Consider the following 54,799-nt stretch of genomic DNA (forward strand, 5'->3'; position numbering starts at 1 on the left):
GGCGGCGAGTTGCGGGTGCGCATCGAGAACCCCGCGGGCATGGGCCAGGCGCTCGCCGCGGTGCGCGAGCTGGCCTCGCCGGTGGTCACGCTCACCGGCATGGGCGCCAACGACATCGAGGTGGCGGGGCAGGACGACGTGATCACGGTTCAGCTCTCCGAGGCCGAACGGGTGGCGACGGACGACCGCACGATCCAGCAATCGCTCGAGATCATCCGCCGCCGGGTCGACGAGGTGGGCACGCGCGAGCCGACGATCCAGCGCCAGGGCGAGCGGCGGATCCTGATCCAGGTGCCCGGGCTCGGCTCGGCCGACGAACTCAAGGCGCTGATCGGCACCACCGCGCAACTGACCTTCCAGCCGGTGGTGACCCGCACCACCGACCCCTCCACCCGGCCCGCGCCGCGCCAGGAGCTGCTGCCTTCGCTGGACGAGGAGGGGGTGTTCTACGTGCTGGAACAAACCCCCGTGGTGACCGGCGAGGAACTGACCAACGCCCAACCCAGCTTTGACCAGAACGGCCGCCCGGCGGTGAGCTTCCAGTTCAACGTGACCGGTGCGCGCAAGTTCGGCGCCTATACCGCCGCCAATGTCGGCGCGCCCTTCGCCATCGTGCTCGACGGCGAGGTGATCTCGGCGCCGCGCATCAACGAGCCGATCCCGGGCGGTTCGGGAATCATCACCGGCAATTTCACGGTGGAAGACTCGACCAACCTCGCCGTGCTCCTGCGCGCCGGCGCGCTGCCGGCGGAGATGACCTTCCTCGAGGAACGCACGATCGGGCCGGAGCTTGGCGCGGATTCGATCGAGGCGGGGCGGATCGCCTCGCTGGTGGCCTTCGCCGGGGTGCTGATCTTCATGGCGCTGGCCTACGGGCGGTTCGGGCTGATGGCCAACCTCGCCTTGATCCTGAACGTCGGGCTCGTCTTCGGCCTGCTCTCGGCCATCGGCGCCACGCTCACGCTGCCCGGCATCGCCGGGATCGTGCTCACCATCGGCATGGCGGTGGACGCCAACGTGCTGGTGTTCGAACGCATACGCGAGGAAGTCCGGGCTGGCAGAGGGCCGGCGCGGGCGATCGAGCTGGGCTACGAGAAGGCGCTCTCGGCGATCATCGACGCCAATATCACCACCTTCATCACCGCGGTGATCCTGTTTCTGATGGGGTCGGGGCCGGTGAAGGGCTTTGCGGTCACCCTCGCGCTCGGCATCATCACCAGCGTGTTCACGGCGATCTACATCACGCGGCTCATGATCGTGTTCTGGTTCGAGCGCCGCCGCCCCAAGACGATCGAGGTCTGACATGCGCCTGAAACTTGTAGCCGACGAGACGAACTGGGATTTCTTCGGCCGATTGCCGATCACGCTCGGGTTCTCCGGGCTGATGTTCGTCGGCGCGATCCTCGCCTTCCTGTTCATGGGGCTCAACTTCGGGATCGACTTCCGCGGCGGCACCACGATCCGCACCGAGGCGCGGGTGGCTGTCGACGTGGGCGCCTACCGTGATGCGATCGCCCCGCTCGGGCTCGGTGATGTCTCGATCTCGGAGGTGTTCGATCCGGGGTTCGACGAGGATCAGCACGTCGCCATGGTGCGGATCCAGGCCCAGGGCGACGAGGAATCGGTGCGCCCCGAGACGATCCAGGCGGTGCAGGCGGCGTTGCGGAGCGTCGCGCCCCAGATCCGCTTCATCTCGGTCGAGAGCGTCGGGCCGAAGGTGTCGGGCGAGCTGATCATGACGGCGATCTACTCGGTGCTCGCCGCGATCGCTGCTGTGCTGGTCTATATCTGGCTCAGGTTCGAGTGGCAGTTCGCCCTCGGCGCGGTGGCGGCGCTGGTGCATGACGTGATCATCACCATCGGCCTCTTCGCGGTGCTCCAGATCCAGTTCGACCTTGCGATCATCGCCGCCCTGCTCACCATCGTCGGCTATTCGCTGAACGATACCGTGGTGGTTTTCGACCGGGTGCGCGAGAACCTGCGCCGGTACAAGGTGATGGATCTCAAGGAGGTGCTCAACGTCTCGATCAACGAAACCATGAGCCGCACCCTGATGACCTCAGGCACAACGCTGCTCGCGCTCATCGCGCTGATCGTGCTGGGTGGCGACGTGATCCGCGGTTTCGTCTTCGCGATGACCTTCGGCGTCGTCATCGGCACCTATTCCTCGGTCTTCGTCGCGTCTGCCATCCTGCTCAAGCTCGGGGTCAAGCGCGACTGGTCGAAGCCCGATGGCGAGGCGGGCACGCAATTCGCCGATGTCGACGCCTGAGGCGCTGGCCGGGGCGCTCATCAGCCCCGGCCTCGCCTGGCTCGCGCTCACCTTCATCCTCGCCGGCCTCGTGCGCGGCTTCACCGGCTTCGGCACCGCGCTGATCTTCATGCCGGTGGGGGCGATCTTCCTGCCGGTGCCCGTCGCGATCGTGATCGTCACCGTTGCGGGGATGCTGACCTGGCCGCTGATCGTGCCGCAGGCGTTCCGCCTGGCCGACCGGCGCGAGGTGGCGGTGCTGGCGGGGGCGGCGATTATCACCGCACCGCTCGGTGTGTGGCTCCTGAGCTGGGTCGAGCGCGACCTGCTGCGCTGGCTGGTGGCGGCGGCGGCGGCGCTGACCCTGCTCGCGCTGGTGACCGGATGGCGCTACCGCCAGCGGGTGCGCGGCGCGGGGCTGGGGGCGATCGGGGCGGTCGCGGGCGTGCTCGGCGGCACCACCGGGCTGACCGGCCCGCCGGTGATCCTGTTCTATCTCGCCGGCCAGCTGGAAGTGGCCCGGGTGCGCGCCAACACGATCCTGTTTCTCGCCGTGCTCGATATCGGCATCGTCGCCAACCTGGTGTTCCGGGGGCTGGTCGATGGCACCGCGGTCTGGCTGGCGGCGCTGCTCGCCTTTCCCTACGCGGCCGGCATGGTGGTGGGGCAGAGGCTGTTCCGCCCCGAACGCGAACGCGCCTTCCGGGGGCTGGCCTACCTGGTGATCGCCGGGGCGATCCTGACCGGGCTGCCGGTTTTCGGCTAGGCCGGCCGCCGCGCGAGCAGGGTGTTGCGGCTCTCGTGCAGCATCATCCACCCGGAAGGGTCGGCGGCGATGACCGCGCGCAGTCCGCCCATGTTGGCCGGCTCGTCGGCAATGAGGCAGCAGCCTCCGGGGGCCACAGTGGCGAGCAGCCGTGCCAGGACCGCCGCGCGGTCGGGTGCGGGCAACATGTGCAGGGTTCGGTCGCAGAGCAGGAGGCCGAAGTGGCCCTCGGGCGTGAAACCGGAGATGTCGGCGACGATGCCGGTGACGGGGAGTGCGTCCTTTTTTGCTGCGGCCAGCATGTCGGCAATGCCCGTCGGCGCGATGTCCACGCCGACTACGTCGTAACCGTCGCGCGCGAGTGGCAGGGCGTCGCGCCCCTGTCCGCAGCCGATGTCGAGCACGCGCGCGCCTTGTGTCACGTGCTTGGCGATCAGCCTGGCGACGCCAGCGGTTTGCGCGCCGAGCCCGTCGGGATTGTCGCGGTAGTAGGTTTCATAGTCGGTCGTCATGCAAGCGGCATAAGGCACCCGGTGCGGTCGAGTCCAAGTGAAACATTACGTGATCGTTCGGATCGGCCGCGCCGCCCGCGCGACCGAGTGACGCTTTTCTTCCCGCGCAAATCCCGCTACCAAAGCGGCCATGCAACTGACCGAAATCACATATGACAACGCCCGCCCGATCGACGGCTACGGCCCCGGCTTCTTCCGCGTCGACGGTGCGGTGATCGAGGGGCCGGTTCTGGTCACCGCCAGCGCGGCGCGGTCCTGGGGCGGGGTGGATGACACCGCGGCCCTCACCGCGCTGGCCGGCGAGGTCGACGTGATCCTGCTCGGCACCGGTGCGGTGATGACCGGCGCGCCGGCTGCGCTGATGGCGGAGGTGGAAGCGGCCGGAATGGGCATCGAGCCGATGGCGAGCCCCTCGGCCTGCCGGGCCTATAACGTGCTCCTCGCCGAGGGGCGGCGCGTGGCGCTGGCCGCGCTGGCGGTGTGAGCGGGATGCTGGAACTCGCGGTTGACGATCTGACGGTGTCGCGCGGCGGCGTGCCGGTGCTGGAGCGGCTCTCGTTCCGGCTCGGCGGCGGCGAGGTGCTGGTGCTGCGCGGGCCGAACGGCTCGGGCAAGACCACGCTCCTGCGCACGCTGGCGGGGCTGCAGCCGCCGATGGCGGGCCGGATCAGCCTGCCGCCCGAGGCGATCGCCTACGGCGCCCATGCCGACGGGCTCAAGGCCACGCTCACCGTGGCCGAGAATCTCGCGTTCTGGGCCCGGATCCATGGCACCCGCGAGATCGAGCCCGCGCTCGACGATTTCAACCTGCAATCGCTGCGCAACCGCGCCGCGCAGAACCTTTCGGCGGGCCAGAAACGCCGCCTCGGCCTCGCACGGCTGCTGGTGACGGGGCGGCCGATCTGGCTGCTCGACGAGCCCACCGTCTCGCTTGACCAGGCCTCGGTGACGCTGTTCGCCGATGCCGTGCGCGCCCATGTCGCGGCCGGCGGGGCGGCGCTGATCGCCACCCATATCGACCTGCGGCTCGAGGCCGGGATCTTCGATGTCGGCCCGTTCAAGGCCGATCCCGATGCGCCCGCGCGCACCCCCAGCCCGTTCGACGAGGCCTTCGCATGATCGCGCTCCTGGCCCGCGATCTCCGGCTCGCCTTCCGCGCCGGCGGCGGCTTCGGGCTCGGCCTTGCCTTCTTCCTCATCGTCTCGGTGCTCGTGCCCTTCGGCGTCGGCCCCGAGGCGGAGGTGCTCGCCCGGATCGCGCCCGGCATCCTCTGGGTCGGAGCCCTGCTCGCCTGCCTGCTCTCGCTCGACCGCATCTTCCAGCTCGATTTCGAGGATGGCAGCCTTGATCTGCTCGCCACGGCGCCGATCCCGATGGAGGGCACGGTGGCGGTGAAGGCGCTGGCGCACTGGATCACCACCGGGCTGCCGCTTGTGCTCGCAGCCCCCGTCTTCGGCGCGCTGATGAGCCTCGACGAGCGCGGCTACTGGTGGATCTTCGTCACCCTGCTGATCGGCACGCCGGCGCTGAGCATGATCGGCGCGTTCGGCGCCGCGCTCACGGTGGGGCTGAAGCGGGGCGGGCTGCTCTTGAGCCTGCTGGTGCTGCCGCTCTACATCCCCACGCTGATCTTCGGCGCCGAGGCCGCGACCCGGGGGATTGGCGGGTTCGACAATGCCACCCCGCTGCTCATGCTCGCCGGGATCACCGCCGCCTCGGTCGCGCTGCTGCCCTTCGCCGCCTCGGCGGCGCTCCGCATCAACCTGCGTTGACAAGGATCAACCCGCGTGAACGTGAACCCCGCTATCTTGCGCCGACGCCCAACCGCACATAGGAACTGATCATGCCCGAGATGCACCGCACAAAACAGGCCCGGGACCGCTACAACGTCCTGTGGGAATGGGCCAACCCGGTCAAGTTCATGTGGTTTTCCGGCCTCGCCCTGCCTTGGCTGGTGGGCGCGACGGTGGTCACCATGGCGGTGGGGCTGGTCTGGGGCTTTTTCTTCACCCCCGAGGCGGTCAACTTCGGCTCTTCGGTGAAGATCATATACGTGCACGTGCCGTCGGCAATGATGGCGATCTCGGCCTGGTTCATGATGCTGGTGGCCTCGCTGATCTGGCTGATCCGGCGTCACCACGTCTCGGCGCTGGCGGCCAAGGCGGCCGCACCGGTGGGCACGGTGATGACGATCATCGCGCTGATCACCGGGGCGATCTGGGGCGAGCCGATGTGGGGCACCTACTGGGCGTGGGACCCGCGGCTGACCTCGTTCCTGATCCTGTTTCTGTTCTACCTCGGCTACATGGCGCTCTGGGGCGCGATCGAAGACCCCGACACCGCGGCCGATCTCACCTCGGTGCTGGCGGTGGTGGGCTCGGTCTTCGCCTTCCTGTCGCGCTACGCGGTGAACTTCTGGAACCAGGGCCTGCACCAGGGCGCGACGCTCAGCCTCGACAAGGACGAGAACATCGCCAACGTCTACTGGATCCCGCTCCTGTTCGCGATGGCGGGGTTCGGGCTTCTGTTCGTGGCGCTGGTCTTTGTCCGCACCCGCACCGAGATCCGCAAACGCCGCACCCACGCGCTCGAACTTCGTGAAAGGATGGCCGATGCCTGAACTGGGAAAATACGCCGACGCGGTGCTTTGGTCCTGGGCGGCGACGCTTGGGCTGATCGCACTCCTCGTCGTGATGACATGGATGCAATCGCGCAAGGCCAAGGCCGATCTCGACGCGATCGAGGCCCGGCGCGCTGCCAAGGGAAACTGACATGAAACTCAAGCCGATGATGATCCTCCCGCCGCTCGTGTTCATCGGGCTCGCGGTGCTGTTCTTCTGGGGCATGCAGCGCGAAGACCCGGGCGCGCTGCGCTCGACGCGCGAAGGCGGGCCGGTGCCGGCGCTCACCCTCGCCGCCTTCGGCGACTCGCCGGCCTTCACGGTCGAGGATCTCGCGGACGGCGAGGTCAAACTGGTGAACTTCTGGGCCAGTTGGTGCGCCCCCTGCCGCGCCGAGCACCCCCACCTCGTGACGCTGGCCGAGGAGGGGCTCGACATCTACGGCATCAACTACAAGGACGAACCCGCCAAGGCGCAAAAATTCCTCGACGACCTCGGCGATCCCTATGCCCGCATCGCGGCCGATCCATCGGGGCGCACCGGCCTCGACTGGGGCCTCTACGGCGTGCCGGAAACCTTCGTGATCGACGGTAAGGGCATCGTGGTGAAACGCTTCGCCGGCCCGATCAGCGCCTCGATCCTCGAAAACATCATCCGCCCCGCGATCGAAACCGCCCGCGCGCGCTCGGACTGAGCGCCCGCGCCGCGCCGCCGGGGCCCCGGGGCAAACCGCCGAGGGCTTCTTGGGTCGTCAAATACCTCGGGGTCCGGGGCAGAGCCCCGGTCCGGCGGCTCAGCTTTCGACGACGACGAGGGCGTGGCGCTTCTTGCCCGCCGAGAGCTTCAGCGCGCCGCTTTCGAGACGGTCCAGTGGAATTAGCTCGTTTGGATTTGTGACCTCAACATCGTCAATCTTCGCACCTCCCGAGCATATTAACCGTTTCGCCTCTTTCCCCGATCCGGCCAATTTGGCTTTTACGAATAGATGGAAGGCAAGAAAATACATCCCGCTCTTTTCCCCCATCAATTCACCTGGCATCGCGCCTTCCCTTGTGACGGTCACCGTGGGCAAATCGTCGCCCACGCCGCCCTTCTCGAACACCTCGCGCGCCGTCGCTTCCGCGGCTTGCGCCGCCTCTCGGCCATGCAGCAGCGCGGTGACCTCGTTCGCCAGCACCACCTTGGCGTCGTTGATCGCCGCGCCCTCTGCCGCGCCCAGCCGCTCGCACTCCTCCAGCGGCAGCTCGGTGTAGAGCTTGAGGAACCGGCCGACGTCGGCGTCGGTGGTGTTGCGCCAGAACTGCCAGAACTCGTAAGGTGAGAGCATCTCGGCGTTGAGCCAGACCGCGCCGGAGGCCGATTTGCCCATCTTCGCCCCGTCCGAGGTGGTGAGCAGCGGCGAGGTCAGGCCGAACACCTCCTCGTCGAGGATGCGGCGGGTGAGGTCGATGCCGTTGACGATGTTGCCCCACTGGTCGGAGCCGCCCATCTGCAGCCGGCAGCCGTAGCGGCGGTTCAGCTCCATGAAGTCGTAGGCCTGAAGGATCATGTAGTTGAATTCGAGGAACGACAGCGATTGCTCGCGGTCGAGCCGCGATTTGACGGACTCAAAGGCCAGCATCCGGTTGACCGAGAAATGCCGGCCGATGTCGCGCAGGAAGTCGAGGTAGTTCAGCCCGTCGAGCCATTCGGAATTGTCGACCATGATCGCGTCGGTCGCCTCGGTGCCGAAGGCGACGTAATGGCTGAACACCTGCTTGATCCCGGCGATATTGGCCGCGATCTGGTCGGGGGTGAGCAGCGGGCGCTCGTCGGCGCGGAAGCTCGGATCGCCCACCTTGGTGGTGCCGCCGCCCATCAGCACGATCGGCTTGTGGCCGGTCTTCTGCAGCCAGCGCAGCATCATGATCTGGATCAGGCTGCCGACATGGAGCGATTTCGCCGTCGCGTCGAAGCCGATATAGGCCGGAACCACCCCCTCGCTCAGCGCCTCGTCAAGCCCCTGGTAATCGGTGCAATCGGCGAGGAAGCCGCGTTCCATCATCACGCGCATGAAGTCGGATTTCGGGTGGTAGGTCATGGCTTTTGCGTCCATTCTTCTGATCAAGGCCCTCTATATCGGGGGTGGGGGCGGAGGAAAAGCCATGAAGCTCAAGCGGCCGCTGCGCGCGTTGGGCGCGATGTCGGGCACCTCGCTCGACGGGGTCGACGCCGCGGTGGTGGAGACCGATGGCGAGACGATCACCCGTTTCGGCGAGACCGCCTACCGGCCGTATTCCGACGCCGAACGCGCGCTGATCCGCGCCGCCCTCGGGCGCTGGCCGGGCGAGCCGGGGGTGGCCGAGGCGGCGGAGGCGGTGGAGACGGCCCACGCGGTGGTGCTTTCGGGGTTCGAGGGGGTCGATCTCGTCGGCTTCCACGGCCAGACGCTGGCGCATGAGCCGCGCGGGCGCGGCACGCACCAGGCCGGCGACGGGCGGGTGCTGGCGGAGGTGCTGGGCCTGCCGGTGGCCTGGGATTTCCGCTCGGCCGACGTCGGGCTTGGCGGCGAGGGCGCGCCGCTGGCACCGTTCTTCCACTTCGCCTGCGCGCGCTGGATCGGGGCGGATGCGCCGCTCGCCTTCCTCAACTTCGGCGGCGTCGGCAACCTCACCTGGGTGGACCCGTCCAAGCCCGCGCCGGAGGCCGAGGGCGCGCTGCTCGCCTTCGATACCGGCCCGGCCAATGCGCCGATCGACGATCTCGTGGCCGCGCGCCTTGGCCTTGCGCGTGACGAGGGCGGCGCGCTCGCGGCGTCCGGGCGGGCGGACGCGGGCATCGTCGCCGCCTTCCTCGATCACACCTGGTTCCACCGCCTGCCGCCCAAGTCGCTCGACCGCGCGGATTTCGCGGCGCTGCTGGACGCCGTCGCGCCGCTCGCCGATGCCGATGCCGCCGCCACGCTCACCGCCTGCGCGGTGGCCGCGGTGGCGCGCGGGATGGCGCATTGCCCGGCGCCACCCGGCGCGGTGCTGGTCACCGGCGGCGGGCGGCACAACGCGGCGCTGATGGCGGGGCTTGAGGATGCGCTGGCCTGCCCGGTGCAGCCGGTCGAGGCGGTGGGGCTCGATGGTGACATGCTGGAGGCGCAGGCCTTCGCCTATCTCGCAGTGCGCGTGGCGCGGGGCCTGCCGACCTCCTGCCGCACCACGACCGGGGTGCCGGCGACGGTGGGCGGCGGGGTGATCTCGACCCCCGATTGACCCCTTCATCCTGGCAAAAATACCTCGGGGGGTGAGCCCGGAACGGGCGAGGGGGGCAGCGCCCCCCTCCGGGTCGGCGCGCGTCAGCGCGGCGAGCCCGCGTCCAGCGCCCGGGCGAGGGCGCAGAAGTGCGCAACGTCGATTTCCTCGGCGCGCGACGTGGGCTTGATATCGACGCTTTCCAGCAGGCTTTCGATCTGCGGGTGCAGCTTGCGCAGCGAGGCGCGCAGCATCTTGCGGCGCTGCTGGAAGGCGGTGGCGGTGAGGCGCTGGAGCGTGGCGGCGTTGGCCGCGAAGCGCGGCGCCGGCAGGGCGGTGAGATGCACCACCGCCGAGCGCACCTTGGGCGGCGGGGTGAAGGCCTCCGGCGGCAGGTCCATCACGATGCGCGCGTCGCAGCGCCACTGGGCGAGGATCGCGAGGCGGCCATAGGCCTTGCTGCCGGGCTGCGCCACGATCCGCTCGGCCACCTCGCGCTGGAACATCAGCGTGAGGCTCTGCCAGAACGGCGGCCAGTCGGGCGGGGTAAGCCAGCGCACCAAGAGCTCGGTGCCGATGTTGTAGGGCAGGTTGGCCACCACCTTGATCGGTGGGGTGAGATGGGCCAGAGGGTCGATCGCCAGCGCGTCGGCGTTGAGCACGTCGAGCCGGCCGGGCCAGGCGGCGGCGATCTCGGCGAGCGGGGCCATGGCGCGGGGATCTTTCTCCACCGCGAGCACGTGGCGCGCGCCTTCGGCGAGTAGCCCGCGGGTCAGCCCGCCGGGACCGGGACCGACCTCGAGCACGTCGCACCCCGCCAGGTCGCCGGCCTGGCGCGCGATCTTGGCGGTGAGGTTGAGATCGAGGAGGAAGTTCTGACCGAGCGATTTTTTCGCCGAGAGCCCATGCGTGGCGATCACCTCGCGCAGCGGCGGCAAGCCGTCGATCGTGCTCATGCGGGGGCCATGTCGCGCGCCATGCGCAGCGCCGCGATCAGCGAGGCCGGATCGGCCCGTCCGGTGCCGGCGATGTCGAAGGCGGTGCCGTGGTCGGGCGAGGTGCGCACGAAGCCGAGGCCCAGGGTGACGTTCACGCCATGGGCGAAATCGAGTGTCTTGATCGGGATCAGCGCCTGGTCGTGATACTGGCAGATCGCCACGTCGTAGCGGGCGCGGGCTTCCGGGTGAAACATCGTGTCGGCGGGCAGGGGGCCTGCGACCTCCAGCCCCTCGCCGCGCAGCCGCGCGATCAGCGGCGCGATCATCTCGATCTCCTCGCGCCCCATCGCGCCGCCTTCGCCGGCGTGCGGGTTCAACCCGGCGACGGCGAGGCGCGGGCGAGCGATGCCGGCGGCGCGCAGGGCAGCCTCGGTGATGCGGATTGTGTCTTCCAGCAGCTCGGGCGTGAGCGCCTGCGGCACCTGCGAAAGCGGGATGTGGATGGTGACCGGCACCACCCGCAGCGCATCGCAGGCCAGCATCATCACCGCGCGCTTCACGCCGGCGAGATCGGCGAGAAACTCGGTATGGCCGGGAAAGGCGAAGCCGGCGCCGTCCTGCAGCGCCTTCTTGTGGATCGGGTTGGTGCAGACCGCGCTTGCCGCGCCCGCCCGCACCAGCGCGACCGCCTCGCGGATCGCGGCGACGACGTGGGGCGCATGCGCCGCGACTGCATCGCCGGGGGTGCGCGCGGGGCCGAAATCGCGGGCGAGAACCGGCAGGCCGCGCACCATTGCCGCCGGCGCTTCGCCGGGCGATGAAATCTCGGCGATCGGGGTGCCTTGCGGCAGGTGCCGAGGATCGCCGATCAGGAAGAAATCAAGTTCGCCGCGCAGGGCCTCCCAGGCCTTCGCCGCGATCTCCGGGCCGACCCCGGCGGGTTCGCCGGAGGTCAGCGCGATGGGCCGCGGCGGCATCAGTTGCCGAGCGTCTCGATGAAGGCGTTTGCGCGCTTTTCATCGAGGAAGGCTTGCGCCATCGTCGAAACCCGCTGGTTGCGCAACTGGTCCTCGATCATCTCTTCGGTGAAAGAGCGCGGCAGTTCGTTGCCGCGTGCGCACAGCATCACGATGGCCATCGCCCCAGACGAGGTGGTGACGCGCGACGAGATCTCGCCGGGATCGAGCCGATCAAGTTCGGCACGATAGCTGGCGGGCACCTGCGACTCGGGCAGTTCCTCGCGCACCAGTTGCTCGGGCGGCAGACCGCGCGCGATCGGGTAGAGATCGTCGCAGGAGGTCACCCGGGCGCGAATGCGCGCGACCTCTTCGATATTCGCGGCGCTCTGGCCGCCGGGAAGCAGCAGCGCGGCGTAGTCCAGCACCGTGCGGGGGGTGCCGCCGCTCACTTCCTCGCGGTCGCGCATGAAGTAGATGCGCAGGTCTTCGCCGGATTCGACGATCCGGCTGGTCTGGCCGGGCTGCAATCCGCGCACCGCCGCACCGGCTGCCGGTGGCAGGGCGGTGATATCGACCCATTTCATCTTGCCGCCGTTGTTGCGCGAGCCACCGGTCGAGAACCGCGTGGCGGCCCTGGTGAATTCGTCTTCGTCGAGCCCGGTGAGGCGCTGCGCGCGCGCCATCGAGGCCCGGCGACTGGCCGGATCGCCCGCGGGCAGCACGATTTCCGACAACAGGACCCGCAGCCCCGGCTCGGGTTCGGCCTTGGCCGCCGCGGCGGCCACCTCGGCCTTCGAGATCGAGACGCGCGGCAGGAGTTCGGCCCGCACGAAATCGCGCCAGATGATCCCGGCGGTGACGAACTGGCGGAAGGTCGAGGCGTCGATCCCGGCCTGCCCAAGCAGGGCGAGGAATTGCTCGGCATCGAGCCCGCCGCGCTGGGCGAATTCTTCCATCCCGGCCTTGATCGCCTCCTCGTCGGCCACGAGCCCCGCCAGCCGCGCCTCGCGCAGCTGGATCTTCTCGTTGATCAGCTGGTCAATCGCCAGCGCGCGGACATCGCCGGGCGCGCGCAGCAGGGAAAGGAACTTCTGCCGTTCGGAGAGTTCGAAGGCGGTGATGACCATGCCGTCAACCCGCACGATCGGCCGCAACTGGCTCTGCGCCTGTGCCGGGGCAAGGCCGAGCGTGAGCCCGATCACCGCGACAAGGACAAGCGCAATGAGCCTCCGGCCCGCGCCGTCAAAGTGAAAGATGCTGCCGCCCCGCTGTGCCGTCGTGCTCGTCATCATACCGCGCTCTTCGTCCGTCTGCCTGTGGTTCAGCCCCGGGCGATGCCCGGTTGGGACATACATTAGTCGAGGATCGGCATCGGCGCGAGGGGGAATCTCGCCTCCGCCGCCCGCAGGGAGGAAATTCCGTCGCCGAAATATGGGGTCGGGCCGCCTCCCGGCCACCTTATCTCGGCTGCCGGCCCCGGTTTCGGCACTGGAAACCGGTTCGCGCCGGGGCTAGGTTCGGGTCTGACGCGCTCGCGCGCGATGCAGGCACAGGAGACAGCCATGACCGATATTCTCGCCCCCAGCTTCATTCCGCTCGAGATCGACAGCCTGGCCGCGGCCGACGGGCGCATCGTGGTGTTCTCCGAAGGCGGCGAGCGGATGGACAAGGGCGCGCGCCGGATCAACCGGCTGACCCGGGGCGCGCTCGCGCGGCTGACCCAGAGCGCGGATTTCGCCAAGGCCAAGGTGGGCGACGCGATGGAGATGGCCTGGCCCACCGGCATGGCGGCGGAAGCGGTGCAGGTGGTGAAGATCGACCGCAAGATGGGCCTTGCCGACGCGCGCAAGGTGGGCGGCGCGATCGGCAAGGCGGCGCGCGGCAAGGACGTTCTGGTGCTCGCCGGCGCATTGCGCCACACCCCCGAAATCGCGCTTGGCGCGATGCTGCGCGCCTATGATTTCACCGATCACAAGACGCCGGGCGACGAACCTTCCCGCACCGGCAGCCTGACCTTCGCGGTCACCAACGCCGAGGTGCTGAAGGCGCAGGAGGCCGATCTCACCGCGGTGGCGGAGGGCGTGTTCTTCGCCCGTGATCTCGTGAACGAGCCCGCCAACGTGCTCACCACCAGCGAATTCGCCGCCCGGCTGGAGGCGCTGGAGGCGCTCGGGCTGCAGGTCGAGGTGCTCGACGAACCGGCATTGGAAAAGCTCGGGATGCGGGCGTTGCTCGGCGTGGGGCAGGGCTCGGAAAGCCCCTCCAAGGTGGTGGTGATGCAGTGGATGGGCGGAAAGAAGGGGGACGCGCCCCTCGCTCTCGTCGGCAAGGGCGTAGTGTTCGACACCGGCGGGATCTCGATCAAGCCCGCCGCGGGCATGGAAGACATGACGATGGACATGGGCGGTGCCGGCACCGTGGCGGGGGTGATGAAAACCCTCGCGCTTCGGCGCGCGCCGGCCAACGTGGTCGGGCTGGTGGGCCTCGTCGAGAACATGCCCGACGGCCGCGCCCAGCGCCCGGGCGACGTGGTGCGCACGATGAAGGGCGACACCGTCGAGGTGATCAACACCGACGCCGAGGGGCGGCTCGTGCTGGCCGATGTGCTCTGGTATGCCCAGGACCGTTTCAAGCCCGCCGGGATCGTCGATCTCGCCACCCTCACCGGCGCCATCGTGATCGGGCTCGGCCACCAGAACGCCGGGGTGTTTGCTAATGACGACGCCTTCTGCAAGGCTTTCCTCAAGGCCGCCGAACACGAGGACGAGGGCGCCTGGCGGATGCCGCTTGGGGCGGGCTACGCCGAGCAGCTCAAGAGCCGGGTGGCGGACGTGAAGAACGTCGGCGGCCGGCCCGGTGGGTCGGTCACCGCGGCGGAGTTCCTCAAGCGATTCGTGAAGGACGACATGCCCTGGATTCACCTCGACATCGCCGGGGTCGCGCTGCGCGCGGAGGACACGCCGCTCGCGCCCAAGGGGGCGACCGGCTGGTTCGTGCGCAGCCTCGACCGGCTGGTGCGCGACGGCTACCAAGACTGATGGCGTCGGCGTGGTTCTACCATATGACCCGCTCGCCGCTGGAGGCGACGCTGCCGGTTCTGCTCGGCAAGGCGTTGCAGGCCGGCTGGCGGGTGGCGGTGCGCGGGTCCGACGCGGCCCGGCTCGGCTGGCTCGACGAGCGGCTCTGGCTCGGGGCCGAGGACGGGTTTCTGCCGCACGGGCTGGCCGGGGGGCCGCATGACGCGCAGCAGCCGGTGCTGCTCACCACCGGGCGCGACGCCGCCAACAGGCCCGATTGCCTTGTCTCGGTCGATGGCGCCGAGGTGGCGCCGGACGAGGTCGGCGCGCTGCAGCGGGTGATGATCCTGTTCGACGGCAACGATCCGGCGGCGGTGGAGCACGCGCGCGGCCAGTGGCGCGACCTCACCGGCGCCGGCTGTGCGGCGCAATACTGGAGCCAGGAGAGCGGGCGCTGGGAGATGAAGGCCGAGAGCGCCTGAGGCCGCGCGGCCTCAGCGGGTGAGAATCAGCGTGTCGTCGGCGATCTCGATGCGGGAGAACCGGCGCAGGTAGGTCATGCCGAGGAGCGATTGCGGCATCTCGCCTTCGTTGATCGAAACCCTCAGCCCGGTGTCGCGGATATCGCCGACGCTGATTTCCTCGATGCGCGCCGAGGCGGTGCGCACCATGCCGTTCGCCGTCATCGCCCGCCCGGTGTAGTCGAGGCTGTCGAGGTCGATCCCGGCGCGCCGGGCATCGTCCTTGCTCAGCACCACGTCGGTCGCCCCGGTATCGACGACGAATTCCACCGGCGCGCCGTTCAGCCGCGCGGTCAGGTAGAAATGCCCGTCGAACATGCGCGGCACCTCGATTCGCCCGCCCTCGAGCACCGCCTGGCGCGGCGCGAGATCGCGCTGGATATCGCCCCAGAGGCCGTAACCGGCCACCACGCCGAGAAAGATCAGCCCCCAGATCGTGGCCTGCTGGGCGAGTTTCGACAGGTTGCCCCGGTTATGGGCAACGAAATACCCCCCCACCGCGAGGAGGAGGAGCACGAGATAGGTGATGCGGCCGAGATCGTAGCTGTCCATGGGGGGGATATAGGGGCCTCCGGGCCGGGCGCAAATGCGGCGTGCCGCCTCTCAGCCGAGAAAGCCGAAATCCGCCAGCCCGTCGAGCACGAACTGCACCGCCAGCGCGGCGAGCAGCATGCCGAGGAGGCGGGTGAGCACGTTGATCCCGGTTTCGCGCAGCGCGCGTTCGAGCAGGCCCGCGGCGAGGAACAGGGTGAAAACCACCACCAGCACCGCGAGCATCACCAGGTGCACCGCCAAAAGCTCCATCGGCGTGCTGGTTTGCCCGGCGAGCAGGATCATCGCCGCCATCGCGCCCGGCCCGCCGATCAGAGGCGTGGCGAGGGGGAAGACGGAGGGGTCTTCCGCCGGGTCCAGCCCCGGCTCGGACTGGTCGCGGCGGCGCTGGGCGCGGCGCTCGAACAGCATGTCGAGCGCGGTGAGAAACAGCAGCATCCCCCCGGCGATGCGGAAGGCCGGCATGGAGATGCCGAGGAACTGCAGCACCTGCTCGCCGAACAACCCGAAAACCGTGAGCAGCAGCGCCGCGATCGCCACCGCGCGCAGCGCGATCGCCCGGCGCTGCCCCGCCCGCGCGCCCTTGGTGAGCGCGACGAAGAGCGGCGCGAGGCCGATCGGGTCGATCACCACGAAGAGGGTGACGAAAGCGGGAATGAGCAGATCAGGCGTCATGGTTCCCGCGTTGATAGAGCGGCAGGGGGTGGCTGTCCATGGGGCAGGGCCGGCACCGGGATCACGGCGCGCGGCGTTTTCCGTACGGAAAACGGGCCGGAAAACGTAGGTTTTCCGTGCCGGAATTTTTCAAAATTCCGCGCCGGCCATGGATGCTGGCCGCGGACATGCCGATCGGTCTCGTTCCCGCCCGCGATCGTTGCGGCCGGTCGTGTCGGAAGGGGCATCGCGCTGGGCCGACAGGGGTTCGGGGCGATTCTCGTAGCGGAACCGGCCGCCCCCTCGCGTGGGGTTTCGGGTTGAATGCCCGCGCGCAGGGCATAGCTCATGGCGGGAGAGGAAAGGCCATTGCCGCACCCAACATGACCAGTGGTGAGAACAAACCGGATCGAGAGGGGCGTGCGACCGGATCTGGCCGCGACGCGCCGTCCGATGATGCGCCCGCGCCCGAGCCGACGCCGCGGCCCCAGGAGGAGAGCGGTCAGGCGGCGGCGGAGGTCACCGACACCTCGCGCGAGGCCGCCGAGCGCGGCGAGCAGCCCTATGCCGTCTGGTCCTCGGAACGCGCCTTCGTTCTGTCGACCGCCGCCGCCGGCGTCGGGCTCGGCAACCTGTGGCGGTTCCCCACGCTGGTGGGGGAAAACGGCGGCGGTGTGTTCCTGTTCGCCTACGCCGTGGCCGTCATCGTCGTCGCGATCCCCTTCGCCACGCTGGAACTCGCGGTCGGCCGCCAGGCGCAGGGCTCGGTCATCGCCAGTTTCAAACGGATGGGGCCGGGCCTGTTTCTCTTCGGCTGGCTGACCGTGCTCCTGACCCTCGCGATCGACAGCTACTACTTCGTGGTGTCCGGGTGGACCCTTGGCTTCGCCACCGGCGCGACCTTCGGGCCGCCCCCCGAGTTCGAAAGTTTCACCAGCGGCTATGCCTCGCTCTGGTATCTCTTCGCGATCGGGGCGATCGTTGCCGCCATCCTTGCCTTCGGCCTTTCCGGGATCGAGCGGGTCGCGCAGTTCCTGATGCCCTTGCTGGTGCTGTCGATCCTCGCGTTGGCCGTGCTCGCCCTCGTCACCGGCGAGGCCGGCAAGGCCCTGACCTTTCTCTTCCTGCCGGAAACGGAACGCCTCGGCGATCCCGCGCTGTGGCGCGCGGCCTTCGGGCAGGCGTTCTTTTCGATGACGATCGGCCAGGGCTACCTGATCACCTACGGCAGCTACCTACCCGACCGTATCAGGCTGCCGCGCTCGGTCGTATCCATCGCGGCGTTGAACTCCGGCGTGGCGATCCTCGCCGGACTGGCGATCTTTCCGCTGGTTTTCGCGGCCGGGGCCGACCCGGCTGCGGGCTCCGAACTCGCCTTCGTGACATTGCCCAGGGCCTTCGAGGCGATCGGCACGTCGCTGCCGCTGGACGCGGTATTCTTCTGGCTGCTTTTCCTTGCCGCGCTCTCGTCCTGCATCGGCGGCGCCAAGGTGGTCACCGCGGCCCTGCGCGAGCAATGGCCGCGCTTGAGACACCACGCCTCGACGCTGCTCGGCGTGGGGCTGATCGTGGCGCTCGGCATACCGTCCGCACTATCCTACGCGGCGCCCGGCTGGACCTTGCAGGGCGACCCGGTGCTCGACGTGATCAACCGGTCGCTGGGGTCCACCGGTACGATTGTGCTGGCGATCGGCACGTCGCTGATCCTCGGCTGGCGGTTCTCCGGCGGTGATCCGGCCCGCCCGTTGGGCCTTGGCGGCCTGACCGGGGTGACGCTGAGGGCGCTTGTGCGTGCCGCGCCGATCGCGCTGGCGTTTCTCTTCGTCGCGGAGTTGTTCGCAGGATGAGGCGCGGGTCTTTGGGCGGTCGGGCGGCGGCGAAGGCCGCGCCCCACCGCCGTCAAGGTCAGCCCGTGACCTAGCCTCCCGCCGCGTCGAGCTTTTCCTGGGCCGCGATCCACAGCGCCTCGGCGCGGTCGAGCCCTTCCATGATCTCGGCGTATTTCTTCTGCCAGACTTCCATCTCGCCGATCCGCTCGTTTTCGTAGAGCGCCGGGTCGGCAAGTTTGCGGGCGAGCTGGTCGCGCATCTGTTCGAGCTTTTCCACCCGCGCCTCGCTCTTGCGCAGCTCGGCGCGCAGCGCGAGGATCTGGTCGCGGCCCGGCTTTTCGGGTTTCGCCTTGGGCCTGTCCGGCTTCGGCGTCGCGTCACCGGCAAGCAGGAGCTTGCGGTAGGCGTCGAGGTCGTCGTCGAAGGGGGTGACGCGGCCGTCCTTGACCAGCCAAAGCCGGTCGACGACGAGGCTGAGCAGGTGCATGTCGTGGCTGACCAGCACCACCGCGCCGGAATAGGCGGTCAGCGCCTCCACCAGTGCCTCGCGGCTCTCGATGTCGAGGTGGTTGGTCGGTTCGTCGAGGATCAGCAGGTGCGGCGCGTCGAGCGTGGCCAGGAGCAGCGTCAGCCGCGCCTTCTGCCCGCCCGAGAGCCGCCCCACCTCGGTTTCGGCCTGCTCGGCCATCAGCCCGAAGCCCGAAAGCCGGGCGCGGTGGCGGGCCGGGGTCTCGCCGGGGCGCAGGCGGCGCAGATGCGCCAGCGGCGTTTCATCGGCGCGCAGATCGTCCATCTGGTGCTGGGCGAAGTAGCCCACGCGCAGTTTCGTCGATGTCGTGATCTTGCCCGAAAGCGGCGCCAGCCGCCCGGCGATGAGCTTGGACAGCGTCGATTTGCCCTCGCCGTTGCGGCCGAGCAGCGCGATGCGATCGTCCTGGTCGATGCGCAGGGTCAGGTGGGAGAGCACCGGCTTGCCATCGTAGCCCACGCTCGCCTCCTCCATCGCCACCACCGGCGGCGAGATCTCCTCCGGCTCGGGGAAGCTGAAGCGCCTGAGCGCGGCCTCCTGCGGCGTGGCGGCGAAGGTCAGCCGCTCGATCATCTTCAGCCGCGATTGCGCCTGCCGGGCCTTTGTGGCCTGGGCGCGGAACCGGTCGACGAAGCTTTGCAGATGCGCCCGGCGGGCTTCGGCCTTGCGGTTCTCGGCCTCGGCGGCGGCGAGCCGTGCCGCGCGCGTCTTGGCGAAAGTGTCGTAAGGCCCGGAGTAATAGGTGAGCTTGCGGTCTTCGAGGTGCAGGATGCCGGTGACCGCGCGGTTGAGCAGGTCGCGGTCATGGCTGACAATGATGACGGTGTGGGGGTAGCGCACGAGGTAGGCTTCGAGCCAGAGCGCGCCCTCGAGGTCGAGGTAGTTGGTCGGTTCGTCGAGCAGCAGCAGGTCGGGCCGCGAGAACAGCACCGCCGCCAGCGCCACGCGCATCCGCCAGCCGCCGGAAAAATCGGCGCAAGGCCGCGCCTGCGCCTCGGTATCGAACCCGAGCCCGCGCAGGATCGAGGCGGCGCGCGCCTCGGCGGACCAGGCGTCGATATCGCCGAGCCGGGTCTGAATCTCGGCGATGCGGTGGGCATCGGTTGCGTGCTCGGCCTCTGCCATCAGCGCCGCGCGCTCGGTATCGGCGGCGAGCACGGTATCGAGCAGGGAATCATCCGTGGCCGGGGCTTCCTGCGCCACGCCGCCGATCCGCGCGCCCTTCGGCAGGCTGATCTCGCCGGTTTCCAGCGTCAATTCGCCCCGGATCAGCCGGAACAGCGTGGTCTTGCCCGTGCCGTTGCGCCCGACGAGGCCAACCTTGTGGCCATCGGGGATCACGGCCGAAGCGTGCTCGATCAGCGGCCGGCCCTCGACCGAATAAGAAATGTCGTCCATCCGTAGCATGGCGCCTCAGTGCCGCAACCGGCGCGGAGCGTCAATCCATCGCTTCGCGGGGCGAGACATGCCACGGCGGCGCGCCACGCCCGCCGCGCGGGCCGGGTCGCGAAAGCCGCCCGAAACCCTTTCCATCCCTCACGCCCCATGCTAGCAGGCGCGCGAGTTTGACCGGGGGCCGCCCCCAACCGAAAAAGAGGACCGACATGGCCATTCAACGCACTTTCTCCATCATCAAGCCCGATGCCACCAAGCGCAACCTCACCGGCGCGATCAACGCCAAGATCGAGGCCGCCGGCCTGCGCATCATCGCCCAGAAGCGCATCCGCATGACCCGCGAGCAGGCCGAAACCTTCTACGGCGTGCACCGCGAGCGCCCGTTCTTCGGCGAGCTCGTCGAGTTCATGATCTCCGAGCCGGTGGTGGTGCAGGTGCTCGAGGGCGAGAACGCGATCGCGAAATACCGCGAAGTGATGGGCGCGACCGATCCCGACGAGGCCGCCGACGGCACCATCCGCAAGGATTTCGCGCTGTCGAAGGGCGAGAACTCGGTGCATGGCTCCGACGCGCCGGAAACCGCGGCGGAAGAAATCGCCTATTTCTTCGCCGGCCTCGACCTGGTCGGCTGACCCGCCGCGCCCAAGACGCGAGAACGCCAAAGGCCGCCCCTCGGGGCGGCTTTTTTCATGGGAACCGCGAGAAAAAGCTCCAGGCGGCTGAGGCGCCGTCGATCTCGCGCGTCGTCTTGCCGATCACCTGCGAGAACGGCAGGAGCGGTCCGCCGAGCGGCCAGCGGTGTCCCATGCCCTCGACATTGTAGCCCTCGACCGCGCCAACCGCGCAATCATACCAGGCCTGCCGCGTCACCACCGTGCCGTCGTCGACGGCGTCCCAGCTGCGCGTCTCGCCAGGGCCTTCGCAGCCCTTGATCAGGCGGAAGAACTCCACGCTGCGGTCGTGCCCCATCAGGTCCATCGTCGCGCCGGGGCCGGAGACGATCGCGCCGCCCTCGATCGGCACGACCCAATCCTCGCTGCCGTGGATCAGCAACACCCCGTCCGGCGGGTGGCGGGCGCAATCCTCGGCCAGCCCTTCGGGCAGCGCCATCGCCACCGATCCGACCGCTCGGATCAGCCCGGGGTTCTTGCAGGCGAGCGCGAAGCTCATGATGCCGCCTTGCGAAAACCCGGCGGCGAATATCCGGTCGGGGTCGATCTCGACCCGCGCGCGCACGGTTTCGATCACCCGTTCGAGAAAGGCGATGTCATCGCGCCGCGGGATGATCCGCTCTGCCCCGATGCCTTCGCCGAGGTTCCAGACCCGGGTGAAGGCGGAGGGGTAGGCGACGACGACGCCATAGGTCTTGGCGATGGCGTCGAACCGGTCGCGGGTGACACGTTTGCGCATGGAGGTGCCGGTTTCGAGCAGGCCGTGCAGGGCGAGAATCATCGGCGCGGGGCCGTCGAGCCCCTCGGGGATGGTCAACTCGAAGCTGCGCGGCAGCCCCTCCATCTCGAAGTCGATCTCGATCGTCTCGGCGCGCAGGGGGGCGGCGAGGAACAGGGCAATCAGGAAGGGAAAAAGGCGCATGGGGCTCATCTGCGGGGATACCCGGGACAAGCTATGAACCGGAACAGGGCGGGTCAACCCGCCCGCCGCGCGATTGTCTTGACCGATGGGCGGGAGACCGCCGAAGCGGACTCCGCGATGCGGCTCAGATCATCGCCCAGTCGGTATAGACCGGCTTGAGCACCGGCACCGGGGCTGGCTTGCGCCGCGGCGTGGGTTTTGCCGCCTCGGTGCGCGTTGCGCGGGCGGGCCGGTCACCGGGGTCCGGTTCTGGTTTGGGGGGCGTCTTGGATGCCATTTGCCTGCTCCTGACCGGGTGCGCCACGCGGCCAACCCGATCCTGTCCTGCCTTGCCCCCTCTTGATCGGGGGGTAATCGGAAAAGGATCGCGGCTGAATTTGCGCTGAGCATGTCGAGAATGTGGCGAAAAGATGGCGCGGGCCGGGAAACGGGGCTTTTGGGTGCTGATCGCCGCCCGGGCGCCGCGCTCACTCGATCAGGATCGCGCGAAAATCGTTGACGTTGGTCAGCGTCGGACCGGTGATGACCTGGTCTCCGAGCGCCTCGAAAAAGCCGTGGCCGTCGTTGTCGTCGAGGCTGGCGCGGGGCGATAGCCCACGGGCGCGGGCGCGCGCGAGCGTGTCCGGGCCGATCACCGCGCCGGCCACCTCCTCGGCGCCGTCGACGCCGTCGGTATCGCCCGCGATCGCGTGCACACCGGCCTGCCCGTCGAGCGCGAGGGCCAGCGCCAGCAGGAACTCGACGTTGCGCCCGCCGCGCCCCTTGCCGCGCAGCGTGACGGTGGTTTCGCCGCCCGAGAGCAGCACACAGGGGCGTGCGAAGGGCTGGCCGCGCGTGGCGACCTGGCGGCTGATGCCGGCCATCACCAACCCCATGTCGCGGGCCTCGCCCTCCAGCGCGTCACCGAGGATATGCGGCGCGATCCCTGCCGCGCGGGCAACTCCGGCGGCGGCTTCGAGCGCGGCCTGCGGGGTGGCGACGAGGTGGGTCTCGGTGCGCGCCAGCCGGGGATCGCCGGGCTTGACGCTCTCGGTTTCGCCCGCCTCCAGCGCCCGGGCCAGCGCCGGCGACAGCGCGATGCCGTGGCGGTCGATCACCGCGCGCGCGTCGGCGCAGGTGGTCGGATCGGCCACCGTCGGCCCCGAGGCGATATCGGTGGGGTCGTCGCCCGGCACGTCGGAGATCAGCAGCGTGACCACCCGCGCCGGGTGGCAGGCCGCCGCGAGCCGCCCGCCCTTGATCGCCGAGAGGTGACGCCGCACCCGGTTGATCTCGCCGATGGTGGCGCCGCTGGCGAGCAGCGCGCGGTTGATCGCGGTCTTTTCCTCGAAGGATACCCCTTCGGCGGGCAGGGCGAGCAGCGCCGAGCCGCCGCCGGAGATCAGGCAGAGCGCGGTGTCGGCCGGGCCGAGGCTCCGGGCCAGGTCGAGAATGCGGCGCGCCGCCTCGCGCCCGGCGGCATCGGGCACCGGGTGCGCCGCCTCGACGATCTCGACCCCCTCGCAGGGCACCGCGTGGCCGTAGCGGGTGACGACGAGGCCCTCGAGCGGGCGCCGGTAATGCAGCTCCGCCGCCCGGGCCATGGCCGCCGAGGCCTTGCCGGCGCCGATCACCACCAGGCGGCCTTCGTCGGGCAGCGGCGGGAGGAAGGCGGGCAGGCAGGTTTCGGGCCGGGCAGATGAGATCGCCGCCTCGAACATCCGGCGCAAGAGGGCGTCGGGCGCGCTCATCGGCCGAGGCTGCCAAAGCCGCAGGGCATGGCCGGCGGGGCGACGATGCCGGGGGATGTGGAGGCGGGCGGGGTCATGTTGCGGTGATTATACCGTCCGGATGCGGGCCGGTCACGCCATACCGGCGCGTCGCGTCGTTTACCGCGTCCGCCGCTGGGGCCGGCGAAACGCCGGCCCCAGCAGTCATCGGGTCATGCGGGTGTTTGTCCGGGGTAACACCTTTCATCTTCTTCGCAGGGTGGTGTAAGCTTTGGGGGCAAATCTTGCGGGGGGCATTTGTCGCCCTCACACTCGGGCTCACTTTCGCCTCTTTTCGCAACACCGCCCGGCGCGACGCGCGGCCAGGTTCCGCAGCTGTCGTAGACCTCGGGCACCCGGTCGGTCATCAGCTGCGCCACGTCGGGGCAGATGCCCGACAGGGTCTCGGCGAGCGGCTCGAAGAAGAGCTGGCGATGGCCGAGTTCACAAAGCATCTCGTCGGACGGGCTTGTGTTGCCCGCGGCGGCGGCCGTCCAGTCGATGTTGCACAGTTGCTCGGGGCAGGACTTGGCCATCTCGATCGTGGCCTGGGTGAGGAGGTCCTGGTCTTTCAAGGCTGCCAGGAGCGACGGCGTTGCCGGCCCGCTCCAATCCCAGCTGCAGATATCGCCGGGCATGTTGAAGACGATCGGCTCTTCGGCTGTCTGCGCCGACAGGGCACCCCCCGACGCGAACAGCGCCGCGGCGGCGAGCGTGGAGATCTTCAATCCCGATGACCTCCACATATGGGTGACAAGCTCTTTCATCTATCCATCCTCCTAATTGCTAAAAAATTCGCGCCTGCGGGCAGGTCACGAATTGCCGCCATTATGCGCTTTCCACGCCTCGGAGTCATGATCTGAGTCACGAAAACCGCCATGAAACCGGGATTTTTTCGGGGGCTCGGCGGAGGAAGCGGCACGCGGGATTGGCGTTGAACCCGGTTCGGACCGGCCAGATCGGCGCGCCGGAGGGGGCGAGCAAAGGCCGGGCAGGGGCGCGGTCAGGGCGGTGAAACGGGGGCTGCGGGCCGGGGTTCCAGGCGAGGCTGTCGAGGCATTGGCAAACCGGACGCGGCGTCGAGACGGTGCGCGCGCCGGTTCTTCGCTTGAAACGCCGCGAATCTGCGGATACTCAATGATCGGTCATGCGGAATGACCGAAGCGCGCGGCTCCCAACTCCAACAAGAGCGTCAGATTCACGACGAGTTCCCCCGGGGCCAACTGCCGAACCCGCGTGATCTGGTCCCGAGCAGTGGTGTTTCGAGTTTTCCTGTCGGCTTCGAGGGGCCGGGGGCGTGAGTGATCGAAGCGCGCTCCGGGTTGCGTATGGTCTCTGATGCCGCAGGCCCGGCGCAGGGCGAGTTCGTCCGCCAACGTGACGTGAGGGAGCAAATGAAAGTCTCACTACGGCAACTGGAGATCTTGCAGGCCATCGCGGTTGCCGGCTCGATCAGCCGCGCGACGCGGCGCCTTGGCATGTCGCAGCCGAGCATCTCGCAGCAACTGGCGAAAATGGAAGAGGTTCTGGGCGCGCAGCTCTTCGTGCGCGGGCGCAATCCGCGCACCGAGCTTACCCCGGCGGGAGAGTTCTGGGCCGACGCGGCCTCGCGTATCCTGACCTCCGTCGACGCCGCCGAGACCCTGCACCAGGATCTGTTCGACGAGCGGGGGCTCAATCTGAGCTTCGGCACGACGCCGTCGCTCACCGGGCGCTTTACCGAGCTCGTGGCCAGGATCGCGGTGTCGATCCGCCCGTTCTCGCGGTTCGACCTGGTCTGGGCGATCAATTCTTACGAGCTGATCGAGCTTCTGATGACGCACCGGATCAACGTGGCGGTGCTGAGTTCGGAAAGCGTCGCGGCGCATCGCTCCTCGCTGAACCTGCTGCCGCTCTACGAAGACAAGATCGTCTGGGCGGTGCCCGATTCCATTCCGGAGGAGATGATCCGGGACTGCCTCGCCGAGGGCAGCGCGCCGAACCAGTGCGAAAGCCTGCAGCGCTACGCGGATCTGGACGGGATCGCGCCGTGGTTCGGCAAGACGCGCAACTGGTATCGCGGCGTTCTGCCGTTCGCCCAACCCTATTTCGGCTGCATGACGCATGAAAGCGCGGTGCAGATCGTCGCCGCCGGGCTGGCGACCTGCCACACGCCGATTTCGCTGATCCCCAACCTTTCGGCCAGCGTGCGCGAGCGGGTCCGGTTCTACGAGGTGGAGGAAAGCGCGCGGGAAGTGATGCTGGCGATGCCCAAGCACCTGGCCAGCGTGCGGCCGTTCTCGGATTTCGCCGAGCAACTGGCGACTTCGGTCCGCAAGGAATACAGTTCCCCCGATCTGGAGATCCGCCCGCTGCCACTGCCCGATGGGGCAAGGGCCGGGTTGTGAGCCTTTGCGGGCGGGGCCGGCGCCGGCCTCGTCACTCGGCGGCGCGGGCGGTCCACGGCGAGAGGCATTGCATCACGTCGCGGCCGGTGCTGCGTGCGAGCACGAGTTGCAACCCGTCTTCATGCTGCCGCGCCTCGTAACTGGCCGAGTAGCCGCGATCGAATTCGTCCCACAGGGCGGCTTCGCAGGCTGCGCGCGTCGGGAAGCTCTGCAGGACCGTGCCATGCCCGACGGATACGGTGCCATCGGCCAGCACCGTCACCGCGATTATGAACCAATGCGCGAGTTCCATCTGTTTCGGCCCCTTTCCCGGGCGACAGGGCGACAAGGCGGAAAACGCGGCGCCGAAACGCCGGCCTCAGCAGCCGTCGTCGTTCTCCGTGCCGTCGGGCATGATCGTGTCGCAGAACGTGACGCCGGCAAGTTTTGCCCCGTCGATGTCGGCCCCGGTCAGGTCGGCCCCGATGAGGCTGGCCCAGGACAGATCCGCCCCGCTCAGATCGGCGTTGCGCATCCGCGCGCCTTCGAGGTTCGCGCCGTAGAGATTGGCGCTCGAGAGGTCGGCCTCGTTCATCACCGCGTCGACGAGGTTGGCGGCGCCGCCCAGTTCGGCGCCGTAGAGGTTGGCCCAGCGCAGATCGGCGTCGCTCAGGTCGCATCCCTCGCAGGTCTTGGTGTCTTTCAACTGCGCCAGCGCGGCTTCGTCCCAGGCAAGGGTTGCGGCCGGCAGACAGGTGATTACGATAGCGGCTATTATCCTGATCATCGAAGACCTCCGTTTCCGTGCAAGGCCCATCAGGGGTAACATGCGTGAACATCGTTTGAACAGGGAAATGGATTTCGAAATGGCGGAGCGAGCATCGGTGCCGGTCAACAGAACACCCCCCTGTCGCGTTGCTCTCGGTGGAGCCTCGATCTGCCGCGACGCTGGTTTACCGCACCTCGACCGAATTGCGTCGTCACGATGAAGCGCTTGCGGATCGCCCTTGTTCTGGCCGGTGCGCTGGGCTGGACGCATCCAACCACGGCCGCCGACCTGCCCGCCTGCGCGCCGCCGACGAGCGCCTGCCTGCTGCAGGAGGCGGGCACGGCGGCCGAGGGGCTCGATCGCCAGCTGGAGCGCGACGAGGCCCGCTTCGAGATCGCCGCCGCGATGGCCCGGCTCGGATTGCTGGACGCCGCGTCGCAGGAGGCCGCCGGGATCGAGAACGCCTCGATCCGGGCCGGCGCCATGGGGGAGATCGTGCGCGGGGCCGCCCGGCAGGGCGATTTTGCCTTCGCCTATGATGTGGCGGTCGCGATCGCCGACGCCCGCAACCGATCGGCCAAGGTGCAGGCGCTCGAGGCGCTTGCGATCGCGCAGGCGGCGGCGGGCGATATCGACGGCGCCTTCGCCACCGTTATCGCGATCGACAATCCCTATCGGCGGTCGCAGGCGCAGGCGGAAATCGCCGCATCGGTGGCGCGCTCCGGCGATATTCCCGCCGCGATCAGGGCGGCGAGCCGGATCGCGATGGATTACTGGTTCACCGACGATCAGCAGCAAGGCAAGATCGCGAGCGGCCTGGTGGCGCGGACCGATGAATTCGACCAGTTCTGGTTTCACGAGGCGCTGGTGACCATCGCCGGGATCCAGGCGAGCGCCGGCGATATCGTCGCCGCGCTGCAGACGGCGCAGGCGATCCCCGATCTCGGCGGGCGGTCGCGGGCGATGGGGCGGATCGCGGCGGAGCAGGCGGGGCAGGGCGATATTGCCGCCGCGCGCGAAACCGCGCGCCGCATCGCGGCGGCCTACGGCGACCGTGACGCGATGGTGGCGATCGCCGACGGCATGGCGGCGCAGGGCGATTTTGCCGCGGCGCTCGATCTCGCGCGCCGGATCCAGGCCGCCTACGGCGAAGGCGCGGCGCTGGTCGCAGTGGCGACGCGGCAGGCAAGGGCAGGGGCGTTCAAGGCCAGCCTCGCCACCGCCGCCGAGATCGACGATGTCGACGACCTGATCCACGCCCGCGCCGCGATCGCGCAGGAATTGGCCCGTGCGGGCGAGGAGGCGGCTGCCCTCGACGTGGTGGCGCAGATCCCGGATCGACGGCTGCGGTTCGACACGGTGCAGGCGATCACCGAGGTGCTCGCCACGTCGGGCGAGGTCGCCCGCGCCATCGACCTGGCCGAGACCTTCGCAAGCCGGGGCGACCTGGCCGAACTGGTTGCCGAAGTGGCGCTGGCCCAAGCCCGCGCGGGCGATCTCGACGGCGCCGTGGCGACGGCGCGCAGCGTGGATGACGGCATGTTCCGCGCCATCGCGCTGGCCGGTATCGCCGCGCTGATCCCCTGATCTGGCGCTCACTTTCCCGCCGTCAGAGCTGCAAGACGGTGCCGTCGGCGCGGGTCAGAATCGCGCGCGTCGAGGCATGGCCGGCAAGCAGGGCCGGGGCGGCGCTCTCTCCGGCGACGTAGATCGCGGTCGACAAGCCATCGGCGAGCGTGGCGCGGGGCGCGATGACCGCGACCTGGGCGAGCCGGTTGGCGCTGATGCCGGTTTTCGGATCGAAGATGTGGTGCCGGGAGGCATCGCCGAACCGCAGCCCGTAGCCGCCGGAGACCGAGAGCGATGCGTCGGCCAGCGCCACGCTCCGGCTCGTGCGGTGCGGCTGCAGCGGGTCGACCAGCCCGATGGTGAACGCTGTGCCGTCCGGTGCGTGGCCGAGCGCGCGGGTTTCGCCCAGCTCGATCACCGCGTTCTCGAACCCCTCGTTGCCGAGCAGGTCGGTGATGCGGTCGGTCACGTAGCCCTGCGCGATGCCGTTGAGGCTGGCCGACATGCCCGGCCGGTCGAACCGGATCGCGCGCCGGCTGGCCGAAACCCGGGTGTGGTCGACCGCGCGCAGCGCCGCCGCGAGCCGCGCCGGGTCGGGCGCGGCACCCGAACGCGCGGTTTCGGCGTAGAGCCGCCACAACGGCTGGATCGTCGGGTCGAACGCCCCGCCGCTTGCCTCCGCGATCCGGCGGCTTTGATCGAACACGTCGAAAAGGTCGCGCGAGGGCGTGCCGATCCTTCCATCGCGGTTCAAGCGCGAAAGCTCGCTCTCGGGCCGGTGCAGGCTGAACACGGCTTCCAGCCGCGCGATTTCGGCCTGCATCCGCAGCATCGCCCGTTTCGCCACGCCCGGATCGGGGTGCCACAGCGTCATGTGGGCCACCGCGCCGAGGGCCTCGCCGTGCCATTGCACCGGCTGGGGCTGCCCGCGAACCCGGCGCAGCGCCAGCACCCCGAGCGGGATCGAAACCCCCGCGGCGAGGATGCGCAGCGCCCGGCGGCGGCTGAGGGGAGGGCGGGAGCTCATGCGAAGTTTCCCCCGAGCTTGGCGGCCTGCGCCGGTGCCGCCGCGGGCTGGCGCTGTTCGCGCTCCTTGCGCTTGCGCAGCTTGGCCAGCGGCGGGCAGCGGCGGTCGTCGTAATACTCGACCTGGCAGTCGAGGCACTGGAAGCACTCTGCCATGATGATCTTGCCCGAGCTTTCGATCGCGCGCACCGGGCAGGAGCGTTCGCACAGGTGGCACGGGTTGCCGCATTCGGGCCGGCGCTTCAAGAGGTCGACGAGGTGCAGCCGGTCGAGGATCGCCAGCGCCCCGCCCAGCGGGCAGAGAAACCGGCAGAACGCGCGCTCGGTGAACAACCCGATCAGCAGCAGCGCCACCGCGTAGATCACGTAAGGCAGCCCGCGCACGAACTTCGCGGTGATCGCCGTCTTGAACGGCTCGACCTCCTCGGCGACCATCGCCGCGCCGGGCGCGATCACGATCAGCACGAGGATCACCGCGAGCGAGAGGTATTTGCCGTTCCACAATACCCGTTGGAGTCGTTCGGACGGGTTCCACTGCGGCAGTCTGAGCGCCCGCGCGGCCTGCGCCAGGAGCTCCTGCAGCGCCCCGAACGGGCAGAGCCAGCCGCAGAACACGCCCCGGCCGAGCAACACCAGCGAGATCGCGGTGTAGATCGAGAGGATCACGATCAGCGGCTCGGCGAGGTAGAAGGCGAGCGAAAGATCGACGAAGGGCGCCTTGAGGTAATTGACGAGGTGCACGATCGAAAGCTGCGCGCTGGCGATCCAGCCGATCCAGACGAGGGTGAAGGCGAGAAAGCCGTTGCGCACCCACCGGTGCAGACGGCGGCGGCGGGTGAGCGGGCCCTGCAGCGCGAGGATGCCGGTGAGCGCGACGAGCGCGACCAGCAGGATTGCGATATCGCGCTGGCCTTCGACCCAGGGCTCCAGCCAGACCGGGGCCGGCTCGGGTTCCGGCATCAGGATGTATCCCGGCGGCAGGGTGTAATCCAGGCTGGCCAGCACGAAGGGCGCGCGGGTGCCATCGGGGCGGAGCGCGGCGGCGTGAAGCTCGGCGCGCCATGGCTTCATCGGGTCGAAGCCGCTGTCGGCGGGCAGCACGAGGATGTCGGCGACCTTGCCACGGGTGAAGATCACGTCCTGCTTGGCGAAACTGTAGCTGCGGGGGCCTTGGGTGATGCTCACCCGGTCGAAGCGAAAATCGTTGGAGAGGTTGTTGAACCGGGTGCCGCGGTGATCGTAGACGCCGCCCAGGGTGGCGACGAAAATCCCCATCGTGCCTTCCGGCATGCCGTTTATCAGCGTGTCGTAGGGTTCGAGGCCGGTGCCGTTGCGGCCGATCATCGGCGGGTTGGCATAGCCCGCGACGAAATCGACATAGGTTTCGTCCGGCCCGCCGGTCATCGGCACTTCGGGCAGCAGGTCGCCAAGGCCGGCCTTGCGCATGGCGGCTTGCAGCGCCCGGTTGGTGATCTGCGCATTCACCAGCCCGCCGTCGGCCACCAGCTCCTCGGGGCTTCTGGGCTTGAAATTGATCATGTCGATCGTCGGTTCGGTGACGACGATCTCCTCGGTGCGGTAGCGCAGCACCATCCGCGCGCCCTCCTGCACCGCGTTGCGCATCGCCCGCGCCGAGATTGTCGCACCGGCCACGAAGGACGGCGGCAGGCCGGTCTCCGCACCCAGCCGGGCTTCGCCACCTTCCATGGCGTGCAGGAACTGGACCAGCCGTGCGGTGCGGGGGGCGTCGTTCAAGAGGTATGGCTCGGCGTGAAACAGCACCAGCGCGCCGGTGATACGGCCTTCGAGGGTGACCCCGGCGACCACGTCGAACGGCGTGCTGGAGTAGCCAGGCGCGCGCAGCACGTCGAGGGTGGAGAAGACATAGCCGACCATCTCGTCGCCCCGGTAGGCGGCGGCGGCGACCGGGCCGTCATCCTCGACCATCTCGAGCCGGGTGGTGCCGGGGTAGATCACCTCGATCCGGTTCGGGGTGAGCCGGTCGAGCAGCGGGGCCGGGCCGGCCTCGTCGCCCTGCGCGGTAGCGGCTCCGGGGGCGACCAGCAGGCACAGCGCGAGGCAAAGCAGGGCCCGCAGCGCCGCCGCAAAGCCGCGCCGGTCACGCCGTGGCGGCGCGCGGCGCGCCCGGGGGGCCATGCCCCTTGTGTCAGCAGTCGCGGTCAGCATGGGTTCCATCCGGCATCCGGGTTTCGCACAGCAGGGCCGTGTCCAGTCGGGTTTCGTCGATCACCGCCCCGCTCAGGTCGGCGCGGTGCAGCGAGGCGGTTCCAAGGTCGGTCCGGCGCAGGGTCGCCCCGGCGAGGTTGGCGGCGAACAGGTTGGCCCCGCTGAGGTCGGTGCCCGAGAGGTCGGCGCCCGAAAGGTCGGCGCCGGTCAGGTTGGCCCCGGACAGATCGGCGCCGGAGAGATTGGCGGCGGTGAGCGTGGCGTAGAACAGGTTGGCGCCGCGAAGGTCGGCGCCGCCGAGCTGCGCCGACGAGAGATCGGCCCCGATCAGGCGGCTGTAATAGAGGTTGGCGCCGGAAAGATCGCTGCCCGCGAGGGTCGAGGCCCTGAGATCGGCGCGCGCGAGGTTGGCGCCAGCCAGATCGCAGCCGAGGCAGGCGAGGCTGCGCCGAAACGCCACCAGGTCGGCCGGGTCCCAGGCCCACGCCAGTGTGGGCGTTGCTGCCATAACCACCGCTGCGACAAGATTTTTCAAGGCTCACAATCACCTGTAGAGTTCGAACCCCTGGCCCTGATCTTTCCTGAAGGTCAGGCGCTGCGCCCGTCAATCCCGGTTTCGCGCCGTCCGCCAGGTTCAAGCCGGCCCCGGGCCGCCGCCCGACCGGCCTGGTTGGTGCCGCTGTCCCCGTGGTCTCGGCCATCAATCCCGTCTGGTCAAAGAAGGGGCCAAGCTGGCCCCTCCTGTTTTCTCGCATGTGTGTCTGTCGCGTGGGCGGGGCCCGGTCGAGCCCCGCGCCGCGTCAGAGTTCCGCCTTCGAGATCGGTGTCGACCGAACGCGGTTGCCGGTGGCGAAGAAGATCGCGTTCGCCACCGCTGGCGGAGTCGGCGGACCGGCGGGTTCGCCAAGGCCGCCCCACCAGCCGTCTTCCGACATTTCGAGGTGAACCTCGATTTCCGGCGGCGTGTCGGGCATCTTCATCACCGGGTAGGAGTCGAAGTTGGTGTTCACGATCCTGCCGTCGCGCAGCATCAGGCCGCCGAACATGGCGTGGCTGAGTTCCCAGATCGCGGAGCTCTCGGCCTGTTCGGTGGCAACCAGCGGGTCGATCACGTAGCCGCTGTTGATGAAGTACTGCAGCTTGTCGACGAAGAGCTGGCCCCTCCGGCTCACCGCCACGGTGGCGACGCAGCCGGCGATGGTGCCGTGCGATTCGACGACCGCGCAGCCCATGCCTTCGCCGCCGCCCATGTCGGTGGTCCAGCCGGATTTCTCCTTCATCGCCATCAGCACGCGCTGCCAGGGTTCGTTGCCCTCGGTCATCTTGATCCGCCATTCCAGCGGATCCCAGTCGCCGGCCAGCGCCAGTTCGTCGACCATCTGCTCGACGATGAAGCCGTTGGAGTTGGCCCCCGGCGCGCGGTGATACCCGATCGGGATGTGGTTCTGGACCGCGCTGTATTCATGCCGCCGGTTCGGAACGAGATAGGGCATGTTGGCCACGGCCCGCTGCGAGAAGACGGGCATCTTCTCTTCGCCGACGAAGTGGGTGACCAGCGCCACGGGCAGGCCATCTTCGCCAAGCGCCGCCTTGTAGTTGCCCCAGACGGGCGGGCGCTGCGAGTCCTGCGCGATGTCTTCCTCGCGGCTGCGGATCACCTTGACCGGGCGGCCGACCGCCGCCGAGATCGCCGCCGCCTGGCGGTGCACGTCCATGTTGTAGCCGCCGCCGAAGCCGCCGCCGAGGTACGTCTGGTGCAGGAAGACGTTGGTGGTTTCGCGGCCGAGCTGGTCGGCGACCTCGTTGAGCGACCGGGCGATATCCTGGGTGAAGGTCCAGACATCGACGCGGTCATCCTTCACGTCGGCCACGGCGCAGGGCGGCATCATCGTCGCGTGGGTTTCGAAGGGCCGCGAGTAGACCTCCCCGATCACCTGGCGGTCCGATGCCTCGATCAGCCCGGGCACGGCCTCGTGATTGACGCCCTTGTCGAGGTTCTTGCCGAGATTGCCGTCTTCGTCGAGCAGCAGGGTGCCCGGACCGGAGAGCAGTTGCATCGCCTCGGCGGTCTGGCTGTCGTAGCTGATCGAAGCGCCGCGGCCATTGTCCCAGACGATGGGCATGACGGCGAGCGCGTTCTTGGCCTGGTACCAGCTCTCCGCCACGATCGCGACGGCGCTGCGCAGGTCGGTGAAGGCCGGAACATCCTTGGTCTGCTCCAGTTCCACCACCGCGATCACGCCGGGCATGTCCTTGACCGCGTCGAAATCGTAGCTGACGAGCTTGCCCTCGGGCACCGGGCAGGCCTGAACCGCGGCATGCACCATGTCGGGCACGGTCACGTCGATCGGGTAGATCGCGGTGCCGTTGGTCTTCAGCGGCACGTCGAGGCGCTTCACGTCCTTGCCGAGCAGCCACCAATCGCCATAGGCCTTGATCGCGGGTTCTTCCTCGAGGGTGATCTCGGCGGCTTCGGCGGCGAATTCGCCGTAGCTGCCCTGGATCGTGCCCTGCTCCTCGTGATCGGCGGTCAGGAAACCCTGCTTGGCGACCACCCGCTCGAGCGGCACCTGCCAGCGGTTCGCCGCCGCCACCCGCAGGCGTTCGCGCGCCGAGGCGCCGGCCTGCATGATGTAGGGATGCCGGCGCGACACCGTGGTCGAGCCGCCGGTGGAGGTGGTTGTGTAGAGGTTGTTGTTGTTCACGTGGCGGTTCGCGTCCGCGAAGACGTGGCGCACGTTTTCCCACGGGATATCAAGCTCTTCGGCCACCATCATCGGCACGGCGGTGAAGGCGCCCTGGCCCATCTCGGTTTGCGGCGTGACGATGCTGACGATGTTGTCAGGGTCGATCGTCAGCCAGGCGTTGATCTCGACAGCGCCGCCGTCGGTCGCGGCTTCGGCCATGACGGGAAGGTGGAACCCGATCATGATGCCGCCCGCGGCGGAGGTCGAGAATTTCAGGAAGTTGCGTCGTGTGAGATTCATATCGTTCATGACTTCCCCCTTATGCCTTGCTCAGTTCGGCTGCCCGATGGATGGCAGCGCGGATGCGTGGATAGGTGCCGCAGCGGCAGACGTTGCCCGCCATGGCCTTGTCGATCTCGTTGTCCGACGGTTCGGGGTTGCGTTCGAGCAGGGCCACGGCCGACATGATCTGGCCGGACTGGCAGTAGCCGCACTGGGGCACGGTCAATTCCTGCCATGCGAGCTGAACCGGGTGGTCGTTGCCTTCCGAAACGCCTTCGATGGTCCGGATCGACTTGCCCACGGCGGTCGCGACCGGCGTGTTGCAGGAGCGCACCGCGTTGCCGTCGACGATCACGGTGCAGGAGCCGCACTGCGCGATACCGCATCCGAATTTCGTGCCGTTCAGGCCCGCCTTTTCACGGATCGCCCAGAGCAACGGCATTTGTGGGTCTGCGTCTATCTCGAAGTCTTCACCGTTGATATTCAGCGTTAGCGCCATGTGTTTTCCTCCCTTAGAGAATTGCCAAGCCGGATTTTTTCGCGCCTCGCGAGGCGCACCGCGCAGAAGTATATTCGCGCGCCCGCTGAAAAGCGGATTCGCTCCTCCTGACGACGGGGTTCGCGCTCCCTTGCGGTCCTGCTATCCATAAGATGGCAACGGACGGGCAGCCTCAACAGAATTAGAGATCCGAAAGGCTATACGTAATATTGGATATCGTTATATTGTTAGATACGAATTCGTCTATTTAACCGCCCGCAGAAGCGGCAGCCTTCAAGGTGCGCGGCGCGAACGCTTGCTTCAACGGTCAAAAAAGGCGCACGGCCATGGGCCGCACGCCTCGCGCCGGGGGCAGGGCGCGGGTTCTGCCGCGATCGCGGCTCCGGTTACTTGTCTTCGCTAGAATAGGTGCAATAGACGCCGGTATCGCTGCCGTTGTGATACAGCGTTCCGGCCTCGAGATCGAACCTGTATTCGCCGAACTCCCCGGTCAGCAAGATGGCCTCCTCCTCGACCGTCACCTCGGCCATGCCGATGTTCTCGACCTCCTGCGAGGATTGGCTGGTGTCGATGGTGTAGATGTCGAAATCGAGCATCCCGGTGCAATTGGCGATGATCGTTTCGGCCGATACCGCCTGCGGCAGCATCACGACAGACAGGGCCAGGGCCGCAGGAAGGTTTCGCGCAATGGTCATTTCGATGCTCCTTCGTGATTTCCGCTGTTTTCGCGGCGATGCCTCGGCCCCGCCGGAATGTCTCGAATACGGTATAACGTGCTCGCCGCTGCAGTTCATATCTGGCGGCACGATGATTTATTCAAGAGTTATATTCTGACGCGGCCGGTTGAAAAGGCAAGCCGACCTTGCGCAAGTTTTTGTCATCTCCGGCCTTCGCGCTTTCTTTTGCGGGCTGGTCGATTATCATCACGTGAATTCCCGGTTTTCCGTCCCGTTTTTTCCGGCGGGGGCCGACCATCAGCGCGAGATGCGAAAGGGAAAACATGATCCGAAAGGCACTTCTGGCATCGTTTCTTCTCTGGTCGAGCGCCGCGATGGCGCAGGACGCCACGCAAGCCGATGGCTCCGGCATGGCCGTGGCCGAACGCCGACCGGTGGTGCCCGAACCGTTCCTGCGCACCAGTGACGCGGTGGCGCTGTGCCTGAGTTCGGAGCCCCGCTGGGTCGATTTCTGCAACGGGCTGGCGCAGGGCTACGCGGAATACGCCATGCTGCACGACAAGGCCTGCATCCCCTATGGAACAACCCGCCGGGAACTGGTGGAGGTGTTCATCGGCCCCGACGTGGTGGTGAGCACCGGCTATATCGACGATCTCCCCGCCTTCGAAACCGCGCTCGAGATGTTCATCAAGCATTTCCCCTGTGATTGACCGGCCATCCCGGGCCGCGCGTGGCGCGCGCCCCGGGGATCCTGGCCTGGCAAGCGGCCGGGTGCCGGCCCTCAGTGGGTGCCGGCTTCCTTCGCTTCGCGGTGGGCCGTGGCCGCCGCCTGCAGGCCGTCCCATTCCGGCGCGTCGCTGAAGTGCCAGCGCACATATGCGGCGACCGCGGCGAGGTCTTCGTCGGAAAGCTCGATCGCCTGCATCTTGCGGGTCGAGACGCCGTAGGGCGGCGCGATGCCGTAGCGGACCGCGTTGAACAGGTTCTGGGGCGACGGGCCGTTGACCGCGTAGGTCAGGCCGAGCGAGATCGGCTGGGTGTCGGAGATGCGCTCCTTGTGACACTCGGCGCATTTGTCGGCAAAGACGTCGCGGCCGGCGATCAGCGTCGGATCGGTGATCTCCTCGTCGTAGAGCGTGCCCTCGACCGGCGGCCAATCCAGCGCCGCGGCCTCGGCGATGATCGCGTCGCGCTCATCGCCGGATTGTTCCGGCGTGATCGCGGCGAACCAGGCCGCGATGGCGAACACGTCGTCCTCGTCGGCGAAGTAGAGATGATCGGCCACCTTCGTCATCGGGCCGCCGGCGATTCCATGCGCCTCGCTCCACCCGTCGAAAAGGTAGTCGGCGTAATCGTCGAGCGTCCAGGCGACCGGGGAGATCGAGTGATCCGCGAGCGGCGGCGCCAGCCAGCCCTCGGCCTCGCCGCCTTCATAGGCGCGGTCGGCGACCACCGCCCCAAAGGCGTTGCGCGGCGAGTGGCAGGCGGTGCAATGGCCCAGCGAGGCGGCCAGGTAGGCGCCGCGGTTCTGTTCGTCGTCGAGCGCGGGATCGGGGGTGAAGGGCGTTTGATCGAGGAACAGCAGCTTCCACCCGGCCAGCAGCGGCCGGAACGAGAACGGGAAGGGCAGCGCGTTTTCCTGGTCTTCCGCCACCACCGGCGTTCGGGTCATGAAGTAGGCATAGAGCGCCTGCAGATCCTCGTCGCGGGTCTTGGTGAAGCTGTCGTAGGGGAAGGCGGGGTAGAGGTGATTGCCCTCGCGGTCGATCCCCTCGCGCATGGCGCGGGCGAAGGCATCATAGCTCCAGCTGCCGATCCCGGTTTCCGGGTCGGGGGTGAGGTTGGTGGAATAGATCGTGCCGAAGGGGGTCGGCAGCGCGAAGCCGCCGGCGTAATCCTCGCCTCCGGGCGCGGTGTGGCAGGCCGAACAATCCCCGACGAGCGCGAGCAGTTCGCCGCGTTCGATCTCCTCGTCGGAGAAGGTCGGCGGGGTGGCGGTGTCGATCGGGTCGAGCGTCGGGGCGCTGGTCGCCCAGACAAGCGCGCCGGCGCCGGCCAGAACGATCGCGCCGGCCCCGATTCCGATGAATTTTACTACTGATCTCATGCGTGCTGTTCCCACATTCTCGTTTTCTCGATGGTTGTTCTCACCGCCGCACCCCGGGGGCCTCGATTTCCAGGCCCGCTCCCCGTTCGGCGAGGAACAGTTCCAGGGCGACGAAGTCCTCCGACCCGCGGTCGAAGGGTTCTGCGCGAATGGATTTCATGCACCATTCGAACATCCTGTGGCGGGAGCCTGGCTCCCCCCAGGTCAGCCGGTAGATCGGGAAGGCATTCACATGCCCCTGGCTGATCACGTCTCCGCGCAGGCGCAGGCCCGCATTGTCGTCGTGGCATTGCGCGCAGGAGAGGTTGAGCTGGCCCCGGCGCGTCTCGTAAAGCGCCCGCCCGCGTTCGAGAACCGGCCGCGCTTGCGGCGTGATCTCGGGGCGCATCTCCATCCCGCGCGATTGCAGGGAGATCAGGGCCGTCAACGCGAGGATCTCGGGCGAGTCATAGGCCAGCGCCGGCGCCTGCATCCGGTCGGCCACTTCCGACTGGATCTGCAGGTCGAGATTGAGCACCCGTCCCGCCTCGGGGGCGAACAGCGGGTAACGCGCTGCAACGCCGCGCATCGCCTCTTCCACCGGGCCGTGGCAATCGGCGCAGGACAGGCCTTCGGCGCCCATCGGCTGCTGCCAGAGCGCCAGCCCCTCCTCGACGAGAAAGAACCCCGGGTTGAGGAAATCGTCGTCCTGCAGGGCCTGGGTCGCGGGCTCCATGTAGGTGTAGCCGGAACGAAGCTCTTCGGCGTTGGCGGCGGGGGCGGCAAGGCAGCCGGCGGCCAGCGCCGCGAGAAGGCCGCGCCGCATCGGATCGGGCTGGGATGACCGGTGCTTCATTCGCCCCGCTCCTCGGTCAGCGTCAGCACGAAGGCGACGACATTCTCGACCTCCTGCGCGCTGTAGATCGTCTGCCCGCGACGGGCCTCGGCGACGTTAAGCAAGCCCTCGATCGAGAAATACGGCGGCATCATCGTGTCGGGGTTCATGCGCCGGGCATCGACGATCCGCGCCCTGATCTCGCCCTCGGTCAGGTGCGAGGCGATCCCGTCGAGCGGCGGTCCGATCTCGCCCTGGTCCTTTTCGTCGAGCCGCGCGATCTCGTGGCAGATCAGGCAGCTGACGCGCCCCATGTCGCGCACAAGCGCCTCGCCGCGCACCGGATCGCCCGGCCTGTCGGTCAGCGGGGGCAGGGCTTCGGCACGGGCCACGCCGGCGCAAGCCGCAAGCAGGGCCGCCGCCATGGCAGCCTGCTGAAAGGGCAAGCCCTTTCCCGCCGTTCCTCGCGATCGCCGTTTCACGCCCCGAACAACTCCTGCGTGATGTTGGCATACCATCCCCGGGCATAATCGGCCTCGTCGCGGCGAAGCTGCGGCAGATCGCCGGCCTCGCTGGTGCCGCCGCTGTCGGGCAGGCTGGAGAGGCGATTGTTGCCGGTCTCGCTGCGGTAGACGCCGGCGACGGAGATGCCGTATTCCGGGCCGACGAGGCTGTAGCAGGTGTTCATCAGGTAGGCCCGCTCCGGGGTGCGCTGCGCCAGCAGCGCCGCGACGGCATGGGCGCAGGCCTTGCCCTGGGTCGAGGCCGAAAATCCGCTCTTTGGCATGTCGCCGACGATCGCCGCGTCACCGATCACGTGGACATGCTCCGCCTCGCGCGATTCGAAGGTGAGGCCGTCGATCTCGCACCACAGCCCGGTGCCGGTAAGGCCCGCGTCCCTGACGATCGACGCCGCGCTCTGCGGCGGGATCAGGTTGATGACGTCGGCCTCGAAGCTCTCGAAATAGGTCTCGATCCGCCGCGCGCCGGCGTCGATCGCGCTCAGCCCGCCGTGGTCCGAGAACGGCACGAAGCTGATCATGCCGGGATAGAGCGCCTCCCAGCCTTCCGTGAACAGGCTTTGCTTCGAAAACTGGTTCTTGCCGTCGACGATGAGCACCTTGGCGCTCGGGTTGTGCTGGCTGAGGTAATGCGCAACGAGGCTGGCCCGTTCGTAGGGCCCGGGCGGGCAGCGGAACGGGTTGTCGGGCGGCGCGATGATCACGGTTCCGCCTTCCGGCATGGCCTGGATCTGGTCGCGCAGCATCAGGGTCTGCGCCCCGGCCTTCCACGCGTGGGGCAGGCTGGCCGCCATTCCGGGATTGCCGCCCGGAAGCGCGTCCCAGACGAAGTCGATCCCCGGCGACACGATGGCCCGGTCATAAGCCAGCCTGTCGCCCGATTGCAGCACGACCTCGCGGCGGTCGGGCGCCAGCGCGGCGGCGGGATCGACCCGAACCTCGACCCCCTCGGCCCTGAGCGCGTCATAGGAGAAGGTGATTTCCGAAATCTCGCGCAGCCCGGCGATCACCAGGTTGGAGAAGGGGCAGGTGCTGAACTCGGGGGCGTCGGTGACGAGCGTCACCCGGATGTCGGGCGCCACCCGGCGCAGGCTGCGCGCGGCCGAGGCGCCGCCGAACCCGCCGCCGATCACCACGACGTGTGCAGAGCCCTGCGCGAGCGCCGGCGCCGAGAGCAGCGGCGCGCTCAGGGCCGCGCCGGCGTAGCCGAGCGTTTGCCGGCGTGTGAGGCGCGCGCTCATTGTTCCGGCCCCGTCAGCGCGGCGAAGTAGGCCGAGATCTCGACGATCTCCGCGTCCGACAGCGGCCCCACCAGCCGCCCCATGATCGTGCCCTGCCGCGCGCCGTCGCGGTAGCCGCGAAGCGCCGCGTCGAGTTCGGCCACGTCCTGCCCGGCGATCGTGGGAATCGCGCCAAGGCTCACGCCGCCCGGTCCGTGGCAGGAGGTGCAGGACTCGGCATTCACCGGGCGCGCCTCCTGGGCCGCCCCGGCACTGGCCAAGCCGAACGCGCACACTGCGCCCGCCGCGGCGACACCGCGGGCAATGCGCCTTGCATGATGAAAAATCATCAATCTCCTCCATCGCTTATCCTCAAGATGGCAGGGATCGGCATTGGGATAGTCAATCTAATAGATAGGAAAAGGCGTGCGGCGGATGTTTACGATGATCGCGTGGCGGGGCGTGCCTCTCGGCCACCCCGTCCTCGTGCGACCCGAAAATGGAGTTCCCTGCTGTGACACGTCGTTCGCCCGGCCCCCCGATCCCGATTTCCGCCTCCCGCGCGCCATGGTCGCGCCGGTCGGTGCTTGGGGCGGGGCTCGCGCTGTGCGCGCTCCCGGCGCGCGCCGACGAGGCCGACATGCTGGCGGCGATCGCCAGGGACTTCGACGCCGAAGAGCTTCAGCCCGGCAGGATCGAGATCACCATGCCGGAGTTTTCCGACTCGGGCCAATCGGTGCCGATGGACCTTTACGTGCCGGCCGACATGACACCGGAGGATCATCCGCGCGTGGTGAGGGTCTACGCCGCGCGCAACCCGCGCCCGCGGGTGATCGCGCTCTATTTCACCCCGGCCTGCGGCGAGGCCTGGGTCAGCACCCGCGTCCGGCTCGACTCGTTTCAGGACGTGGTCGCCGTGGCCGAGATGGCGGACGGCGAAACCTTTCGCGCGGTGCGCCGCGTCAACGTCACCTACGGTGCCTGCGAGGAGGCCGTGGCGAACAACCAGTTCCCCCTCGGCTGGCAGCCGAAAATCAGGATCAGCACGCCGGACCAGGTCGCGCCGGGTGAGATCTTCACGGTGCGCACGATCATCAATCACCCGATGGAAACCGGCCTGCGCTACAATTCCAGCGGCCTGCTTATCCCGGTGCGGATCGTCGAACGCTTTAGCTGCCGGATCGGCGGCGAGGAGGTTTTCGGCGCCAAGCTCGAACCCGCGATCGCCTCGAACCCCTATCTCGCGTTCAAACTGCGCCTCGACGAAAGCGCCGACCTCGAGTTCGAATGGCTCGACACCACCGGCGAAGTCTACCGCCGCAGCGCCCGCGTCGAAGTGGGCTGAGCGCCAGCGGGGGTTTGTGGCACGCTGGAATACGAGTTCACCCACGGCACCTGGCGCGGCGCCATCGCGCATGATCACTCGGGAAATCCCGCCGGGGCTTTGGCTACGCCGAACGGATTCTGACCAATTGGCGGCGCAACCCGGCGGCGGTGGATGTCATTGCCGCGGATGAAAGCCTTTCCGACGTGTCTCGCCTCGCGGCCAACCTGGTCGATCTCGGGGTGATCGACGAGATCGAGGCGGAATACTTCGTCGCGGTCGTGGTGTCGGATCGCGACGAGGTCGCCGACGCGTTTGCGGTAGAGGGGGTGGATGGCCGTCTCTACGTCTCCCTGAGCGATTTGGCCGATGTGCCCTTCGAGGATCGCGAAGCGGCCCGGTGATCGTTGCGGCTGGCCAATTCTTTCAGCGGCGCGCGCAGCACGACAGTTTGGCGCGCGATCAATCTTGTGACGCCATGACGTTCAGGACGGAACGACGACCTTCGTTCCCCAGGACTGGCAGGCCGAGGCGAGTTCGGGCGGGAGGGGCTGGTCGGTGAAGAAGGTATGAATATCGGCAAGCGACGCGATGCGGGCAGGGGCGCTACGGGTCAACTTGCTCTGGTCGGCCACCAGGAAGGTCTTGCGCGACTGGCGCAGGATCGCCTGGCTTACGCTGACTTCCTGGATGTCGAAATCCAGCAGGTCGCCTTCACGGTCGAGCGCCGAACACCCGATCACCGCCAGGTCGAACTTGAACTGTTTGATGGTTTCGGTCGCGAGGTTTCCGATCAGGCCGCCATCGGCGCGGCGAAGCTGGCCGCCTGTCAGGATAACGTCGCACTTGGCGTTGCCCGCCAGAATGTTGGCAACATTCATGTTGTTGGTGACCACCATGAGGTTTTCATGGTGCATCAGTTCCACCGCGACCGCTTCGGTCGAGGTTCCGATGTTGAGAAACAGGGAAATGTTGTTCGGGATTTCCGCCGCACAGGCCCGCGCGATCGCGCGCTTGGCCTCCGATTTCAGCGACCGGCGCTCCTCGTAACCGATGTTGGCCGTGCCCGAGCGCAGAACCGCCCCGCCGTGCACGCGTTCCAGCCGGCCGGCCTCGGCCAGGTCGGTGAGATCACGGCGAATGGTCTGCAGGGTCACGCCAAAATGTTCCGCGAGTCCCTCGACCGTCACTTTTCCTTCTCTGCGCGCGATCTCGAGAATTTCGGGGTGACGGAATGTTTGCGACACTTTCAGCCTTTCAAATTTGCCCGCACTGGCGAACTGACCGGGGACGTTCGAATGAGAAGAGATTCGCCAGAAACGAACAAAAAGCAATCAAAAACTCCCATCCGCGTAGGGACCTGTGCGGAAACACTTGGAAAATCACGGATTCGACGCCGGTCGCTGTCCAAAAATTCAAAAACGAATACAAACGAAAAAAATTCTTGCGCGACCTGGCATTGATTGCCATAAATCCGGGATCGACGCGCTTGGAGGAGATTTGCGTGGAGCATTCCGCAGACACGGCACCCCTGGATCTGTTCGTTATCGGCGGCGGCATCAATGGATGCGGCGTCGCCCGGGATGCGGCAGGGCGCGGGCTCTCGGTTGCGCTCGCCGAGATGAACGATCTGGCCTCGGCCACCTCGTCGGCCTCGACCAAGCTGTTTCACGGCGGATTGCGCTACCTCGAATATTTCGAGTTCCGCCTTGTGCGCGAGGCGTTGATCGAGCGAGAAACCTTGCTTCGGGCGATGCCGCATATCAGCTGGCCGATGCGGTTTATCCTTCCCTATCATAAAGATATGCGCTTCGAGTCGGATACGCCGACGTCGCGACTTTTGGGTCTTTTCATGCCCTGGATGAAGGGGCGCAGGCCGGCCTGGCTGATCCGGTTAGGGCTGTTCATGTATGACCGGCTGGGCGGCCGCAAGATTCTCCCGGGCACGACGACGCTTGATCTGAGGGGCTCGGCAGAAGGCGCGCCGCTGCAGGATCGCTTTGCCAAGGCCTATGAATATTCCGATTGCTGGATCGAGGATTCGCGGCTTGTGGTGCTCAATGCCCGTGATGCCGAAGCGCGCGGCGCGCGGATCATGACCCGCACCAAGGTGATCAGCGCCAGCTGCCAGGACGGGCTTTGGCGCGTCGAAACGCGCAATACCGAAACCGGCGAGGTCAAGACCCATACCGCGCGGATGCTGGTCAACGCAGGCGGTCCCTGGGTGGGCGACATCATCCAGACCAAGGTGCGGCTGAACTCGCGCGAGGGCGTGCGGCTGGTGCGCGGCAGCCATATCGTGACCCGCAGGCTCTACGATCACGACAAGTGCTATTTCTTCCAGGGGACCGACGGGCGGATCATCTTCGCCATTCCCTACGAGACCGATTTCACCCTGTTCGGCACGACCGATGCCGAGCACGACGACCCGTCCACGGAGCCCGAATGCACGCCCGAGGAGCAGGAGTACCTGCTGGCGTTCGCCAACCAGTATTTCAAGCAGCAGCTGACCCGCGACGACATCGTCTGGACCTATTCCGGCGTGCGTCCGCTCTACGATGACGGGGCCAGCAGCGCCACGGCGGCTACGCGGGACTATACTCTCAAGGTGGATACCAGCGCGGGCGCGCCTGTGTTGAACATTTTTGGCGGCAAGATCACGACCTACCGCCGCCTCGCCGAGGGCGCGATGGACAAGGTGGGAAACCACCTGCGGCTGTCGAAAGGCAAGTGGACCGCCGGCGTGCCCCTGCCGGGGGGCGATTTCCCGGTGGACGGGGCGCCGCGCCTGGTGGCCGATCTGAAAGCCCGCTACCCGTTCCTGACGGATTTCTGGGCGCAGCGGCTGGTGCGTGCATACGGAACCCAGGCCGCCGGCATTCTGGGGGATGCCGAAAAGGCGGAAGACCTCGGCCGCGATTTTGGAGCGACCCTGACCGAAGCCGAGGTCTGTTGGCTCATGGCCAACGAATACGCACGCACCGCCGAGGACGTGATCTGGCGCCGCAACAAACTGGGGCTGCGGCTGGATGCCGAACAAGTCCGCGAACTTGACGTCTGGATGGCTCGACGTCGCCAATCCAAGACCGAAGCGGCGGAATAGGGAGGAGAACCTGATGACGCTGGAATTGAAAGGCGTTTCAAAGGTGGTAGAGGGGCAGACCCACATCCACCCCACTGACCTGTCGTTGGAAAACGGCACGATGAACGTGCTGCTCGGGCCGACACTTTCGGGCAAGACGTCGCTGATGCGCCTGATGGCCGGGCTGGACGTTCCGGCGACCGGCAAGGTCTTCTGGAACGGCGAGGATGTCACCGGTCAGCGCGTGCAGGACCGCAAGGTCGCGATGGTCTACCAGCAGTTCATCAATTACCCGTTGATGAGCGTTTATGACAACATCGCCTCGCCGATGCGGCTGATGGGGGTCAACAAGGCCGAGATCGACCGCCGGGTGCGTGAGGCCGCCGAGCTGATGAAGCTGACGCCGATGCTGGAGCGCAAGCCGCTGGAACTGTCCGGCGGCCAGCAGCAGCGCTGTGCGCTGGCCCGCGCGCTGGTCAAGAATGCCGGGTTGGTCCTGCTGGACGAACCGCTGGCCAACCTCGATTACAAGCTGCGCGAAGAGCTGCGGATCGAGATCCCGAAGATCTTCGAGGCCTCCGGTTCGATTTTCGTCTACGCGACGACCGAGCCGGAAGAGGCCCTGCTGCTGGGCGGCAATGTCGCGACCCTCTGGGAAGGCCGCATCACCCAGTTCGGCTCGACTCCGTCGGTCTACCGCCAGCCCGTGGATGCCACCACGGCGCGGGTGTTCAGCGATCCGCCGATGAACTTCCTGCAGATCTCAAAGACCGGCAACCGGATCATGTTCGGCGACGGCCAGAGCGCCGACGCAACGGGCAAACTGGCCGAGTTGGCCGATGGCCGCTACACCGCAGGATTCCGCCCGAACCACCTGGAGATCGGGCAGCACGCCGCCGATGCGATGGAGTTCAAGGCAACGCTCAGCGTGACCGAGCTGACCGGGTCGGAAACCTTTATCCACCTCGATCACCACGGCGAGCGCTGGGTCGGTCTGATCCACGGCGTGCACGAGCTCGCCCTGGGCGAGGAACTGAGCGTCTGGCTGGACCCGCGCCATGCCTACATTTTCGGTGAAGACGGCAAGCTCGTTGCGCCCGCCGCCTATGCGCTTGCGGCCTGAGGGAGGACAAGATGGCCAAGATAACACTGGATAACCTCGCGCATTCCTATCTTCCCAACCCGCGATCGGAAGACGATTTCGCGCTGAAGGAACTCAACCACGACTGGGACGACGGCGCCGCCTACGCGCTGCTCGGATCGTCGGGCTGCGGCAAGTCCACGCTGCTCAACATCATCTCGGGGCTGCTGCAGCCCAGCCAGGGCCGGATCCTTTTCGACGGCAAGGACGTGACACACGCCAAGACCGCCGAACGCAACATCGCCCAGGTTTTCCAGTTCCCGGTGGTCTACGACACGATGACCGTGCACGACAACCTGGCCTTCCCGCTGCGCAACCGCGGCCGGGACGAGACTTACGTGGCCGAGCGGGTGCAGGAAATCGCCCGCATGATCGGCATGGAAGACATGCTCCACAAGAAGGCGCGGGGGCTGACGGCGGATTCCAAGCAGAAGATCAGCCTGGGGCGCGGCATGGTGCGCAAGGACGTGAACGCGTTGCTCTTCGACGAGCCGCTGACGGTGATCGACCCGCACATGAAGTGGGAGCTGCGCACCCAGCTGAAAAAGCTGCACCACGATTTCGGCCACACGATGATCTACGTGACCCACGACCAGACCGAGGCGCTGACCTTCGCCGACAAGGTCGTGGTGATGTATGACGGGCGCGTGGTGCAGATCGGCACGCCGGAGGAATTGTTCGAACGCCCCGAACACACGTTCGTGGGCTACTTCATCGGCTCGCCGGGCATGAACGTGATCCCGGCGCGGATCGACGGCAACAAGGCTTATGTGAACGGCTCCCATGTCGAGTTGGCCCAAGGTTACAAGCCGCTCGATGGCAAGGTCGAGATCGGCGTGCGCCCGGAGTACGCGAAACTGTCGATGTCCGAAGGCCTGCCGGTCAAGGTGCGCCGGGTCGAGGACGTCGGGCGCCACAAGATCATCCGGGCCGAACTTTTTGGCATAGATATCAACATCATCGCCGGTGAGGATGAGCGGGTCAGCGCCGACATGAACCGCGTCACCTTCGATGCGACTCACGTGAACGTCTATGCCAATGACTGGCGCGTGAAGGGGGAGGCCGCGTGATGTCGGGCCGTCCGGGATTGGCACGGCCACGCAATACGGAAACTCAGATCCGAGTCATGGATGGATTTGCGATTACGGCATCCGCACACACCGCGCACCATTGCGCGCAATCGTTCGGGGAGGGGGCGAAATAATGGAAAAGACGGTCAACCATAGGGCGTGGTTCCTCGTCCTGCCTGTGCTGCTTCTGGTCGCCTTTTCGGCGGTGATCCCGCTGATGACGGTGGTCAACTACTCGTTTCAGGACACCTTCGGAAACAACGAGTTCTTCTGGGCGGGCCTCGAGTGGTTCCAGCAGATGCTCAATTCCGAGCGCATGTGGAACGCGCTGGGGCGTCAGTTGATGTTCTCGGGGATCATCCTGGCGATCGAGATTCCGCTGGGTATCTTCGTGGCGCTGAACATGCCGAAATCGGGTTTCTGGTCCAGCTTCTGCCTGGTGCTGATGTCGCTGCCCTTGCTCATCCCGTGGAACGTGGTCGGCACGATCTGGCAGATCTTCGGGCGCATCGACATCGGCCTGCTGGGATACACGCTGGACATGATCGGCATCGACTACAACTACACCCAGAACGCGCTGGCAGCCTGGGTCACGATCATCGTGATGGATGTCTGGCACTGGACCTCGCTGGTCGCGCTGCTTGCCTTTGCCGGTCTGAAGTCCATTCCGGACGCCTTCTACCAGGCCGCCAAGATCGACCAGGCGTCGCGCTGGAAGGTCTTCCGCTACATCGAGTTGCCGAAGATGATGGGCGTTCTGATGATCGCGATCCTGCTGCGGTTCATGGACAGCTTCATGATCTACACCGAGCCCTTCGTGGTGACCGGCGGTGGTCCCGGCAATACGACCACGCTGTTGTCGATCGACCTCGTCAAGATGGCGCTGGGACAGTTCGACCTCGGACCGGCGGCCGCGTTCTCGCTGATGTATTTCCTCGTTATCCTACTGATCTCATGGGTGTTTTACACCGTGATGACAAACCTCGACAAGCGGGAGGGCTGAGCCATGGCCGACGTGACCGTGAACCAGAATGCCGCGCGCGGGCTGTCTTTGCCCAGGGTGAACAGCAGAGCCGTGGTGATGGCGCTGTACCTGCTGTTTCTGCTGCTGCCGATCTACTGGTTGCTGAACATGAGTTTGAAGACCAACACGGAGATCCTGAACGAATTCACGCTCGTGCCGCGCGATCTGACATTCGCCAACTACGCCACGATCCTGACCGATCCCGCCTGGTACATGGGGTATGTGAATTCACTCATCTACGTGACGATGAACACGGTGATATCCCTGTCGGTCGCGCTGCCGGCGGCCTACGCCTTCAGCCGTTACCACTTCATGGGCGACAAGCACCTGTTCTTCTGGCTGCTGACAAACCGCATGGCGCCGCCGGCGGTCTTCGCATTGCCGTTCTTCCAGCTCTACAGCTCGGTCGGCCTGTTCGACACGCATATCGCGGTGGCGCTGGCGCACTGCCTGTTCAACGTGCCGCTCGCGGTCTGGATCCTCGAAGGCTTCATGCGCGGCGTGCCCAAGGAGATCGACGAGACCGCCTATATCGACGGCTATTCCTTCGGCGGGTTCTTCGTGAAGATCTTCACGCCGCTCATCTCGTCGGGCATCGGCGTGGCCGCGTTCTTCTGCTTCATGTTCTCCTGGGTCGAGCTGCTGCTGAGCCGCACCCTGACCACGGTCGACGCCAAGCCGATCGCGGCCATCATGACCCGCACCCAGGGCGCTTCGGGCATCGACTGGGGCGTTCTTGCCGCCGCCGGTGTGCTGACCATCGTGCCGGGTGCGCTCGTGATCTGGTTCGTGCGCAACTACATCGCCAAGGGCTTTGCCCTGGGCCGCGTCTGAGGAGGAAGACCCATGGAATGGATGGCATGGACCTGGCCGACCGCGACTTTCTTCATGGTCATCGCCGCGCTGCTGATCACCTTTTCGATCCTCGCGATCAAGTTTCCGGAAGCGCCGCGTGTCGGCGTCCTGCGGATCGAGACGACGCGCGGCGATCGGCTGTTCATCACGCTTCTCGGAAGCGCCTTCATCAACCTCGCCTGGCTGGGTCTCGTCGGACCCGACAACCAGCCCTGGGCGTTGGCGGTGTGCCTCGTCTGGGCCGCAGCGGTGTTCCGCTGGGTCTAGGCGAGTCAAAACGGCGATGCCCCCTTCCACGGCCTGAGAAACCGGAATGGGGGCACCGCCTATCGAAAACCAAGTTCGACAAGAGGAGGATCTAATGAACTTGAACCTGAAATCAACTACCAGCATTGCGCTGGCGCTCAGCCTGCTGGGCGGGGCGGCATTCGCCGACATGGAGGCCGCACGGGCGTTCCTTGACGCCGAAATCGGCGAGCTGTCGTCGCTGCCCCGCGCCGAGCAAGAGGCCGAAATGCAGTGGTTCGTCGACGCCGCGGCGCCGTTCCAGGGCATGGAGATCAAGGTGGTCTCGGAAACCATCACCACGCATGAATACGAAAGCCAGGTGCTTGCCCCGGCTTTCACCGCGATCACCGGTATCAAGGTCACCCATGACCTGATCGGCGAAGGCGACGTGGTGGAAAAGCTCCAGACCCAGATGCAGTCGCGCGAGAACATCTACGACGCCTACATCAACGACTCCGACCTGATCGGCACGCACTGGCGTTACCAGCAGGTGCGCAACCTGACCGACTGGATGGCGAACGAGGCGGCGGACATCACCAGCCCGACGCTCGACCTGGAAGATTTCATCGGCACCCAGTTCACCACTGGCCCCGATGGCAAGCTCTACCAGCTGCCGAGCCAGCAATTCGCGAACCTCTACTGGTTCCGTTACGACTGGTTCACCGACCCCAAGACCATGGAAGACTTCAAGGCCGCCTATGGTTACGATCTCGGCGTGCCGGTCAACTGGGCGGCTTACGAGGACATTGCCGAGTTCTTCACCGGCCGCGACATGTCCTATGCTGGCGGCCCGGACGAGGGCGTCTTCGGCAACATGGACTACGGCAAGAAGGACCCGAGCCTCGGCTGGCGCTACACCGACGCGTGGATGTCGATGGCCGGTATGGGCGATGTGGGTGAGCCGAACGGCCTGCCCGTCGACGAATGGGGCATTCGGGTGAACGAAGCCTCGCAACCCGTCGGCGCCTGCATGGACCGCGGTGGCGCGGCCAACAGCCCGGCAGCCGTCTACGCCGTTGAAAAGGCGATCGACTGGCTGAACAAGTACTCGCCGCCCTCTGCCATGGGGATGACCTTCTCCGAGGCGGGTCCGGTGCCGGGGCAGGGCAATATCGCCCAGCAGATGTTCCTGTACACGACCTTCGTGGCGCCGCTGGTCGACAGCCCCGCGGTGATGAACGAGGACGGCACGCCGAAGTGGCGTCTCGCCCCCAGCCCGCATGGCGTCTACTGGAAGGAAGGCCAGAAGGTCGGCTACCAGGACGTTGGTTCGTGGACGCTGATGAAGTCCACGCCCGAGGATCGCGCCAAGGCGGCCTGGCTCTATGCACAGTTCGTCACATCCAAGACGGTCGACGTGAAGAAGAGCCACGTGGGTCTGACCTTCGTGCGGGATTCCAGCATCAACCACGAAAGCTTCACCGAGCGCGCCGACAAGCTGGGCGGCCTGGTCGAGTTCTACCGCTCGCCGGCCCGCACCGCCTGGTCGCCGACAGGAACCAACGTGCCGGACTATCCGCGCCTTGCGCAGCTGTGGTGGCAGAACATCGGCGACGCCATGTCTGGTGCCAAGACGGCGCAGGATGCGCTCGATTCACTCTGCGCCGACATGGAAAGCGTGATGGAGCGGCTTGAGCGTGCAGGCGTTCAGGGCGATCTTGGTCCCAAGATGAACGAGCCGCAGGACGCGCAATACTGGCTCGACCAGCCCGGTGCGCCCTTCGCCAAGCTCGACAACGAAGACGAAGAGCCCAAGACCGTCAGCTATGATGAGCTGATTTCGTCCTGGCAGTAAGCCTTCAACCCTGGCCGGGGCCCATGGGGCCCCGGCCATCTCATTTCCTTCAACCAAAAAATAGGCAGATCCGGCGCCAGCGGAGATCGTTTTGAGGAGGGGCGGCGATGACGCACATTCTTGCCATTGACCAGGGAACGACATCGACCCGGGCGATCGTGTTCGATGAGGCGATGTCGATCGTGGCATCCGCGCAGGAGGAATTTGGCCAGCATTTTCCCCACAGTGGCTGGGTCGAGCATGACCCTGCCGACCTTTGGGCGACGACGGCCGCCACCTGCCGCGCGGCGATCGAAAAGGCCGGCGGCGTCGAGGTCGCGGCCATCGGCATCACCAACCAGCGCGAGACCACGCTGGTCTGGGACCGCAAGACCGGCGCGCCGATACACAATGCCATCGTCTGGCAGGACCGGCGAACCTCGCCCTTCTGCCAGGCCCTGAAGGCCGAAGGCTTCGAGGAAACGGTCGCCGACCGAACCGGCCTTTTGCTCGATCCCTATTTCAGCGGCACGAAACTCGCCTGGCTGCTCGACAACGTCGAAGGCGCGCGCGCGCGCGCCGAGGCGGGAGAGCTGGTTTTCGGCACGGTCGATACCTGGCTGGTCTGGAACCTGACCGGCGGGGCGGTGCATGTCACCGACGCCACGAATGCCGCGCGCACGATGCTCTACGACATCCGCAAGGGGCGCTGGTCGCAGACCATATGCGATCGGCTCAACATCCCGATGGCCATGTTGCCTGAGGTGAAGGACTGCGCGGCCGATTTCGGCCAGGCGCGCCCCGATCTCTTTGGCCGCCCGATCCCGATCATGGGCCTCGCCGGGGATCAGCAAGCCGCGAGCATGGGCCAGGCCTGTTTCGACCCGGGGATGCTCAAATCCACCTACGGCACCGGGTGTTTCGCCCTGCTCAACACGGGAGATACGCCGGTCCGGTCGCAAAACCGCCTGCTGACCACGATCGCTTACCAGCTGGATGGCAAGACCACCTATGCGCTGGAAGGGTCGATCTTCATCGCCGGCGCGGTGGTGCAATGGCTGCGCGACGGGCTGAAGATCATCCGCGAAGCCGGGGAATCCCAACCGCTGGCCGAACGGGCCGATCCCTCGCAGCAGCTCGTCATGGTGCCGGCCTTCACCGGGCTCGGGGCGCCCTACTGGAATGCCGAGTGCCGGGGCGCGGTGTTTGGCCTGACCCGCAACTCCGGCCCGGACGAATTCGCCCGCGCCGCGCTGGAAAGCGTGGGCTACCAGACCCGCGATTTGCTGGCCGCGATGCAGGCGGATATGGGGCGCGCGGGGGATGCCGTGCTGCGCGTGGACGGCGGCATGAGCGCGTCCGAATTCACCATGCAGTTCCTGTCGGACATCATCGGGGCGCGGGTCGACCGGCCGAAGGTGCTCGAGACCACTGCGCTCGGCGCGGCATGGCTGGCCGGGCAGAGGGCCGGGATCTATCCCGCGCAAGCCGAGTTCGCCAGCCAGTGGGCGCTGGACCGCAGCTTCTCACCAGAGATGGACGATGAGACACGCGCGAGCAAATACGCCGCGTGGCAACGCGCGGTCGACGCCACCATGAGGTTCTGAGCCCATGACCCAGCCGATGACGCTGCGGCGCTTCCTGACCCGCCGGGCGGGACGGGGTGAGCTTGATCCGAACCTGATCTTCCTGATCGAGGATATCGCGTCGGCGTGCCGGGTGATCGGCAACCGGCTGCGAAATGCGGCCTTCGAAGACAATCATGGCCTCGCGGGCGAGATCAATGTTCAGGGCGAAGACCAGAAGAAACTCGATGTGATCGCCGATGAGACCTTTGCCCGCATCTGCGAGAACTCGCCCCGGCTGGCCGCGCTGGTCAGCGAGGAAAAGGAAGAAGCCGTTTGGCTGAAAGAGCCCGAGGCCGGGGATTTCCTGCTCTATTATGACCCGTTGGATGGCTCGTCCAATATCGACGTGAACCTGTCGGTCGGGTCGATCTTTTCGATCTGTACCGTGGCGGCGGCGGGCGAGCGCGACGTGATGAAACCCGGCCGCGTGCAGGAATGTGCCGGTTACGCGATCTACGGCCCCACCCTGATGCTGGTGCTGACAGTCGGAGACGGCGTTTTCGGGTTTTCCTGTGAATACGGGACGGGAGATTTCCGTTTGACGCACCCGGACATGACCATCCCGGCGAAGACCTCGGAGTTTGCCATAAACGCCTCGCGCTATCGGTTCTGGGACCAACCCGTGCGGCGCTATGTGGATGAATGCCTTGCCGGCCGGGCCGGGACGCGCGCGCGCGATTTCAACATGCGCTGGACGGCCTCGATGGTGGCCGAAGTCCACCGCATTCTGACCCGTGGCGGCGTGTTCCTTTACCCGGCGGATGAGGCCAACCGAGCGGAAGGGGGCAAGCTTCGCCTGCTCTACGAGGCCAGCCCGATGGCGATGCTGGTCGAACAGGCCGGTGGTGCAGCCACAACCGGGCAGACCCGCATTCTCGATATTCAACCGCAAAGCCACCACCAGCGCGTGCCGGTGATCCTCGGGTCCACGCAGGAGGTGACGCGCTTGTCCGGCTATCACCGCGAGGCGGAAACAAACGTCGCCGCATCCTGAGAAGAGGAATTCACATGGGCTCCGTTTTTCGACGCCAAGAGCTCTGCGATGCGGCCAAACACGGCTTGCGGATCCGCCCGGCCGGGATCGCCGGGAAACGCTCGCAAGCCGAAACGACGGCCCCGGCGGCATCGGCATGACATCGTTTTCACTGACAGCCCCCGCCCGAACGATCTTTGCCCGGGGCAGCCGCCGCGATGCCGCCGCCGAAATCGCCCGGCTCGGCAAACGGGTTCTCCTGGTCCGGGGACGATCCGTGCCCTGGGTGGATGACCTTGCCCGCGATCTGGGCGCGGCGGGTTGCCGGGTTGAAACGGTATGGGCAGGTGGCGAACCTACCCTCGACGCGGTCCGGCAAGGCGTGGCGCAGGCCCGCGAGCACCGGGCGGCGTGCATCGTCGCGGTCGGCGGCGGGGCGGTTATCGACCTCGGGAAGGCGCTGTCCGGGCTGAGTGTCAGCGATGGCGATCCGGGTGAGTTTCTTGAGCGAGGAGACGGGCCGGCCCGCAGGCTCGAGGACCCGCTCCCTTTCGTCGCCATGCCCACGACCGCCGGAACGGGCGCGGAAGCGACGAAAAACGCGGTGATCGGTGTGCCCGAGCGGCAGGCGAAAATCAGCCTGCGCGACGCTCGTCTTGTCCCGGATCTTGCCATCGTCGATCCCGCGCTGACCGATGGCGCGCCCAGGGGGCTGACCCTGGCGACCGGGCTCGACGCGATCACGCAGTTGATCGAGAGTTATCTGTGCAACCGCGCCAACCCCGTCACCGACGCGATCTGCCGCGCCACCATTCCAACCGCGATCGTCTCGCTGCACCGCCTGATGCAGAATGAGGACGCGCAGGCGCGCGATGTCATGGCCCGCGCGAGTTTTCTCAGTGGCCTGGCGCTTGCGAACTCCGGTCTGGGCATTGTTCATGGTCTCGCGTCGGTCATCGGTGGGCGTGGTGCGGCGCATGGTGTGATCTGCGGGCGATTGCTGGCGTCGGCATTGACGGTAAATGCCGCTGCGGTGCAACGCCGAAGCGGCGAGACCTCGCGCTTCCGCGATATCGCATCCTGGCTCGCCACGGGCCTTGACCGCCCGATTGAGGACGGCTTTGCGGCCTTGCGTGACTTCGTGGATGCGCATGACCTGCCGTCGTTCGAAAATCTCGGTCTTTCGCAAACCGAGATCGAAAGCGTGGCGACGATGGCGAGATCCGCGTCCTCGACCAAGGCCAATCCCGTTGCGCTTGACCACGATGAGATCTGCCGTGTTCTGAGCGATGCCTGGTGAGCCGTCCGCCATTGGCGCGGCTATTGCGCCAATCCGCAGCTAGCGGGATTTCCCTTTAGCGCACCGCTTGGGGCTGCACGCACCTGGGAGTGAATGGCCGGGGTCTTGCCTGGCGGGCCGGTATCTTGCTGCCCGCCCGAGTTTCTCATTTCGGCCGGCCGAGCAGATTTTTCTGGACGCTTTCAAGATGCGTCCGCATGGCAGCCGCCGCTTGTTCCGGGTGCCGCGCATTCAGGGCCTCGAGGATCTTTGCGTGTTCCTCGCAGTAGATTTTCCTCCGGTCCTCCGCGAAGCTCCGCGCTTTCATCTCGAACCATTTCGGCTGATCGCGCAGGATGCGAATAACCTCGTGGAACTCCCGCAACAGGTCATTGCGCGTGCACGAGAAGATCTTGCGGTGGAACTCCGCGTCCCAAGCCTCGAACTCCGGCATCTCCTTGGCGGCGACGGCGCGTTCATGCGCCTCGGCGATGGCGGCCAAGGCCGAGGAGCTGGCGTTCGTGGCCGCGA

The 54,799-nt window shown here is 67.2% G+C and carries 57 protein-coding genes (2 of these 57 only partly in view); 29 read left to right on the plus strand and 28 right to left on the minus strand.

Features of this window, described 5'->3' with window-relative positions; genetic code table 11:
• The 3 genes in view from secD to IEW01_RS13585 are tightly spaced (at most 1 nt apart) and all read left to right on the plus strand, a layout consistent with a single transcriptional unit that may run on beyond the window.
• Positions 1-1,302, plus strand: the 3' portion of a protein-coding gene (gene secD / locus IEW01_RS13575) for a protein translocase subunit SecD (protein ID WP_188528578.1). The gene continues 360 nt to the left of window position 1, outside the view; only the last 1,302 of its 1,662 coding nucleotides appear in the window; its start codon lies off the left edge, out of view; its stop codon occupies positions 1,300-1,302.
• 1 nt (position 1,303) lies between these two features.
• Positions 1,304-2,272, plus strand: coding sequence for a protein translocase subunit SecF (secF, locus tag IEW01_RS13580; RefSeq protein ID WP_188528580.1), 969 nt, complete (start codon positions 1,304-1,306; stop codon positions 2,270-2,272).
• On the plus strand, positions 2,259-3,017 hold the full coding sequence (locus tag IEW01_RS13585) for a sulfite exporter TauE/SafE family protein (protein ID WP_188528582.1): 759 nt from the start codon (positions 2,259-2,261) through the stop codon (positions 3,015-3,017). The genes secF and IEW01_RS13585 overlap by 14 nt, the downstream gene beginning before the upstream one ends.
• Here the strand turns inward: IEW01_RS13585 and IEW01_RS13590 are convergent.
• The gene (locus IEW01_RS13590; protein WP_188528584.1) at positions 3,014-3,529 is read right to left on the minus strand and encodes a class I SAM-dependent methyltransferase; all 516 of its coding nucleotides are present in this window, start codon (positions 3,527-3,529) and stop codon (positions 3,014-3,016) included. The genes IEW01_RS13585 and IEW01_RS13590 overlap by 4 nt on opposite strands.
• Before the next feature lie 130 nt (positions 3,530-3,659).
• Between IEW01_RS13590 and IEW01_RS13595 the strand changes: the two genes are divergently transcribed.
• The 6 genes from IEW01_RS13595 to IEW01_RS13620 all read left to right on the plus strand — a co-directional run bounded on the left by IEW01_RS13595 (position 3,660) and on the right by IEW01_RS13620 (position 6,844).
• Complete coding sequence (locus tag IEW01_RS13595; RefSeq protein WP_188528586.1) at positions 3,660-4,013, plus strand: Mth938-like domain-containing protein; 354 nt, start codon at positions 3,660-3,662, stop codon at positions 4,011-4,013.
• 8 nt (positions 4,014-4,021) lie between these two features.
• The gene (gene ccmA, locus IEW01_RS13600; protein WP_188528775.1) at positions 4,022-4,648 is read left to right on the plus strand and encodes a heme ABC exporter ATP-binding protein CcmA; all 627 of its coding nucleotides are present in this window, start codon (positions 4,022-4,024) and stop codon (positions 4,646-4,648) included.
• A complete protein-coding gene (gene ccmB / locus IEW01_RS13605) occupies positions 4,645-5,301 on the plus strand; it encodes a heme exporter protein CcmB (protein ID WP_188528588.1) in 657 nt (218 codons plus the stop codon). Before ccmA ends, ccmB begins: the two co-directional genes overlap by 4 nt.
• Before the next feature lie 71 nt (positions 5,302-5,372).
• A complete protein-coding gene (locus tag IEW01_RS13610) occupies positions 5,373-6,149 on the plus strand; it encodes a heme ABC transporter permease (RefSeq protein WP_229738261.1) in 777 nt (258 codons plus the stop codon).
• A complete protein-coding gene (gene ccmD, locus IEW01_RS13615; RefSeq protein WP_188528590.1) occupies positions 6,142-6,300 on the plus strand; it encodes a heme exporter protein CcmD in 159 nt (52 codons plus the stop codon). The genes IEW01_RS13610 and ccmD overlap by 8 nt, the downstream gene beginning before the upstream one ends.
• 1 nt (position 6,301) lies before the next feature.
• On the plus strand, positions 6,302-6,844 hold the full coding sequence (locus tag IEW01_RS13620) for a DsbE family thiol:disulfide interchange protein (protein WP_188528592.1): 543 nt from the start codon (positions 6,302-6,304) through the stop codon (positions 6,842-6,844).
• Between the two features lie 99 nt (positions 6,845-6,943).
• On the opposite strand, the gene tyrS is transcribed toward IEW01_RS13620, so the two are convergent.
• The gene (gene tyrS, locus IEW01_RS13625; protein WP_188528779.1) at positions 6,944-8,230 is read right to left on the minus strand and encodes a tyrosine--tRNA ligase; all 1,287 of its coding nucleotides are present in this window, start codon (positions 8,228-8,230) and stop codon (positions 6,944-6,946) included.
• Between the two features lie 64 nt (positions 8,231-8,294).
• Here tyrS and IEW01_RS13630 point away from each other — a divergent pair, with 64 nt between their 5' ends.
• Positions 8,295-9,392 carry an anhydro-N-acetylmuramic acid kinase gene (locus tag IEW01_RS13630; RefSeq protein ID WP_188528594.1) on the plus strand — a complete coding sequence of 366 codons (1,098 nt, stop codon included), beginning with the start codon at positions 8,295-8,297 and terminating at the stop codon, positions 9,390-9,392.
• 83 nt (positions 9,393-9,475) lie between these two features.
• Here IEW01_RS13630 and rsmA read toward each other — a convergent pair whose 3' ends face one another.
• The 3 genes from rsmA to IEW01_RS13645 are packed head-to-tail and all read right to left on the minus strand — an operon-like array spanning position 9,476 to position 12,560.
• Positions 9,476-10,327 (minus strand): 16S rRNA (adenine(1518)-N(6)/adenine(1519)-N(6))-dimethyltransferase RsmA, encoded by an 852-nt coding sequence (rsmA, locus tag IEW01_RS13635; protein ID WP_188528596.1) that lies wholly within the window; start codon positions 10,325-10,327, stop codon positions 9,476-9,478.
• Positions 10,324-11,286, minus strand: a complete 963-nt coding sequence (gene pdxA / locus IEW01_RS13640; protein ID WP_188528598.1) for a 4-hydroxythreonine-4-phosphate dehydrogenase PdxA — start codon at positions 11,284-11,286, stop codon at positions 10,324-10,326. The genes rsmA and pdxA overlap by 4 nt, the downstream gene beginning before the upstream one ends.
• A complete protein-coding gene (locus IEW01_RS13645; RefSeq protein WP_229738262.1) occupies positions 11,286-12,560 on the minus strand; it encodes a peptidylprolyl isomerase in 1,275 nt (424 codons plus the stop codon). Before IEW01_RS13645 ends, pdxA begins: the two co-directional genes overlap by 1 nt.
• A 270-nt stretch (positions 12,561-12,830) precedes the next feature.
• Here IEW01_RS13645 and IEW01_RS13650 point away from each other — a divergent pair, with 270 nt between their 5' ends.
• Positions 12,831-14,306 (plus strand): leucyl aminopeptidase, encoded by a 1,476-nt coding sequence (locus IEW01_RS13650; RefSeq protein ID WP_188528602.1) that lies wholly within the window; start codon positions 12,831-12,833, stop codon positions 14,304-14,306.
• Positions 14,306-14,767, plus strand: coding sequence for a DNA polymerase III subunit chi (locus IEW01_RS13655; RefSeq protein ID WP_188528604.1), 462 nt, complete (start codon positions 14,306-14,308; stop codon positions 14,765-14,767). Before IEW01_RS13650 ends, IEW01_RS13655 begins: the two co-directional genes overlap by 1 nt.
• A 12-nt stretch (positions 14,768-14,779) precedes the next feature.
• Here the strand turns inward: IEW01_RS13655 and IEW01_RS13660 are convergent, their stop codons facing one another.
• The gene (locus IEW01_RS13660; RefSeq protein WP_188528606.1) at positions 14,780-15,358 is read right to left on the minus strand and encodes a retropepsin-like aspartic protease family protein; all 579 of its coding nucleotides are present in this window, start codon (positions 15,356-15,358) and stop codon (positions 14,780-14,782) included.
• A gap of 51 nt (positions 15,359-15,409) precedes the next feature.
• Positions 15,410-16,033 carry a MarC family protein gene (locus IEW01_RS13665; RefSeq protein ID WP_188528609.1) on the minus strand — a complete coding sequence of 208 codons (624 nt, stop codon included), beginning with the start codon at positions 16,031-16,033 and terminating at the stop codon, positions 15,410-15,412.
• Positions 16,034-16,395: 362 nt separating this feature from the next.
• Between IEW01_RS13665 and IEW01_RS13670 the strand changes: the two genes are divergently transcribed.
• The gene (locus IEW01_RS13670) at positions 16,396-17,859 is read left to right on the plus strand and encodes a sodium-dependent transporter (protein ID WP_188528610.1); all 1,464 of its coding nucleotides are present in this window, start codon (positions 16,396-16,398) and stop codon (positions 17,857-17,859) included.
• A 70-nt stretch (positions 17,860-17,929) separates the two neighbouring features.
• Here IEW01_RS13670 and IEW01_RS13675 read toward each other — a convergent pair whose 3' ends face one another.
• On the minus strand, positions 17,930-19,777 hold the full coding sequence (locus IEW01_RS13675) for an ABC-F family ATP-binding cassette domain-containing protein (RefSeq protein WP_188528612.1): 1,848 nt from the start codon (positions 19,775-19,777) through the stop codon (positions 17,930-17,932).
• 197 nt (positions 19,778-19,974) lie between these two features.
• On the opposite strand from IEW01_RS13675, the gene ndk reads away from it, so the two are divergent.
• Positions 19,975-20,397 carry a nucleoside-diphosphate kinase gene (gene ndk, locus IEW01_RS13680; protein WP_188528614.1) on the plus strand — a complete coding sequence of 141 codons (423 nt, stop codon included), beginning with the start codon at positions 19,975-19,977 and terminating at the stop codon, positions 20,395-20,397.
• A 55-nt stretch (positions 20,398-20,452) separates the two neighbouring features.
• On the opposite strand, the gene IEW01_RS13685 is transcribed toward ndk, so the two are convergent.
• From IEW01_RS13685 to IEW01_RS13700, 4 genes are all read right to left on the minus strand, one after another.
• Positions 20,453-21,358, minus strand: a complete 906-nt coding sequence (locus tag IEW01_RS13685) for a CE1 family esterase (RefSeq protein WP_188528616.1) — start codon at positions 21,356-21,358, stop codon at positions 20,453-20,455.
• Positions 21,359-21,482: 124 nt separating this feature from the next.
• Positions 21,483-21,635 carry a hypothetical protein gene (locus IEW01_RS13690; RefSeq protein ID WP_188528618.1) on the minus strand — a complete coding sequence of 51 codons (153 nt, stop codon included), beginning with the start codon at positions 21,633-21,635 and terminating at the stop codon, positions 21,483-21,485.
• A 190-nt stretch (positions 21,636-21,825) separates the two neighbouring features.
• Complete coding sequence (locus IEW01_RS13695) at positions 21,826-23,088, minus strand: glycerate kinase type-2 family protein (RefSeq protein WP_188528620.1); 1,263 nt, start codon at positions 23,086-23,088, stop codon at positions 21,826-21,828.
• Between the two features lie 191 nt (positions 23,089-23,279).
• Positions 23,280-23,873, minus strand: coding sequence for a hypothetical protein (locus tag IEW01_RS13700; protein WP_188528622.1), 594 nt, complete (start codon positions 23,871-23,873; stop codon positions 23,280-23,282).
• Positions 23,874-24,500: 627 nt separating this feature from the next.
• On the opposite strand from IEW01_RS13700, the gene IEW01_RS13705 reads away from it, so the two are divergent.
• Positions 24,501-25,493, plus strand: coding sequence for a LysR family transcriptional regulator (locus tag IEW01_RS13705; RefSeq protein ID WP_188528624.1), 993 nt, complete (start codon positions 24,501-24,503; stop codon positions 25,491-25,493).
• A 31-nt stretch (positions 25,494-25,524) separates the two neighbouring features.
• Here IEW01_RS13705 and IEW01_RS13710 read toward each other — a convergent pair whose 3' ends face one another.
• Together IEW01_RS13710 and IEW01_RS13715 are read right to left on the minus strand one after the other, a co-directional pair.
• Positions 25,525-25,785 (minus strand): hypothetical protein, encoded by a 261-nt coding sequence (locus tag IEW01_RS13710; protein ID WP_188528626.1) that lies wholly within the window; start codon positions 25,783-25,785, stop codon positions 25,525-25,527.
• A 66-nt stretch (positions 25,786-25,851) separates the two neighbouring features.
• The gene (locus IEW01_RS13715) at positions 25,852-26,259 is read right to left on the minus strand and encodes a pentapeptide repeat-containing protein (RefSeq protein ID WP_188528628.1); all 408 of its coding nucleotides are present in this window, start codon (positions 26,257-26,259) and stop codon (positions 25,852-25,854) included.
• A 198-nt stretch (positions 26,260-26,457) separates the two neighbouring features.
• Here IEW01_RS13715 and IEW01_RS13720 point away from each other — a divergent pair, with 198 nt between their 5' ends.
• Complete coding sequence (locus IEW01_RS13720) at positions 26,458-27,828, plus strand: tetratricopeptide repeat protein (RefSeq protein ID WP_188528630.1); 1,371 nt, start codon at positions 26,458-26,460, stop codon at positions 27,826-27,828.
• A gap of 22 nt (positions 27,829-27,850) precedes the next feature.
• Here the strand turns inward: IEW01_RS13720 and IEW01_RS13725 are convergent, their stop codons facing one another.
• The 7 genes from IEW01_RS13725 to IEW01_RS13755 form a co-directional block, all read right to left on the minus strand.
• The gene (locus IEW01_RS13725) at positions 27,851-28,837 is read right to left on the minus strand and encodes an FAD:protein FMN transferase (RefSeq protein ID WP_188528632.1); all 987 of its coding nucleotides are present in this window, start codon (positions 28,835-28,837) and stop codon (positions 27,851-27,853) included.
• The gene (locus tag IEW01_RS13730) at positions 28,834-31,032 is read right to left on the minus strand and encodes a NosR/NirI family protein (RefSeq protein WP_188528634.1); all 2,199 of its coding nucleotides are present in this window, start codon (positions 31,030-31,032) and stop codon (positions 28,834-28,836) included. Before IEW01_RS13730 ends, IEW01_RS13725 begins: the two co-directional genes overlap by 4 nt.
• Positions 31,004-31,531, minus strand: a complete 528-nt coding sequence (locus IEW01_RS13735; RefSeq protein ID WP_188528636.1) for a pentapeptide repeat-containing protein — start codon at positions 31,529-31,531, stop codon at positions 31,004-31,006. The genes IEW01_RS13730 and IEW01_RS13735 overlap by 29 nt, the downstream gene beginning before the upstream one ends.
• Before the next feature lie 292 nt (positions 31,532-31,823).
• Positions 31,824-34,019 (minus strand): xanthine dehydrogenase family protein molybdopterin-binding subunit, encoded by a 2,196-nt coding sequence (locus IEW01_RS13740; RefSeq protein ID WP_188528638.1) that lies wholly within the window; start codon positions 34,017-34,019, stop codon positions 31,824-31,826.
• Between the two features lie 10 nt (positions 34,020-34,029).
• Entirely contained in the window at positions 34,030-34,491 is a 462-nt protein-coding gene (locus IEW01_RS13745; protein ID WP_188528640.1) for a (2Fe-2S)-binding protein, read from the minus strand.
• 386 nt (positions 34,492-34,877) lie between these two features.
• Positions 34,878-35,186 carry a hypothetical protein gene (locus IEW01_RS13750; RefSeq protein ID WP_188528642.1) on the minus strand — a complete coding sequence of 103 codons (309 nt, stop codon included), beginning with the start codon at positions 35,184-35,186 and terminating at the stop codon, positions 34,878-34,880.
• 121 nt (positions 35,187-35,307) lie between these two features.
• A complete protein-coding gene (locus IEW01_RS13755) occupies positions 35,308-35,493 on the minus strand; it encodes a hypothetical protein (RefSeq protein ID WP_188528644.1) in 186 nt (61 codons plus the stop codon).
• Here IEW01_RS13755 and IEW01_RS13760 point away from each other — a divergent pair.
• Positions 35,492-35,878 (plus strand): hypothetical protein, encoded by a 387-nt coding sequence (locus IEW01_RS13760; protein ID WP_188528646.1) that lies wholly within the window; start codon positions 35,492-35,494, stop codon positions 35,876-35,878. The genes IEW01_RS13755 and IEW01_RS13760 overlap by 2 nt on opposite strands.
• 71 nt (positions 35,879-35,949) lie before the next feature.
• On the opposite strand, the gene IEW01_RS13765 is transcribed toward IEW01_RS13760, so the two are convergent.
• From IEW01_RS13765 to IEW01_RS13785, 5 genes are read right to left on the minus strand one after another with little or no spacing between them, the layout of a single operon-like run.
• Positions 35,950-37,275 carry a c-type cytochrome gene (locus IEW01_RS13765; protein WP_188528648.1) on the minus strand — a complete coding sequence of 442 codons (1,326 nt, stop codon included), beginning with the start codon at positions 37,273-37,275 and terminating at the stop codon, positions 35,950-35,952.
• A gap of 40 nt (positions 37,276-37,315) precedes the next feature.
• Positions 37,316-38,110 (minus strand): sulfur oxidation c-type cytochrome SoxA, encoded by a 795-nt coding sequence (soxA, locus tag IEW01_RS13770; protein WP_188528650.1) that lies wholly within the window; start codon positions 38,108-38,110, stop codon positions 37,316-37,318.
• Positions 38,107-38,514, minus strand: a complete 408-nt coding sequence (gene soxX, locus IEW01_RS13775; protein WP_188528652.1) for a sulfur oxidation c-type cytochrome SoxX — start codon at positions 38,512-38,514, stop codon at positions 38,107-38,109. Before soxX ends, soxA begins: the two co-directional genes overlap by 4 nt.
• 53 nt (positions 38,515-38,567) lie before the next feature.
• The gene (locus tag IEW01_RS13780) at positions 38,568-39,851 is read right to left on the minus strand and encodes an NAD(P)/FAD-dependent oxidoreductase (protein WP_188528654.1); all 1,284 of its coding nucleotides are present in this window, start codon (positions 39,849-39,851) and stop codon (positions 38,568-38,570) included.
• On the minus strand, positions 39,848-40,180 hold the full coding sequence (locus tag IEW01_RS13785; RefSeq protein WP_368855199.1) for a c-type cytochrome: 333 nt from the start codon (positions 40,178-40,180) through the stop codon (positions 39,848-39,850). The genes IEW01_RS13780 and IEW01_RS13785 overlap by 4 nt, the downstream gene beginning before the upstream one ends.
• Positions 40,181-40,344: 164 nt before the next feature.
• Here IEW01_RS13785 and IEW01_RS13790 point away from each other — a divergent pair, with 164 nt between their 5' ends.
• A complete protein-coding gene (locus IEW01_RS13790) occupies positions 40,345-41,175 on the plus strand; it encodes a thiosulfate oxidation carrier protein SoxY (protein ID WP_229738263.1) in 831 nt (276 codons plus the stop codon).
• A gap of 185 nt (positions 41,176-41,360) precedes the next feature.
• On the plus strand, positions 41,361-41,558 hold the full coding sequence (locus IEW01_RS13795; protein ID WP_229738264.1) for a hypothetical protein: 198 nt from the start codon (positions 41,361-41,363) through the stop codon (positions 41,556-41,558).
• An 81-nt stretch (positions 41,559-41,639) separates the two neighbouring features.
• On the opposite strand, the gene IEW01_RS13800 is transcribed toward IEW01_RS13795, so the two are convergent.
• Positions 41,640-42,401, minus strand: a complete 762-nt coding sequence (locus tag IEW01_RS13800; protein WP_188528781.1) for a DeoR/GlpR family DNA-binding transcription regulator — start codon at positions 42,399-42,401, stop codon at positions 41,640-41,642.
• Here IEW01_RS13800 and glpD point away from each other — a divergent pair.
• From glpD to IEW01_RS13850, 10 genes are all read left to right on the plus strand, one after another.
• Positions 42,389-44,257, plus strand: a complete 1,869-nt coding sequence (glpD, locus tag IEW01_RS13805) for a glycerol-3-phosphate dehydrogenase (protein WP_188528662.1) — start codon at positions 42,389-42,391, stop codon at positions 44,255-44,257. The genes IEW01_RS13800 and glpD overlap by 13 nt on opposite strands.
• 13 nt (positions 44,258-44,270) lie before the next feature.
• Positions 44,271-45,359 (plus strand): ABC transporter ATP-binding protein, encoded by a 1,089-nt coding sequence (locus IEW01_RS13810; protein WP_188528664.1) that lies wholly within the window; start codon positions 44,271-44,273, stop codon positions 45,357-45,359.
• 11 nt (positions 45,360-45,370) lie between these two features.
• The gene (locus tag IEW01_RS13815; protein WP_188528666.1) at positions 45,371-46,447 is read left to right on the plus strand and encodes an ABC transporter ATP-binding protein; all 1,077 of its coding nucleotides are present in this window, start codon (positions 45,371-45,373) and stop codon (positions 46,445-46,447) included.
• 133 nt (positions 46,448-46,580) lie between these two features.
• Positions 46,581-47,450, plus strand: coding sequence for a carbohydrate ABC transporter permease (locus IEW01_RS13820; protein ID WP_188528668.1), 870 nt, complete (start codon positions 46,581-46,583; stop codon positions 47,448-47,450).
• A 3-nt stretch (positions 47,451-47,453) separates the two neighbouring features.
• Positions 47,454-48,305, plus strand: coding sequence for a carbohydrate ABC transporter permease (locus IEW01_RS13825; protein ID WP_188528670.1), 852 nt, complete (start codon positions 47,454-47,456; stop codon positions 48,303-48,305).
• Between the two features lie 12 nt (positions 48,306-48,317).
• A complete protein-coding gene (locus IEW01_RS13830) occupies positions 48,318-48,593 on the plus strand; it encodes a DUF2160 domain-containing protein (protein ID WP_188528672.1) in 276 nt (91 codons plus the stop codon).
• Positions 48,594-48,687: 94 nt separating this feature from the next.
• Positions 48,688-50,409 (plus strand): ABC transporter substrate-binding protein, encoded by a 1,722-nt coding sequence (locus IEW01_RS13835; RefSeq protein ID WP_188528674.1) that lies wholly within the window; start codon positions 48,688-48,690, stop codon positions 50,407-50,409.
• A gap of 107 nt (positions 50,410-50,516) precedes the next feature.
• Positions 50,517-51,995, plus strand: coding sequence for a glycerol kinase GlpK (gene glpK, locus IEW01_RS13840; RefSeq protein ID WP_188528676.1), 1,479 nt, complete (start codon positions 50,517-50,519; stop codon positions 51,993-51,995).
• Between the two features lie 4 nt (positions 51,996-51,999).
• Positions 52,000-53,010, plus strand: coding sequence for a class 1 fructose-bisphosphatase (locus tag IEW01_RS13845; protein WP_188528678.1), 1,011 nt, complete (start codon positions 52,000-52,002; stop codon positions 53,008-53,010).
• 136 nt (positions 53,011-53,146) lie between these two features.
• On the plus strand, positions 53,147-54,289 hold the full coding sequence (locus IEW01_RS13850; RefSeq protein WP_188528680.1) for an iron-containing alcohol dehydrogenase: 1,143 nt from the start codon (positions 53,147-53,149) through the stop codon (positions 54,287-54,289).
• 145 nt (positions 54,290-54,434) lie between these two features.
• Here the strand turns inward: IEW01_RS13850 and IEW01_RS13855 are convergent, their stop codons facing one another.
• On the minus strand, positions 54,435-54,799 hold the 3' portion of the coding sequence (locus IEW01_RS13855) for a FadR/GntR family transcriptional regulator (RefSeq protein WP_188528682.1). 313 nt of this gene lie beyond the right edge of the window; 365 of the gene's 678 nt are visible here — the last part of the coding sequence; its start codon lies off the right edge, out of view; its stop codon occupies positions 54,435-54,437.

Source organism: Sinisalibacter lacisalsi, assembly GCF_014640115.1.
GTDB classification, from domain to species: domain Bacteria; phylum Pseudomonadota; class Alphaproteobacteria; order Rhodobacterales; family Rhodobacteraceae; genus Sinisalibacter; species Sinisalibacter lacisalsi.

Coding starts and splice junctions, on each gene's coding strand:
- IEW01_RS13755 (WP_188528644.1), bottom strand. CDS start 35,493: ATGTTTTCCCTTTCGCATCTCGCGCTGATGGTCGGCCCCCGCCGGAAA.
- IEW01_RS13595 (WP_188528586.1), top strand. CDS start 3,660: ATGCAACTGACCGAAATCACATATGACAACGCCCGCCCGATCGACGGC.
- IEW01_RS13610 (WP_229738261.1), top strand. CDS start 5,373: ATGCCCGAGATGCACCGCACAAAACAGGCCCGGGACCGCTACAACGTC.
- IEW01_RS13845 (WP_188528678.1), top strand. CDS start 52,000: ATGACCCAGCCGATGACGCTGCGGCGCTTCCTGACCCGCCGGGCGGGA.
- IEW01_RS13820 (WP_188528668.1), top strand. CDS start 46,581: ATGGAAAAGACGGTCAACCATAGGGCGTGGTTCCTCGTCCTGCCTGTG.
- IEW01_RS13660 (WP_188528606.1), bottom strand. CDS start 15,358: ATGGACAGCTACGATCTCGGCCGCATCACCTATCTCGTGCTCCTCCTC.
- rsmA (WP_188528596.1), bottom strand. CDS start 10,327: ATGAGCACGATCGACGGCTTGCCGCCGCTGCGCGAGGTGATCGCCACG.
- IEW01_RS13740 (WP_188528638.1), bottom strand. CDS start 34,019: ATGAACGATATGAATCTCACACGACGCAACTTCCTGAAATTCTCGACC.
- IEW01_RS13760 (WP_188528646.1), top strand. CDS start 35,492: ATGATCCGAAAGGCACTTCTGGCATCGTTTCTTCTCTGGTCGAGCGCC.
- IEW01_RS13810 (WP_188528664.1), top strand. CDS start 44,271: ATGACGCTGGAATTGAAAGGCGTTTCAAAGGTGGTAGAGGGGCAGACC.
- pdxA (WP_188528598.1), bottom strand. CDS start 11,286: ATGCCGCCGCGGCCCATCGCGCTGACCTCCGGCGAACCCGCCGGGGTC.
- secF (WP_188528580.1), top strand. CDS start 1,304: ATGCGCCTGAAACTTGTAGCCGACGAGACGAACTGGGATTTCTTCGGC.
- IEW01_RS13815 (WP_188528666.1), top strand. CDS start 45,371: ATGGCCAAGATAACACTGGATAACCTCGCGCATTCCTATCTTCCCAAC.
- IEW01_RS13735 (WP_188528636.1), bottom strand. CDS start 31,531: ATGGCAGCAACGCCCACACTGGCGTGGGCCTGGGACCCGGCCGACCTG.
- IEW01_RS13825 (WP_188528670.1), top strand. CDS start 47,454: ATGGCCGACGTGACCGTGAACCAGAATGCCGCGCGCGGGCTGTCTTTG.
- IEW01_RS13720 (WP_188528630.1), top strand. CDS start 26,458: ATGAAGCGCTTGCGGATCGCCCTTGTTCTGGCCGGTGCGCTGGGCTGG.
- IEW01_RS13690 (WP_188528618.1), bottom strand. CDS start 21,635: ATGGCATCCAAGACGCCCCCCAAACCAGAACCGGACCCCGGTGACCGG.
- IEW01_RS13620 (WP_188528592.1), top strand. CDS start 6,302: ATGAAACTCAAGCCGATGATGATCCTCCCGCCGCTCGTGTTCATCGGG.
- IEW01_RS13785 (WP_368855199.1), bottom strand. CDS start 40,180: ATGATTTTTCATCATGCAAGGCGCATTGCCCGCGGTGTCGCCGCGGCG.
- IEW01_RS13630 (WP_188528594.1), top strand. CDS start 8,295: ATGAAGCTCAAGCGGCCGCTGCGCGCGTTGGGCGCGATGTCGGGCACC.
- IEW01_RS13710 (WP_188528626.1), bottom strand. CDS start 25,785: ATGGAACTCGCGCATTGGTTCATAATCGCGGTGACGGTGCTGGCCGAT.
- IEW01_RS13765 (WP_188528648.1), bottom strand. CDS start 37,275: ATGAGATCAGTAGTAAAATTCATCGGAATCGGGGCCGGCGCGATCGTT.
- IEW01_RS13675 (WP_188528612.1), bottom strand. CDS start 19,777: ATGCTACGGATGGACGACATTTCTTATTCGGTCGAGGGCCGGCCGCTG.
- glpK (WP_188528676.1), top strand. CDS start 50,517: ATGACGCACATTCTTGCCATTGACCAGGGAACGACATCGACCCGGGCG.
- ccmD (WP_188528590.1), top strand. CDS start 6,142: ATGCCTGAACTGGGAAAATACGCCGACGCGGTGCTTTGGTCCTGGGCG.
- ccmB (WP_188528588.1), top strand. CDS start 4,645: ATGATCGCGCTCCTGGCCCGCGATCTCCGGCTCGCCTTCCGCGCCGGC.
- IEW01_RS13715 (WP_188528628.1), bottom strand. CDS start 26,259: ATGATCAGGATAATAGCCGCTATCGTAATCACCTGTCTGCCGGCCGCA.
- IEW01_RS13850 (WP_188528680.1), top strand. CDS start 53,147: ATGACATCGTTTTCACTGACAGCCCCCGCCCGAACGATCTTTGCCCGG.
- IEW01_RS13665 (WP_188528609.1), bottom strand. CDS start 16,033: ATGACGCCTGATCTGCTCATTCCCGCTTTCGTCACCCTCTTCGTGGTG.
- IEW01_RS13645 (WP_229738262.1), bottom strand. CDS start 12,560: ATGATGACGAGCACGACGGCACAGCGGGGCGGCAGCATCTTTCACTTT.
- IEW01_RS13585 (WP_188528582.1), top strand. CDS start 2,259: ATGTCGACGCCTGAGGCGCTGGCCGGGGCGCTCATCAGCCCCGGCCTC.
- soxA (WP_188528650.1), bottom strand. CDS start 38,110: ATGAAGCACCGGTCATCCCAGCCCGATCCGATGCGGCGCGGCCTTCTC.
- IEW01_RS13705 (WP_188528624.1), top strand. CDS start 24,501: ATGAAAGTCTCACTACGGCAACTGGAGATCTTGCAGGCCATCGCGGTT.
- IEW01_RS13745 (WP_188528640.1), bottom strand. CDS start 34,491: ATGGCGCTAACGCTGAATATCAACGGTGAAGACTTCGAGATAGACGCA.
- IEW01_RS13725 (WP_188528632.1), bottom strand. CDS start 28,837: ATGAGCTCCCGCCCTCCCCTCAGCCGCCGCCGGGCGCTGCGCATCCTC.
- IEW01_RS13670 (WP_188528610.1), top strand. CDS start 16,396: ATGACCAGTGGTGAGAACAAACCGGATCGAGAGGGGCGTGCGACCGGA.
- IEW01_RS13750 (WP_188528642.1), bottom strand. CDS start 35,186: ATGACCATTGCGCGAAACCTTCCTGCGGCCCTGGCCCTGTCTGTCGTG.
- IEW01_RS13695 (WP_188528620.1), bottom strand. CDS start 23,088: ATGAGCGCGCCCGACGCCCTCTTGCGCCGGATGTTCGAGGCGGCGATC.
- IEW01_RS13655 (WP_188528604.1), top strand. CDS start 14,306: ATGGCGTCGGCGTGGTTCTACCATATGACCCGCTCGCCGCTGGAGGCG.
- glpD (WP_188528662.1), top strand. CDS start 42,389: ATGTTTGCGACACTTTCAGCCTTTCAAATTTGCCCGCACTGGCGAACT.
- soxX (WP_188528652.1), bottom strand. CDS start 38,514: ATGGCGGCGGCCCTGCTTGCGGCTTGCGCCGGCGTGGCCCGTGCCGAA.
- IEW01_RS13730 (WP_188528634.1), bottom strand. CDS start 31,032: ATGGAACCCATGCTGACCGCGACTGCTGACACAAGGGGCATGGCCCCC.
- IEW01_RS13700 (WP_188528622.1), bottom strand. CDS start 23,873: ATGAAAGAGCTTGTCACCCATATGTGGAGGTCATCGGGATTGAAGATC.
- IEW01_RS13685 (WP_188528616.1), bottom strand. CDS start 21,358: ATGCGCCTTTTTCCCTTCCTGATTGCCCTGTTCCTCGCCGCCCCCCTG.
- tyrS (WP_188528779.1), bottom strand. CDS start 8,230: ATGACCTACCACCCGAAATCCGACTTCATGCGCGTGATGATGGAACGC.
- IEW01_RS13830 (WP_188528672.1), top strand. CDS start 48,318: ATGGAATGGATGGCATGGACCTGGCCGACCGCGACTTTCTTCATGGTC.
- IEW01_RS13780 (WP_188528654.1), bottom strand. CDS start 39,851: ATGAGCGCGCGCCTCACACGCCGGCAAACGCTCGGCTACGCCGGCGCG.
- IEW01_RS13590 (WP_188528584.1), bottom strand. CDS start 3,529: ATGACGACCGACTATGAAACCTACTACCGCGACAATCCCGACGGGCTC.
- IEW01_RS13835 (WP_188528674.1), top strand. CDS start 48,688: ATGAACTTGAACCTGAAATCAACTACCAGCATTGCGCTGGCGCTCAGC.
- IEW01_RS13650 (WP_188528602.1), top strand. CDS start 12,831: ATGACCGATATTCTCGCCCCCAGCTTCATTCCGCTCGAGATCGACAGC.
- ndk (WP_188528614.1), top strand. CDS start 19,975: ATGGCCATTCAACGCACTTTCTCCATCATCAAGCCCGATGCCACCAAG.